The 57,178-nt window shown below is 57.9% G+C and carries 53 protein-coding genes and 3 pseudogenes (2 of these 56 cut by a window edge); 25 read left to right on the top strand and 31 right to left on the bottom strand.

All coding sequences use genetic code 11. From position 1 onward, the window contains the following. Positions 1–775, bottom strand: partial view of a family 16 glycosylhydrolase gene (locus tag C7534_RS15090; protein ID WP_109786247.1) — the 5' portion only. The gene continues 704 nt to the left of window position 1, outside the view; only the first 775 of its 1,479 coding nucleotides appear in the window; the start codon lies at positions 773–775; its stop codon lies beyond the left edge, outside the window. 23 nt (positions 776–798) lie between these two features. On the opposite strand from C7534_RS15090, the gene C7534_RS33295 reads away from it, so the two are divergent. Continuing rightward, on the top strand, positions 799–846 hold the full coding sequence (locus C7534_RS33295) for a hypothetical protein (protein WP_371916738.1): 48 nt from the start codon (positions 799–801) through the stop codon (positions 844–846). A gap of 8 nt (positions 847–854) precedes the next feature. Here the strand turns inward: C7534_RS33295 and galE are convergent. The 13 genes and pseudogenes from galE to rfaH all read right to left on the bottom strand — a co-directional run. Next, positions 855–1,859: pseudogene (galE, locus tag C7534_RS15080) on the bottom strand (UDP-glucose 4-epimerase GalE); the annotation flags it as partial. A 29-nt stretch (positions 1,860–1,888) separates the two neighbouring features. Next, positions 1,889–3,307, bottom strand: a complete 1,419-nt coding sequence (locus C7534_RS15075; RefSeq protein WP_077431957.1) for an oligosaccharide flippase family protein — start codon at positions 3,305–3,307, stop codon at positions 1,889–1,891. A gap of 13 nt (positions 3,308–3,320) precedes the next feature. Further along, positions 3,321–4,274, bottom strand: coding sequence for a glycosyltransferase family 2 protein (locus tag C7534_RS15070; protein ID WP_046030298.1), 954 nt, complete (start codon positions 4,272–4,274; stop codon positions 3,321–3,323). A gap of 15 nt (positions 4,275–4,289) precedes the next feature. Beyond that, the gene (locus C7534_RS15065; protein WP_109786245.1) at positions 4,290–5,603 is read right to left on the bottom strand and encodes an O-antigen ligase family protein; all 1,314 of its coding nucleotides are present in this window, start codon (positions 5,601–5,603) and stop codon (positions 4,290–4,292) included. After that, positions 5,600–6,712 (bottom strand): glycosyltransferase, encoded by a 1,113-nt coding sequence (locus C7534_RS15060; RefSeq protein WP_046030296.1) that lies wholly within the window; start codon positions 6,710–6,712, stop codon positions 5,600–5,602. Before C7534_RS15060 ends, C7534_RS15065 begins: the two co-directional genes overlap by 4 nt. Then, positions 6,709–7,791: a glycosyltransferase gene (locus C7534_RS15055; protein WP_109786244.1), complete on the bottom strand. Its 1,083-nt coding sequence runs from the start codon at positions 7,789–7,791 to the stop codon at positions 6,709–6,711. The genes C7534_RS15060 and C7534_RS15055 overlap by 4 nt, the downstream gene beginning before the upstream one ends. 2 nt (positions 7,792–7,793) lie before the next feature. Beyond that, entirely contained in the window at positions 7,794–8,498 is a 705-nt protein-coding gene (locus C7534_RS15050) for a WecB/TagA/CpsF family glycosyltransferase (protein WP_109786243.1), read from the bottom strand. Between the two features lie 13 nt (positions 8,499–8,511). Beyond that, complete coding sequence (locus C7534_RS15045) at positions 8,512–9,852, bottom strand: UDP-glucose dehydrogenase family protein (RefSeq protein WP_109786242.1); 1,341 nt, start codon at positions 9,850–9,852, stop codon at positions 8,512–8,514. Positions 9,853–9,882: 30 nt separating this feature from the next. Beyond that, positions 9,883–11,274, bottom strand: a complete 1,392-nt coding sequence (locus C7534_RS15040) for an undecaprenyl-phosphate glucose phosphotransferase (RefSeq protein ID WP_046030291.1) — start codon at positions 11,272–11,274, stop codon at positions 9,883–9,885. Positions 11,275–11,455: 181 nt separating this feature from the next. Beyond that, positions 11,456–13,768, bottom strand: a complete 2,313-nt coding sequence (locus C7534_RS15035; RefSeq protein ID WP_046030289.1) for a GumC family protein — start codon at positions 13,766–13,768, stop codon at positions 11,456–11,458. Positions 13,769–13,770: 2 nt separating this feature from the next. Beyond that, on the bottom strand, positions 13,771–14,304 hold the full coding sequence (locus C7534_RS15030) for a polysaccharide biosynthesis/export family protein (RefSeq protein ID WP_109786241.1): 534 nt from the start codon (positions 14,302–14,304) through the stop codon (positions 13,771–13,773). A gap of 12 nt (positions 14,305–14,316) precedes the next feature. Further along, positions 14,317–15,477 carry an outer membrane beta-barrel protein gene (locus tag C7534_RS15025; protein WP_109786240.1) on the bottom strand — a complete coding sequence of 387 codons (1,161 nt, stop codon included), beginning with the start codon at positions 15,475–15,477 and terminating at the stop codon, positions 14,317–14,319. Between the two features lie 37 nt (positions 15,478–15,514). Further along, positions 15,515–16,051 (bottom strand): transcription/translation regulatory transformer protein RfaH, encoded by a 537-nt coding sequence (gene rfaH / locus C7534_RS15020; RefSeq protein ID WP_109786239.1) that lies wholly within the window; start codon positions 16,049–16,051, stop codon positions 15,515–15,517. A 609-nt stretch (positions 16,052–16,660) separates the two neighbouring features. Between rfaH and C7534_RS15015 the strand changes: the two genes are divergently transcribed. Continuing rightward, positions 16,661–17,638, top strand: a complete 978-nt coding sequence (locus C7534_RS15015; protein ID WP_046030279.1) for an NAD-dependent epimerase — start codon at positions 16,661–16,663, stop codon at positions 17,636–17,638. A gap of 2 nt (positions 17,639–17,640) precedes the next feature. Here the strand turns inward: C7534_RS15015 and C7534_RS15010 are convergent, their stop codons facing one another. Further along, the gene (locus C7534_RS15010) at positions 17,641–18,540 is read right to left on the bottom strand and encodes a bestrophin family protein (RefSeq protein WP_109786238.1); all 900 of its coding nucleotides are present in this window, start codon (positions 18,538–18,540) and stop codon (positions 17,641–17,643) included. A gap of 113 nt (positions 18,541–18,653) precedes the next feature. Next, positions 18,654–19,442 carry an alpha/beta hydrolase gene (locus C7534_RS15005; RefSeq protein WP_109786261.1) on the bottom strand — a complete coding sequence of 263 codons (789 nt, stop codon included), beginning with the start codon at positions 19,440–19,442 and terminating at the stop codon, positions 18,654–18,656. 142 nt (positions 19,443–19,584) lie between these two features. On the opposite strand from C7534_RS15005, the gene C7534_RS15000 reads away from it, so the two are divergent. After that, complete coding sequence (locus C7534_RS15000; RefSeq protein ID WP_109786237.1) at positions 19,585–20,529, top strand: aldo/keto reductase; 945 nt, start codon at positions 19,585–19,587, stop codon at positions 20,527–20,529. Here C7534_RS15000 and C7534_RS14995 read toward each other — a convergent pair. Continuing rightward, positions 20,526–21,194, bottom strand: coding sequence for a glutathione S-transferase family protein (locus C7534_RS14995; RefSeq protein ID WP_109786236.1), 669 nt, complete (start codon positions 21,192–21,194; stop codon positions 20,526–20,528). The genes C7534_RS15000 and C7534_RS14995 overlap by 4 nt on opposite strands. Positions 21,195–21,331: 137 nt before the next feature. Here C7534_RS14995 and C7534_RS14990 point away from each other — a divergent pair, with 137 nt between their 5' ends. Beyond that, entirely contained in the window at positions 21,332–21,703 is a 372-nt protein-coding gene (locus C7534_RS14990) for a nuclear transport factor 2 family protein (RefSeq protein ID WP_109786235.1), read from the top strand. A gap of 36 nt (positions 21,704–21,739) precedes the next feature. Here the strand turns inward: C7534_RS14990 and C7534_RS14985 are convergent, their stop codons facing one another. After that, positions 21,740–23,131, bottom strand: a complete 1,392-nt coding sequence (locus C7534_RS14985; RefSeq protein ID WP_109786234.1) for an aldehyde dehydrogenase family protein — start codon at positions 23,129–23,131, stop codon at positions 21,740–21,742. 100 nt (positions 23,132–23,231) lie between these two features. Between C7534_RS14985 and ptrR the strand changes: the two genes are divergently transcribed. Further along, entirely contained in the window at positions 23,232–24,110 is an 879-nt protein-coding gene (gene ptrR / locus C7534_RS14980) for a putrescine utilization regulator PtrR (protein WP_046030266.1), read from the top strand. 22 nt (positions 24,111–24,132) lie between these two features. Here ptrR and C7534_RS14975 read toward each other — a convergent pair whose 3' ends face one another. Then, positions 24,133–25,044: a LysR family transcriptional regulator gene (locus tag C7534_RS14975; RefSeq protein WP_077431966.1), complete on the bottom strand. Its 912-nt coding sequence runs from the start codon at positions 25,042–25,044 to the stop codon at positions 24,133–24,135. A gap of 146 nt (positions 25,045–25,190) precedes the next feature. Between C7534_RS14975 and C7534_RS14970 the strand changes: the two genes are divergently transcribed. Then, entirely contained in the window at positions 25,191–26,492 is a 1,302-nt protein-coding gene (locus tag C7534_RS14970; RefSeq protein WP_109786233.1) for an NAD(P)/FAD-dependent oxidoreductase, read from the top strand. Positions 26,493–26,531: 39 nt separating this feature from the next. Continuing rightward, the gene (locus C7534_RS14965) at positions 26,532–27,620 is read left to right on the top strand and encodes a polyamine ABC transporter substrate-binding protein (protein WP_109786232.1); all 1,089 of its coding nucleotides are present in this window, start codon (positions 26,532–26,534) and stop codon (positions 27,618–27,620) included. Positions 27,621–27,659: 39 nt separating this feature from the next. Here the strand turns inward: C7534_RS14965 and msrA are convergent, their stop codons facing one another. The 6 genes from msrA to C7534_RS14935 all read right to left on the bottom strand — a co-directional run bounded on the left by msrA (position 27,660) and on the right by C7534_RS14935 (position 31,560). Continuing rightward, a complete protein-coding gene (gene msrA, locus C7534_RS14960; RefSeq protein ID WP_046030259.1) occupies positions 27,660–28,169 on the bottom strand; it encodes a peptide-methionine (S)-S-oxide reductase MsrA in 510 nt (169 codons plus the stop codon). 39 nt (positions 28,170–28,208) lie between these two features. Next, entirely contained in the window at positions 28,209–28,661 is a 453-nt protein-coding gene (locus C7534_RS14955) for an Ohr family peroxiredoxin (RefSeq protein ID WP_109786231.1), read from the bottom strand. Between the two features lie 84 nt (positions 28,662–28,745). Continuing rightward, on the bottom strand, positions 28,746–29,198 hold the full coding sequence (locus C7534_RS14950) for an Ohr family peroxiredoxin (protein WP_077431969.1): 453 nt from the start codon (positions 29,196–29,198) through the stop codon (positions 28,746–28,748). A gap of 526 nt (positions 29,199–29,724) precedes the next feature. Beyond that, positions 29,725–30,144, bottom strand: a complete 420-nt coding sequence (locus C7534_RS14945) for an organic hydroperoxide resistance protein (protein WP_109786230.1) — start codon at positions 30,142–30,144, stop codon at positions 29,725–29,727. A gap of 214 nt (positions 30,145–30,358) precedes the next feature. Further along, on the bottom strand, positions 30,359–30,751 hold the full coding sequence (locus tag C7534_RS14940) for a DUF6124 family protein (RefSeq protein WP_109786229.1): 393 nt from the start codon (positions 30,749–30,751) through the stop codon (positions 30,359–30,361). Between the two features lie 536 nt (positions 30,752–31,287). After that, entirely contained in the window at positions 31,288–31,560 is a 273-nt protein-coding gene (locus C7534_RS14935; RefSeq protein ID WP_109786228.1) for a hypothetical protein, read from the bottom strand. Positions 31,561–31,957: 397 nt separating this feature from the next. Between C7534_RS14935 and C7534_RS14930 the strand changes: the two genes are divergently transcribed. From C7534_RS14930 to C7534_RS14905, 6 genes are all read left to right on the top strand, one after another. Further along, positions 31,958–32,734, top strand: a complete 777-nt coding sequence (locus tag C7534_RS14930) for a transporter substrate-binding domain-containing protein (RefSeq protein WP_109786227.1) — start codon at positions 31,958–31,960, stop codon at positions 32,732–32,734. A gap of 64 nt (positions 32,735–32,798) precedes the next feature. Beyond that, complete coding sequence (locus C7534_RS14925) at positions 32,799–33,476, top strand: amino acid ABC transporter permease (protein ID WP_027923846.1); 678 nt, start codon at positions 32,799–32,801, stop codon at positions 33,474–33,476. Further along, positions 33,473–34,207 (top strand): amino acid ABC transporter ATP-binding protein, encoded by a 735-nt coding sequence (locus tag C7534_RS14920; RefSeq protein ID WP_109786226.1) that lies wholly within the window; start codon positions 33,473–33,475, stop codon positions 34,205–34,207. Before C7534_RS14925 ends, C7534_RS14920 begins: the two co-directional genes overlap by 4 nt. A gap of 20 nt (positions 34,208–34,227) precedes the next feature. Continuing rightward, the gene (locus tag C7534_RS14915) at positions 34,228–35,463 is read left to right on the top strand and encodes a cysteine desulfurase-like protein (RefSeq protein WP_109786225.1); all 1,236 of its coding nucleotides are present in this window, start codon (positions 34,228–34,230) and stop codon (positions 35,461–35,463) included. A gap of 36 nt (positions 35,464–35,499) precedes the next feature. After that, positions 35,500–36,369: a MurR/RpiR family transcriptional regulator gene (locus C7534_RS14910; protein WP_077431978.1), complete on the top strand. Its 870-nt coding sequence runs from the start codon at positions 35,500–35,502 to the stop codon at positions 36,367–36,369. Between the two features lie 54 nt (positions 36,370–36,423). Continuing rightward, positions 36,424–37,320 (top strand): allantoinase PuuE, encoded by an 897-nt coding sequence (locus C7534_RS14905; RefSeq protein ID WP_109786224.1) that lies wholly within the window; start codon positions 36,424–36,426, stop codon positions 37,318–37,320. 39 nt (positions 37,321–37,359) lie between these two features. Here C7534_RS14905 and C7534_RS14900 read toward each other — a convergent pair whose 3' ends face one another. Beyond that, positions 37,360–38,376 carry a LysR family transcriptional regulator gene (locus C7534_RS14900; RefSeq protein ID WP_223525106.1) on the bottom strand — a complete coding sequence of 339 codons (1,017 nt, stop codon included), beginning with the start codon at positions 38,374–38,376 and terminating at the stop codon, positions 37,360–37,362. A gap of 122 nt (positions 38,377–38,498) precedes the next feature. Here C7534_RS14900 and C7534_RS14895 point away from each other — a divergent pair, with 122 nt between their 5' ends. From C7534_RS14895 to C7534_RS32820, 12 genes and pseudogenes are all read left to right on the top strand, one after another. After that, positions 38,499–39,521 (top strand): asparaginase, encoded by a 1,023-nt coding sequence (locus C7534_RS14895; protein ID WP_109786223.1) that lies wholly within the window; start codon positions 38,499–38,501, stop codon positions 39,519–39,521. Positions 39,522–39,571: 50 nt separating this feature from the next. Then, a complete protein-coding gene (locus C7534_RS14890; protein WP_109786222.1) occupies positions 39,572–40,336 on the top strand; it encodes an amino acid ABC transporter ATP-binding protein in 765 nt (254 codons plus the stop codon). A gap of 39 nt (positions 40,337–40,375) precedes the next feature. Beyond that, entirely contained in the window at positions 40,376–41,218 is an 843-nt protein-coding gene (locus C7534_RS14885) for a glutamate ABC transporter substrate-binding protein (RefSeq protein WP_109786221.1), read from the top strand. A 22-nt stretch (positions 41,219–41,240) separates the two neighbouring features. Beyond that, positions 41,241–41,873, top strand: coding sequence for an amino acid ABC transporter permease (locus tag C7534_RS14880; protein WP_109786220.1), 633 nt, complete (start codon positions 41,241–41,243; stop codon positions 41,871–41,873). Continuing rightward, complete coding sequence (locus C7534_RS14875) at positions 41,870–42,751, top strand: amino acid ABC transporter permease (RefSeq protein ID WP_109786219.1); 882 nt, start codon at positions 41,870–41,872, stop codon at positions 42,749–42,751. The genes C7534_RS14880 and C7534_RS14875 overlap by 4 nt, the downstream gene beginning before the upstream one ends. 179 nt (positions 42,752–42,930) lie before the next feature. Then, a complete protein-coding gene (locus C7534_RS14870) occupies positions 42,931–44,064 on the top strand; it encodes an aminotransferase class V-fold PLP-dependent enzyme (protein WP_109786218.1) in 1,134 nt (377 codons plus the stop codon). Positions 44,065–44,178: 114 nt separating this feature from the next. Then, a complete protein-coding gene (hydA, locus tag C7534_RS14860) occupies positions 44,179–45,615 on the top strand; it encodes a dihydropyrimidinase (RefSeq protein WP_109786217.1) in 1,437 nt (478 codons plus the stop codon). After that, positions 45,612–46,358, top strand: coding sequence for a 2-keto-4-pentenoate hydratase (locus C7534_RS14855; RefSeq protein WP_109786216.1), 747 nt, complete (start codon positions 45,612–45,614; stop codon positions 46,356–46,358). Before hydA ends, C7534_RS14855 begins: the two co-directional genes overlap by 4 nt. A gap of 731 nt (positions 46,359–47,089) precedes the next feature. Continuing rightward, positions 47,090–47,308, top strand: a complete 219-nt coding sequence (locus tag C7534_RS32825; protein ID WP_109786259.1) for a hypothetical protein — start codon at positions 47,090–47,092, stop codon at positions 47,306–47,308. A gap of 142 nt (positions 47,309–47,450) precedes the next feature. Then, positions 47,451–48,880 (top strand): annotated as a pseudogene (locus C7534_RS14845) (IS1182 family transposase). A gap of 726 nt (positions 48,881–49,606) precedes the next feature. Beyond that, positions 49,607–49,924, top strand: a complete 318-nt coding sequence (locus tag C7534_RS14835) for a DUF6966 domain-containing protein (RefSeq protein ID WP_109786214.1) — start codon at positions 49,607–49,609, stop codon at positions 49,922–49,924. A 496-nt stretch (positions 49,925–50,420) separates the two neighbouring features. Beyond that, positions 50,421–51,041 (top strand): annotated as a pseudogene (locus tag C7534_RS32820) (tyrosine-type recombinase/integrase). Positions 51,042–51,116: 75 nt separating this feature from the next. Here C7534_RS32820 and C7534_RS14820 read toward each other — a convergent pair. From C7534_RS14820 to C7534_RS14795, 5 genes are all read right to left on the bottom strand, one after another. Further along, positions 51,117–51,944, bottom strand: coding sequence for a DMT family transporter (locus C7534_RS14820; RefSeq protein WP_109786211.1), 828 nt, complete (start codon positions 51,942–51,944; stop codon positions 51,117–51,119). A 486-nt stretch (positions 51,945–52,430) separates the two neighbouring features. Beyond that, positions 52,431–53,951 (bottom strand): acetaldehyde dehydrogenase ExaC, encoded by a 1,521-nt coding sequence (gene exaC / locus C7534_RS14810; RefSeq protein WP_109786209.1) that lies wholly within the window; start codon positions 53,949–53,951, stop codon positions 52,431–52,433. Positions 53,952–54,079: 128 nt separating this feature from the next. Next, positions 54,080–54,907 carry a phosphonoacetaldehyde hydrolase gene (gene phnX / locus C7534_RS14805; RefSeq protein WP_109786208.1) on the bottom strand — a complete coding sequence of 276 codons (828 nt, stop codon included), beginning with the start codon at positions 54,905–54,907 and terminating at the stop codon, positions 54,080–54,082. A gap of 87 nt (positions 54,908–54,994) precedes the next feature. Then, positions 54,995–55,867 carry a LysR substrate-binding domain-containing protein gene (locus C7534_RS14800; RefSeq protein WP_109786207.1) on the bottom strand — a complete coding sequence of 291 codons (873 nt, stop codon included), beginning with the start codon at positions 55,865–55,867 and terminating at the stop codon, positions 54,995–54,997. Between the two features lie 54 nt (positions 55,868–55,921). Further along, a protein-coding gene (locus tag C7534_RS14795; protein ID WP_109786206.1) for an MFS transporter crosses the window boundary here: on the bottom strand, positions 55,922–57,178 show its 3' portion. 39 nt of this gene lie beyond the right edge of the window; only the last 1,257 of its 1,296 coding nucleotides appear in the window; its start codon lies off the right edge, out of view; its stop codon occupies positions 55,922–55,924.

The following is a 57,178-nucleotide window of genomic DNA, read 5'->3' as shown; positions in this document are numbered from 1 at the left end:
CGAATATCCAGTTACCCGCATCGGCCTGATCGGACAAGGGCAAGCCGGCGTCGTCGAGTGTCGGCAAGGGGCCCAGCGGCCCGACCCGGGTCCAGGTATCAGCCTGCCGGGGAATGGCAACCGACCACTTGTCCGCCAGGTATTGATACGCCTCTTGTTGCTGCGCAAGGGAGGCAAACGGGCGGTCGTACACCAGCACTTCCGCGATATCGCCTTTGAAGTTGTCGGCGTTTCCGACCACGTTGCGCCCGACCGCGTAGGGCCCAATCGGCACGTCTTGAAGTTCGAGCACGGAGATGGTCGGCGCGTAGGCGTCTGCCTGTCGCAGGCTAATGGCAAAGTTGGGCAGCACATTGTCGTTATCGACGCTATTGGGGCGTGAGCTGAACAGCCGCTGCCAAGGGTCTGCCGGGCTCTGTTCGGGCAGCCGGCGGGAGACGATCAGGAGGGTTGCCGGGCCATTGCCAACGCGGATTGTTTTGCCCAGAAACGCCGAAACGCCATTGAAACGCACCACCGCGTGGCCGTGCAAGGCGTTGGCCACGAACTGCGGACCCGAGGGCCCAATGGCGTCGTCCACCGTGGCGTGGTTGGATTTGCCGGACTTGTCGTTCCAGTGCTGGAGGCGGTCCTGTGCGTCGATACTCATGCTCGATGCATCGGCCGCGTCCAGCCACAGCACCAGCCCGGCGGCTGGCGGACGGGAAGGCGCTGGCGCAGCGCTGCACGCCAGCGAAACCGACAACAGCAGTACCCACAGGCATTCTCTGAGCATGTGCTTTCCTTACTGTTGGAACGATTGCTTATTTCACCGCAGTCAATGCCACTACGCCGAATGAGGATTGATAGCCCTGCGGATTGCACGACTGCCAACGCCAGGAATCCGCCATCATCTGATCGAGATCGCGTTGCGCGCTCCAGCCCAGATCCCGTCCAGCCCTGCTCGGGTCGGCCCACATTTGAGCGATGTCTCCGGGGCGACGCGGGGCGAAGCTGAAGGGGATGGTGATGCCGGTAACGTCTTCGAAACTGTGGATGATCTGGAGCACGCTATAGCCAATGCCGGTGCCCAGGTTCCAGGAATGAATGCCACCCATGTCTTGCAATGCCTGCAGCGCCTTCAGATGACCATTGGCAAGGTCGACCACATGGATGTAGTCGCGCACGCACGTTCCGTCCACGGTGGGATAGTCGCGGCCGTACACCGTGAGTTCGGGCATCCGTCCAATCGCGACCTGCGTCAGGCACGGCAACAGGTTGTTGGGGCGGCCCTTGGGGTCTTCGCCGATCATCCCGCTCTCGTGAGCGCCAATCGGGTTGAAGTAGCGTAGCAAGGCGATGTTCCAGCGCGAATCGGAGTGACACAGGTCGGTCAGCAGCTCTTCGATCATCAGCTTGGTCCGGCCATAGGGATTGACGGGTTTGCCAGTGCCGAGATCTTCGGCAATCGGTACTTGCGTGGGGTCGCCATACACCGTGGCCGACGAGCTGAACACCAGGTTGAACACTTCATGACGCACCATCGCCCGGCAAAGATTGAGTGTCCCGGCGACGTTGTTGGCGTAATAGTCCAGTGGCTTGCGGATGCTTTCTTCCACGGATTTGAGACTCGCAAAATGCACCACGGCATCGATGTCGTAACGACTGAAAATGTTGTCGAGCAAGATCGAGTCGCCCATGTCGCCATTGATGAAATCGACCCGGGTGTCGGTCAGTAGCTCAAGGCGCGCGATGCACTCTCGACAGCTGTTGCACAGGTTGTCGAGTATCAGCACGTGGTGTCCGGCGTTGATGAGCGCCAGGGCGGTATGGGAGCCGATGTAGCCGGCCCCGCCAGTGATCAGCGTAGTTTTGCGCATGGTGAGGTGTTCCTGTTTCGGGATTGAATTCAGCGAGCGGTGAAAACCGATTTGAATTCTTGCGGCCAGCGCGGGTGCATGACGCTATACGCCACGGCATAGCTCAGCGCGCCTGCCACGATGTTGCAGATCAGGTGCAAGTAACCTTCAAAACCCGATCGGGAAGAAACCAGGAGGACGAATGCGGCCATGACGAGCGAGGCAATCACGCTGCGATAGTTGGTGTCGAAAAACAGCCGCCAGTCATAGCCGATTGCGCTGTTCAAGCCGCGGATTTGCAACGGTGTGATGATCGCCATCCGGGCCAGTAACGCCAGGGCGGCAGCCATGCCGCCATAGAGACTGCCGAAGCTATAGACCAGCGCCAGTGCCAGTACCGTGGTTGCCACTTCGGCCTTGATGGTCAGGTAACTGCGATTGACCGCGACCAGTGCGGTCGTGGCGTACATGGCGGTATTGCCGATGGCTGCCGTGCACGCAAGCACTTGCAGCGGCGCAATGGCCTCGGTCCATTTGGCGCCGAAGATCAACAGGATCACGTCGTGCGCCGTGAGTGCGATGCCGATGAACAAGGGCGTCAGCAGGAAGCCGCTGACAGCGGTCGAATCGCTGAAGATCGCGCGCAACCGTGATGGATCGGCGCTGCGCCGCGCGAACACTGGTAGCGCATAGCTCAGCAGGCCGTTGTAAATCGCGGTGCGTGGCAGCTCTATGATGCGCATCGCCATGTTGAACATGCCGACCGCATTTGCGCCGGCCGTCATGCCCAGGACCACGTTGACCCCACGCTGCAGCGTTTGCGAACTCAGCGCGTTGACGGCTACCGGTGCACCGGCCTTCAACAGTTCTCGCAAGACGGGGCCGTCAATATGAAAGGCGATGCGCTGCCGGTCTGCGCGCATCAATACGATGATGGACACGAACTCCATGATCAGTGCCTGGGCAATGACCGCCCAGGCCCCCAATCCCCAAAGCGCGACAGCGACGCCGCCGACGCCACCACACACCTTGCCCAGCAGCGTGCGCGACGCCAGCGTCTTGAAGTCGCCGCTACGGCGCATCTGCGCCACATAGACCCGCGCCATCATGGTGAACAGGATTTTCACCGAGGCCACCGCCGTCATCCATCGCAGCATCGGGTCAGGCGTGTACACAAGTACCGCGCCCGAGATGACGACGATGGACGCCAGACTGACGAGTACCGCCGCCCAGAAGGCCGTGGAGATGTGTTTGTCCTCCAACCTCTCGAGTCGTACCAGCGGGTCTTCCAGAACCGATGAATACACCAGGCCGATCAACTCGACGATGGCAATGATCACCGTGCCCACACCCAGCTCTGCGGGCGACAGCAGCCTGGCATACGCGACAAAGGTAATCATCGACAGGAAGATCAGGCCGAATTTCTCGGTGAAGATCCAGATCAATGTAACCAGACGGTGATTGGCCATGGCGGATACCGGTTCAATGAGCGGTGGTTGACGCCGTTGCCTTGCGCAATGTTCGAACACAGGCATAGAGGTAGCGCAAGGTCGGTTTGCCGTTGGCGAAGATCAGCGTTTGCCAGGAATAGTCCAGCATTCGCCGGTAGACGCCGATCACGTCGGCATGCTCGCCTTTGCGGGAAAAGGCATTGAGAAAGTCAGTGTGGTTGCCCAGCACGAAATCGATCCGTTGCTGCTTGCTGAGCTGCGCGCCGTAGCGGGCGAGGTACACCTCGATGAACCTGATCTTGTTCGGGTAGTACTTCTTCGGTTGCGCGGTCATGTTGCCGGCATTGACCGTGCGCTCCAGCAGCACTTGCGGCACCGTGTGGATCTCCCAGTGTTCGGCGATCCGGGTCCACATGAAGCGGTCTTCGGAGTAACGCAGGCTGGCATCGAAGCCGCCGAGTTGCAGGATCACGTCACGCTTGACCAGCGCGGTGGATACGCCATTGAGGACGTTGGCGTGGATGAAATCGTAGAAATGCCGGCCGTTCTTGCGCAGATTGTCCATTTGCCGCCTGCCGTCGCTGTAATTGACCTGCGTGTAGCAGTCGATCAGCCCCACCGGCCGGCCTTGACGACTCAGTTCGTCATACAGGGCCAGCTGTAGCTCCAGTTTTTGCGGACGAAATTGGTCATCGGCATCGAGAAACGCCACAAACGTCTCCTCAGAGTGCCGCAGACCGTGGTTGCGGGCGCTGGCCTGGCCTTCGTTGGCCTGGTGCAACAGCGTCAGGCGAAACGGCGCCGCGAAGGCGTTGACCCGTTGTGGCCCGTCATCGGAGGAACCATCGTCGACGACGATGACGTGGTCGGGCAGTCGGGTTTGCCCGGCCAGGGACGCCAGTGTTTGCTCAATGCTGTCGGCGCCGTTGTACATCGGGATCACGACACACACTGTATGCGGTAAAGACGGGGCTTGGTCTGACACGGGTGTCTCTCCTTTTTACGCTTTGGCTGAATCGCGCGGTAATGCCCTGCCAGACGGACGCTGACGCAGGGTTGCCGGGGACAACTCGGGATAGGTCGCAGGGTGATGCCGAAAGGACAGGGCCAGGGTGCAGAACACCAGGAACTCGGCAGAGCGGTAGTTGGGAATCACGTACGCCACGTAATTGGTGACGGCGAACAGACCGATGATCACCAAGGCGCTGGCGCGAAACTGCGCAGACTGGTTCGCCGTCACGGCCCGGTACTGTTTGATCAGCGCTTCAGCGAGCAGCAGAGCCAGCGCGGTCAGTTGGATGATGCCGCCGTTGAGCAGGGTCTCCACGTAACCGCTGTGCGCGTTGCCGATGTAACCCCAACGCTTTATGAACGCGGCGGCATCGGGGCTGGACCAGAAGGCGCCGAAGCCGTAGCCCTTGAGGTATTGATCGTCGACAAACGGCCCGAGCAGCTCCCAGATCATCGTGCGGTCGGTGAGTGACGGGTCACGACCGGCCATTTCCAGCAACACCGCAAAGTTGCTGTAGAGGAACAGGCACACCAGCAGGTAGAGGAGTGTGCAGCCGAGGAACAACAGCTGCGATCGGTTCATGCGTAAACGGATCAACGTCAGGAAATACCAGTAGCTGATCGTGCCGGCAATCACCAGCACCACCCCGGTCGCCGACTGGGCAAGCAAGATGGCAATCAGCGAGAAGAACGAGCAGAACAATGCCCAGCGGTTACGCTGGCGAATCATCGGCAGCAGCAACAGGATCGCGATGGCGTTGATCCGTGCGCCGGCATTCTTCTCCATGAAAATCCCTTTGAACGCGCCTTCGCGAATACCGCCGGAAACGAACGCGGCGCTGGGCATGACCAGCGCCAGGATCAAACCGATCAACGCCGCCACGCCAATGGCGCAACCGAGCATGAAGGTGATTTTTTCGAGGCTGTAGTTGTAGGCGATGAAACCGGCGAAAAACACCACGCTGATCATCGCGACAAATCGTTTGAGGCTGAGCATCGGGTCAGAGGACCAGCCGATGGAGGCGATCACGCAGAGTAGGAACACCAGCAGAAAGAAGTTGCCGCGGTAAAAGCTTTTGCTGAGGAAGACCTTGTTGCGGATGAAGAAAAACAAAGGCACCAGCAACGTGATCAGGCCGCAGATCTGGTTGGTCACGTTGCCTTCGAGGTCTTTGTCGATGTCGTCGAAACTCGAGGCGCTGCCCAAACCGAGGACAAACGAAATCACCTGGATGTAAAACAGCACACCGAACAAGGTGAAGCCGTCACGCAGGGTGGAATAGCGGATCTCCAGTCGGTTCATGGCGAGGGACTCCCGAGCAGGGCGCTGAGGTAGGTTTTTACCGCGCTGGCATTCATGAAACGGGCGGCCGCGTCGAGGCGCGCCTGACGGTGTTCTTCTCGTGGGGTGGAGAGTTGCAGGGCAATCGCCTGCGCCAGGGCCATCGGGTCATCGACCGCCACGAGGGGGGCGACGACACCATTGATCAGGATGTCTTGCGGGCCATGCGGGCAACGGGTCGAAACCACCCGCGTCCCCGTGGACAACGCTTCGACCAGCGCATTGGGGCTGCCTTCGAAGCGCGACGACAACACGAAGCAATCGGCCGCCGCCACCTCTGCCATGGGCTCATGGGTGTAGCCCGGCAGGTCAAGCCGATGCCCCACGCCCAGCTTGCGAGCCTGTTCCAGCAATTGATCGCGCAAGACGCCTTCACCAAAAATGATCAGGCGCGCGTCGCGATTCGGCAGCGCGGCGAACGCGGTAATCAACGTATCGAAGCCTTTTTGCGGGGCTAGGCGACCTACGGCGACAATCACCGGGTTGGACGCTTCCAACAGCCAGGGATGGCTGGGCGGTTGATGCGGTTTTTCCCGAAAGTCGTTGTCGAGCACCGGATTGTCGGCAATGGTCACGTCCTGGCGACGGGCAATGGTGGTGTCGATCAGGTCTTGGGCGACGCCGCGCGAGACGCAAATCACCGGGTTGGGAATCAGCCGATACAGCAGCGGCGCCACCGTGTAGGCGACGCGCACCATGAAGTCGGGGTTGACGTGTTTGTCGTGGGAGAACGCGTTGCGTTCGCTGACATGCAGCCGCGACAGCGTCCCCGACAACGCGGCGGCGACAATGGCGATCACGTTGACGTGAGTGAGCGCCGCCAGTTGCGCGTCGAAGCGGTTTTGTCGAAGAAAACGCACCAGTGCCGGTACGGCCCTTGAACTGCGCGGGCTGCGCAATTCGACCTTTTTTACCCGTGGGTCGAGGTACGCCGCGTTGACGCCACCGCCGGTGAGCATCAGCAGGGTCACGTCATTGCCCGCGTCCACCAGCGCCCCGGCCAGGCGCGTCATCATTTTTTCGGCCCCGCCTGCGCTGAGGTCGTGCAGGATAATCAGCAACTTTTTCATTGATTCCACACCTGGTAGTACGCTTGCGCGGCGTCCTGGCTGGTGTACTGACGTATCGCGTCGGAAATCATGCCTTCATTGACGGCGACCCGACCCTGCAAAAACAGGCTTTGCAGCATGCCTTCGGCCAGTGCCGGCGCATCGTTGACGTTGACCAGTTGGCCGAGGCGGCCGTTGTCCAGCAATTCTCTGGGCCCTGTTTCGCAGTCGCTGGCCAGCACCGGCGTACCCAGCGCCAAGGCCTCGATCAGCACCGTCGGCATGCCTTCATGCACCGAGCTGAGAATGAACAAACGTGCGTTCTTGAGCAGCGGATAGGGGTTGCTCAAGAACCCGGTGAAATGCACCCGGTGCGCGATACCCAGGCGATTGGCCTGTACCGTCAGCTCACCTCGCAAGGGACCGTCGCCGGCAATCACCAGATCCGGTACCGCCTCGCTGTGCAGGGCCATGGCATAGGCATCGAGCAGCAAGTCAAAACCTTTTGGCGCCACCAGACGGCCCAGGCCCAGCCAATAATTGCGCGGAATTTCAGTGGGCAACGGCGCCTTGGCGGCGTGCAGCAGTTGATCGTTGATGACGGCGTTCGGGCAATAGCGGATGCGCTGACTTCCCCACGGCATCATTTCAGCCAGGGATTGACGCAACACCGTAGACACCGTCACCACCTTGCCGCTGCCACACAGGTACAACGCGTAGAGCAGGCGCAGGCCGGTGGGGCTGGTTTTCTGCTCCGTGCAATCGAGTGTGGCGTGGCGGCTATAGATGACCTTGCAAGGGCTGCCGAGGGTGGCGAACCATGTGCAAAGGTTCGCCTGCTCCTTGGCGGAAATGAGGTGGGTGATGCCTTCACGCTGAATCAACCGGCGCAACAGAATGATCGATTTGAGCCATCCGAGCAGACCGCGCCCGCCGCCGTCATTGAGGCTTTGAGCCCCTTGCGTGTCCGGCGTGTCGCCGTTGATGACGAAGAAACTCACGCGCTGGCCGTCCTTGAGAAACTGCTCGGACAAGCGCTGCTGGACGCGCTCGACGCCGCCACCCGACTTGAAATCCTTGAGGATGAACAGAATGTGCATGGTCATTCCCCGACACGGATGGTGACTTTGTGCCGAACGAGCATTGCCAGTAGTTGCAGGAAATTGCCGGGGTAGTCGACGAGGTAGCGTTTGATGGTGTGCGGCTCGCGGTACATCCGGTAGAACGCGCGCAAATGCAGGCGATTGATCACCTCGGGGTAGTACTGACACGTGGCCATGGCCTCCTGGCGAATGAACCCTCCACAGGTAAATGCCACACCGTGAAAGCCTGCGCGCTGCGCATCTTGTACGAACTGCTCTTGCAATCCGGCACCGAGGCCGACGATCAGGACATTCGCGTCGCTCTGGCAGATGTCGCGCCGGATGCCCTTGGCTTGCGCCACATTGAAGTAGCCATTGTGATAGCCGGCGATGATCAACTGCGGGTAGCGGGCCTTGATCTTGCTGATGAACAGCTCCAGCTCGGCCTGGTGGGCGCCGACGAAATACACCCGTTTACCCGATTGCTCGGCGCTGCCCAACACCGGGTCGGCGATGGATGTGAAATCGAAGCTGACCCGGCCGATGCTGCGCCCGGTCACCTGCGACATGAACGCCGACATCAGCATGCCGTCGCAAAAGTAGGCGACGGTGCCCGGAGTGTCTTTGAAAAAACTGCCGATGGACGCGAAGTTGATGAAGGAATACGCCTGATTGGCGTCGAGCAATTTCGGTGAGTAATGCCTGACAATTTTCAGCTTGATCATGGCCTGACTCCTTTCAGATGACAGCGCGGGTCTGTCGGCCGACGGACACGTAGGTAAAGCCGCGTTGGCTCAAACGCTGCGGATCGAACAGGTTGCGCCCGTCAAAAATCAGCGGTTGTTTGAGCTGTTGGTTGATCAGGTCGAAGTCCGGCGCACGGAACGATTGCCACTCCGTGACGATGATCAGGGCGTCGGCATTTTTCAGCGCCGCTTCTTTGGTGCCCGCCAAAGTCAGGTCATCGCGTGATCCATAGATACGCTGGGTTTCTTCCATGGCTTTGGGGTCGAATGCCTGGACGTTGGCGCCGGCGCGCCACAGCGCTTCCATCAACACCCGGCTTGGGGCTTCGCGCATGTCGTCGGTGTTGGGTTTGAAACTCAAGCCCCACACGGCAAAAGTCTTGCCGCGAAGATCGCCGTTGAAGTAATCGAAAACCTTGGTGTACAGGCTGGCTTTCTGTTCGTTGTTGCGTGACTCGACAGCCTTGAGTACTCGCGCATCGATATCGATGCTGGTGGCCGTGTGAATCAGCGCTTGCACGTCCTTGGGGAAACACGAACCGCCGTAGCCCAGGCCCGGGTAGATAAACTGATAACCAATGCGCGGATCGGAGCCGATGCCGTGGCGGACCATTTCGATGTCGGCACCGAGTTTTTCCGCGATGTTGGCTATCTCGTTCATGAAACTGATCTTGGTCGCCAGCATGCAGTTGGCGGCGTACTTGGTCAGCTCGGCGCTGCGGATGTCCATGACGATGATCTTTTCGCGGTTGCGATTGAACGGTTCGTACAGCTCGCGCATGACCGCTTCGGCGTGCGGGCTATCGGTGCCGATGACGATCCGGTCCGGGCGCATGCAGTCTTCTACCGCACAGCCCTCCTTGAGAAATTCCGGATTGGAGACCACATCGAACGTCAGGTCGCTGCGACCCTTGTCGGCCAGCACCTGTTCGATGTGCGCACGCACCCGGTCGCCGGTGCCCACCGGGACCGTGGACTTGTCGACGATGATCCGGTGGCCGTCCATGTTCAGGGCAATGGTTTGCGCCACGCTCAGCACATATTGGAGGTCTGCCGAGCCGTCTTCGTCAGGCGGCGTGCCCACGGCGATCAGCAGCACCTCACCATGGCGTACGGCGCTGGCCAGGTCAGTGCTGAATTGCAGGCGGCCGCTGTGGTAATTGTCGAGCACCAGGCTCTTCAGGCCGGGTTCGTAGATCGGCAAGGTGCCGTCCTTCAAGGCCTCGACCTTGGCGGCGTCGACATCCACGCACATCACCGTGTGGCCGACTTCCGCCAGCGCAGCGCCCTGGACAAGGCCCACATAACCAATACCGAATACGCTCACATTCATGGTCAAACCTCAGAGAGTCGAAGCAGGGCGTCAGTAGATGTTTTTCGAAAACAGCGTGAAGGGCGTCTTGATCAGAATCTTGATGTCCAGCCACAGCGACCATTGGTTGATGTAGTTGAGGTCTTGGGCGACGCGCAGCTGCATCTTTTCCACGGTCTCGGTTTCGCCACGATGCCCGGTGACCTGGGCCAGCCCGGTAATGCCCGGTTTCAGACGATGGCGGGCCATGTAGGCCTGCACTTTGCCGGTGTAGTAAATGTTGTGGGTGACGGCATGCGGGCGCGGTCCGACCAGGGCCATTTGCCCGAGCAACACGTTGAACAGTTGTGGCAGCTCGTCGATGGAACTGCGGCGCAGGAAGCGTCCAACCGGGGTGACGCGGTCATCGTCACGAGTGGCCTGGCGTACCTCCTGATCGTCGTGGACGCGCATCGAACGAAACTTCCAGACCTTGATCACTTCACCGTTGCAACCGTGGCGGTTTTGCTTGAACAGCACTGGGCCAGGGGAGGTCAGCTTGATGGCGGCAGCGACCATCACCAGCAGCGGGCTGAGCAAAATGACGGCCGTCGCCGCCAGGCTGCGTTCAAACAGGTCCTTGCAAAACAGGCTGGCCGGGTGCGAGCTGATCAGGCTTTCGTTGAGGTAAATCGCCGGCATTCTCTCGATCTCGGAGATCGAGTGATTGAGCAGCACCATGCTGCCGAAATCCGGGATCCACACCACGTCGACATTCATGTCCAGCAGGTCGATGTACAACGCCTCGATAGTGGCGGCATGGGCCATGGTCAGGACGATGTAGACGCGCCGCACATGCAGGCGGGTGATGATTTCGCGAATCTCTTCGACGCGGCCCAGCAGCGGCAGGATGCTCGGCGCCGGGCCGATGTCGTCGGCGGTGGCGATAAACCCCAAGGCCAGTGCGCGGTTTGGCTGTGACAGTTTTTTCGCCAGTTCATGGGCGGTCGGGCAGGTGCCGATGATCACCGAACGGCGCTCCTTGCAGACCATGCGCGCGTGCAACCGTGCAAAGTAGTGCAGGGGCAGAAAGCTCAACGCCTGGACCAGAAAACCCAGGACCGCCCAGACCATGATGACCTGGCGCGAGTACTTCGCACTGGTCTGAGTGATGAAGGCAATGGCCCCCAGAACGGCCAGCAAGATCAGCCAGCCCGCGAGCAATCGACCGAGCCCGACCAACAGGCCGTGACGCTTGTGGTAGACCTGCATCAGGCTGTAAATCGGCACCGAACCGAGCACGGTCAGGATGATCAGAATGCGGTAATCGCTGGTCAGGCTGCCGACGCGCATCAACACGAGCAGCATCAGCAGCGAGGTGGTCAGCGTCATGGCGCACACCCACTGGGCCCAGAACGTCAGGCCGCGGCGGTGCGTCAGATGAGCGGTATAGAGCGGTGTCATGGGCTTGACCTCAAGGCAGACGTAGTGCGCAAACGCTGGACGGGCAGACACGGCGTGGCTCCCGCAGGCTTTTCCGTAGCTCGGCAGAGGTGAAGCAGCTTTTTTTGTTGTGTTTGAGGTGATGCAGCTTTTTGTTATGGCGGGGCGTTATGGTGAGGGGGGAAAGCCCCCCTATCACTCATTACCGGGACGCGAAGTCGTAGTTGTAAAAGGTTCGGGAGTGGTTGTAGCCGTACTTGCGCGCCTTGCGCAGGTCGACCTGGTTGAGCACGGTGCCAAACACCGGTACGTGGCTTTGTTGCAACATGGCAATGCCCCTTTGTACCTGGCCGATTGACGTGCTGTCGGCCTTGACCACATAAATCACCGCGTCCGAATGCTGGGCCAGCAGCAGCGCATCACTGATCATCTCGGCGGGAGGGGAGTCGATGATGATGTGGCGGTAACGCAACTTGAGCGCTTCGAGCATGCGGGCCATGCGCGGCGAACTGAGCAAGTCCTGCGGTGGAGGCTGGCGCGCCGGATTGAGCGCATCGGCGGGAGACGGCAGGCGCGGCGCGGTGAACACATCCACCGAGGACGGCCCCATCTTTCCGGCCGGCAGCAAGTCCAGATTGCCGACCGACAAGATGCAGTCCTCGAGCCGGGCGGTGCCAGCAATCACGTTGGCCAGTCCGGGGCTGTCCGGCGGGAAATCAAAGTTCAGCGCCAGGGTGGGTTGGCGCATGTCGGCATCGATCAGCAGCACACGTTCAAGGGCGGTGAGCGAGCTGGCGAGGTTGTTGGCAATGGTGCTTTTGCCCTCGCCGGCGACGGTCGAGGTGACCAGCACGATCTGCGACGGCATGTCGCTGCTTTGCAGCATCAGCCAGGTGCGCAGGTTGCGAATGGTTTCGGAAAAACGCGGGTGGTCATTGTCCTCAAACAACCGAGCCAGTTGCCGGCGGCTTTTCTTCACGACCAACGGCACGACACTGAGCAATGGAATGTGGAGCATGCTCTCGATGGTTTCATCGGTCTTGAAGGTGTTGCTCAGGCTGTCGAAGAGCAGGGCCAGGGCCACGCCGATCACAGCCGCCAGCAACCCGACGATCCCCACAATCAAGGTTTTGCGCGGTTTGCTGGCTTCCACCGGCACAATCGCCGGGTCGACGATGCGCACCTTGGTCGAGTCCATGTCGGCGGTGGCGGCGGTTTCCTTCAAGCGGGTGACGAAGGTTTCATACAGCGCACGGGTGCTATCGACCTCACGCTGGAACTCGCGCAGCTGAAACTCCTTGCGAGCGATGTCCTGGATCTGCGCCTTGTTGCTGTTGAACGATTGGCGCAACGAGGCTTCGCTGGCCGAGGCGAGCTGGTACTGCCGCTCGATCCCGGCAACCACCTGCTGCACTTGCAATTGCAGGCTGGTGGTGGCGGCGCGCAATTCAGATTGCGCGGAAATCAGGCTCGGGTGTTTGGGACCATAGCGCCCCGACAGTTCATCGACTTTCGCCTGGGCCTTGGCCCGGTCCGCCTGGAACTGCTGGACCAGCGGGTTGCTCAACACCGCGGGCACACTGGAGAGCCGGCTCAAGTCACCATTGCTCAAGGCTTTGGCCTGACGGTATTCGCTCTCGGCTTCGGCGCGGGTACGGCGGGCATCGACCATTCGGCTGCCAGTCATTTCCAGTTCGTTGGCGCTGATGGTGGCGACGCCGCCGACATCGACCAGGCCTTGTTCTTCGCGATAGCCCTGGAGTTTTTTCTCGGCCACGCGCAAGTTGTTGCGCAACTCGACCAGCCGCGTGTTCATCCAGGCCGTGGTGGACTGCGAAGACTTCTCGCTGGTGTCGATCTGGCTGTCGGTAAAGCCTTGGGCCAGTGCATTGGCTGCTGCGGCGGCAAGATCCGGGTCGGGCAGTTCAACCTGGATTTCGAGCAGTTGGCTCTTGCCGACGAACTTGACCGTGGTGTGCAGCATCAGGTTTTGCGTGACCTGGTTGAAGACGTCTTCCTCGGTCGGGGTGTCCTTGACGGGCATCAAAATGGCCAGACCGGGGATCCATTGGTCGAGCTCCAGGGCCGCCAGCCACTTGCGCGGCGTGAACCAGGGCGCCGGTTGCTGGCGCGGGTCGGTGATCGGGTTGGTGGTGAGGTTGAGTTTTCGCACCGCGCGTTCGGCCAGGTCCCGGGATTCGAGAAGGGCCTGCTGGGTCTGCAAGTAGTCAGTGGCGTTGGTGCTTGAGTCCTTGACTTGCTGGAAGGACATCAGCGGTGGTGTTTTTTCGTTGAACAGCAACGTGGTGCTGCCGATGTATTGCGGGGTAATGAGCGAAACCGCCACCGCCGCCAGGGCACAGCTAAACAGGATCAGCCAGCCGATTGTCCATTTTGCGCGCCAGATAACCCTCCACAGTTTGAGTAGGTCAATGGTGTCTCTGTCTTCGCTGTGCTGCTGATGCACGTGCGTTTGCAGAGGACGTTCGACGTAGGTGCTAGGGCTGTTGTCCATGATTAGAAAAAGCCTTGTGCAATGGAAATGGTGTCGCCGGGAGCAATCGTGGTGTTGCGGGTGACTTCATCGGTGAGCGTCGTACCGCCATCGCCGCGCACGATGGTCACGCGTTTGATCGAAGCGCGCTCCGTCAGGCCGCCGCCCAATGCGATGGCCTTCTCCAGGGTCAGGCCGGGTATGAACGGATAGCTGCCGGGTTTTTGCACTTCGCCATTGATGTAGAACGAGCGGTACTCAATCTGGCTCAGGCTGACCTTCGGGTCGGTCAGGTAGCCCTGTTTAAGCCCGTCGACGATGATTTTTTCGACCTGGTTCGGTGTGAGCCCCTTGGCGGAAATCTCACCCAGGAACGGATAGGAAAACGTGCCGGCGTCACTGAGACGGATACGTTTGAGGCTCAATTCCGGTTCGCCAAATACCGTGATGCGCAAGACATCCCCGGCCGCCAGTTTGTACTGAGTACCGGAATCCGCTGCATGGGTCGTGGGGACAACCAGCAAAGTGAACAACAAGCCAAGAGTCTGTGAGTTCATGTCGAAACCCTCCTAAAGGCTTACGTTGAAGCTGATCGAAACAATGTTGCGGGTGAAACTTTCATTGTCGGCATCGGAATCGTTATCGCGGTAGCGATAGCCCAGTTCGATATCCAGCCAACGGCGCATGGCGTAAATCAAACCCAGGTTGTAATCCTGGAGATTGTCTGTACGGCTTTGGCCTTCGTAGACATACCGACCGTACCCGGCCTGGGCCACGGAGGTGATCCGTTCGGTCCAGCCATGACGCCAGCCGACCTGGGTGAAGGTCGACTTCACGGCATCAGCGCCATCGTCACCTTCGGCGAGGGCCTGGCGGGCGAGGAAGGTAAATGTCGAATAGGTTAGAGGTTTCCATTGCAGGTCCACTTGCCAGGTGGGGTTGTCGAGGTCTTTGGACTGGCTGCTGTCGAAGTTCTTTTTCTCATAGCCGATGCGCACTTTGCCTGTCGTGCGTGCGGTGACGTCCCACGTTGCACCGGCGAGTAGGGCATCGGATTTGCTGCTGCGCGGACTGTTGGATAACAGGTAATCAAAATTGGTGTGATCGTATTCCAGCAAACCGCGGGTATTACTGCCGATGCGGTGATACCAGGTAGTCGTCACGCCGGTGGTATTACGTTCTTTGTCGTCGTTGATCCCGTCGGCATTGTCGTAACGAAGTTCCGCATAATTGGCACCGAAATCGATCTGGTTATCTGCACTCTTGGCGCCGTAGGTATATAAGCCGCCGACCCGTTTATTATTGAGCTTGTCATTGACGCCTTCGACGGCCGTCGATTCTGTGCGCTCCCATTTACGGTATTCGGCTTCAAGTTTCAGACGGTGTCGATCGGTGAATTCCATGATGCTGTCCGCCCGCACGCGATGGGCCGTGTATGAGGCGTCCGACTCGTCGTGATAGATGTAGCGGGCGGGTTGCCAGATCAGGCGAGTGGCGCTGTTGCGGTCTTCGGCCTTGAGCTCGAAGGAGGGCGCCAAACGGGTGATCATGGAAGACTGCACATTGCTTTCTAACTCACGAAAGTTGTCATCGTAACTTTCAGAGACTAAAAAAGTCGGGGTGAAGTTGAAGCCGTAAACGTTTATGTATTGTGGGCGAATACTCCATGCCATCCCTGAATAAAGAGAGGCCGTGATCAGTGCAATAAGGCAGCGTGACTTCAAGGCCATGTTATAGCTCCTGAAAAAAAGCATATAAGGCAAGCGATTAGTTATTTATTTGTAATGGCGTGCTATGACGTTCGAGATCACTTCGCGGGACGCAAATAGTTTGTTCCCGATTAAGAAACTGCAACAGGATCATGACGCGCTCGGCGCCGAGCGAGGAAATGAAGACGCCTTCAAGTGGCGACAGCGGCCCTCGAATGATCTGCAAGTGTTCGCCGGGTTTCAGGTCGTGGCTGGTGTGCGGTTCCGCTGATTCAATACAGCGCGCACGCAGATGCTCGATGACGTGCTCGGACACCGTCGCAGGACCATGATTGAATTCGACAATACGACTGACGCCGCGGGTAGAACGGATGGGCGCCCAATTGTCGCTACGGCTGAGATGGATAAACAAATACCCAGGGAAGAGCGACTCCAGCACCCGATGGCGTTTCCCGCGGATCACGCGTTCACTCACCAACTGAGGGTGGAAGATCACATAATTTTGTTGAAGCAGGTTGAGATGGGCACGTTCGTCCTGACGTGGTTTGCATTGCAGGAGGTACCAATTAGACCGTTCGGAGCTATGTGCTGGCATGCTGGTAAACTCTGTAATTAGCGAAGTTTAGGCAGGCAGTGGCTCTAGTGAGGCCTATGAAGTGAAGTTGGACGCAGATATGTTTTTTTTATGTATGTATGTGCAGTAGTGTTTCAATACTGAAGCACATAGTGCTTCACGAAAGTGCAACGAATAACGTAATGCTCTAACAAGTAGCGCTTTGGGCATAAGACCGTGGCTCAACGTTGAAACAGACAAAGCTACCGCACGGTCTGCACATGGGACCCACAAAAAAATAGTTCTGAAGAGGTGGGTCTAAGGAACAACCGCCAATGCAGGCAATCTGCACTCACGCTCTGTTCAAATAGACCGGTGTAGTTATCGACCACTCTAAGCGGTCTGTCAAACGTTCCTTGTCAAAATACATGCCTTTTATCCATTGGCGATTTTGACAGTACGCAAGCAATTGTTTTTGTGGTTGATTTCCGTTTCGTCGGGTTTATTAAACTTTTGACGCTATTAATAGTCATCCCGACCGAGTGCAGTCCCCGATGTTGGGGATAGTAAGTAGTGAGCTCCCAATCTGGACCCAATGCAATAGCAACGCTATAACTAACAACTCTTGTCTGAACAACGGAGCAAGGCACTATGACCGTTCTTGTGACTGGCGCCGCAGGGTTCATTGGGTATCACACGGTCAAACGGTTGTGCCTCCAAGGTCTGGAAGTGATAGGCCTCGACAACCTCAACGACTATTACAGCGTGGCGCTCAAGCGCGCTCGGCTCGAACAATTGAGCGCGTTGCAGGGCTTCCATTTTCAGAAGATGGACATCGTCGACAAACCCGCCTTGATGGGGTTGTTCAACGAGTATCGCTTCACCGAAGTGGTGCACCTGGCGGCGCAAGCGGGCGTTCGTTACTCGCAACACAATCCGGATGCCTATGCTCAATCCAACCTGGTGGGCTTCTTGAATGTGCTGGAAGCCTGCCGGCACCATCCGCCCGCGCACTTGATCTACGCGTCAAGCAGCTCAGTGTACGGTGCCAACAGCAAACTGCCGTTCAGCGTCGATGACCGGGTCGATCATCCGGTTTCGCTGTACGCGGCGAGCAAGCGCGCCAATGAATTGCTCGCCGACAGCTACTGTCATCTCTACGGTCTGAAGGCCAGCGGCCTGCGCTTTTTTACCGTCTACGGACCGTGGGGCCGTCCCGACATGGCGTTGTTCAAGTTCACCGAAGCGATCCTCAAGGGCCAGCCCATCGATGTGTTCAACCATGGCCAGATGGCGCGCGACTTCACCTACATCGACGACATCGTCGAAGGCATCGTCCGGCTGCGTCTCAAGCCGCCACTGCCGAACCAGGCAGATGAGGGCGTCAACCGGATTTTCAACATCGGCCGTGGCATGCCGATTGCGCTGCTGGATTTTATCGAATGCCTGGAGTCGGCATTAGGGATCAAGGCGCAGCGCAATTACTTGCCGATGCAACCTGGGGATGTCATCAAGACCTGGGCCGATGTGTCGGCGTTGGCAGACTGGGTCGACTTCCGCCCGCAAGTGGCGGTTGAAGCCGGCGTGGCGCAGTTTGTGGCGTGGTATCGGCACTTTTATCAGGTGTGACGTCAGCTCAACACAAAGTCCACCGGCGCCAGCACCGGAGGCAGTTGTGTTTGCCCCATGGCGGTGAGAATTTCGCGCTCGATGGTGCGCACGATCGCGTCGAGGGGCAGATCGTTTTCGTCGCGACCAAACGGGTCCTCCAGTTCATCGCCAATCGCGTCCAGACCGAAAAAGGTGTAGCTGACAATCGCCGTGAAAATCGGGGTCATCCAGCCCAGCGGCTCGGCCATTGCGAAGGGCAGCAGGAAGCAGAAGAGGTAGCTGGTTCGGTGCAGCAACAAGGTGTAGGCAAACGGCAGCGGCGTGTGTTTGATCCGCTCGCAGGCGGCTTGCGCCTGGGTCAGGTGCGCCAGGTGGCTGGCCATGATCGTGTAGCGCCATTCGTTGATCACCCCTGACTCACTGAGTGCCGAACACTGCTGCGTGACGTTCAGCAAAATGCTCCCGCTGAAGTCGGGCGAGTGGTCATTGGGGATCGGATCGAGCCAGCGGGCACTCGCCTCCTGCTCGTTTTCCTGGCGAAGTTTTGCGTTGAGCGCGTGGGCGAACCCGCACAGCTGACTCAACAGGGCGTTGCGCGTATTGGCGTCCTTGATGATCGTGGTTTCACGAATCATCGAACGAATCGCGACCATCACATCGCCCCAGGCTTTGCGGCCTTCATACCAGCGGTCATAACAGGCGTTGTTGCGAAAACTCATGAAGATCGACAGCGACAGGCCCAGCAGGGTGAACGGCGTTGCGCTGACTTTGGAAAAGTAGCTGGGGTGCCACGTCTCGACGAGCACGATGACTGACGCCAGCAGCATCACCATCAGGCTGCGCAAGGCAATCCGTTTGGCGATGGAGCCCTTGGTGGCGCTCAGTATATTGATGAAGTTCGGTTTGGGTCTGACGATCATCGTGTTCTGCCTTCAGGTGTATCGCGTCGCGCGCAGGCTAAGAGCTTGAGGGCGGCGAGTCCAATCACTCTCTGTGACCGGGTGATCGATGCTGTCTATGAGCACGCTATTTTTCATAATCCAGCGCCCATGAGCTTCAGGTAGTCGGGACTGTCGGAAATCGAGTTATGGCCGACGCCCGGGATCACTTTCAGCGTGGCCACGCCGGGCGCGAAATGGCGGTAGAGCCGCTCGGTACTTGCGCGTGGAATGACCTCGTCGTGCTCGGCCTCGATCATCAGCGTCGGCACCGTGGTGTGGGCCGCGTATCGCCATGATTCAAATCGGTCCTTGAGCAACCAGCGCACCGGAAACCAGCGAAACCGTTGTACCGCCAGGCCTTCGAGGCTGTTGTAAGGCGTGATCAGGATCAGCCGTGAGGCCGGGCGCTGGCTGGCCAGGCGCACGGCAACGCCTGAGCCGAGGCTGCGCCCCACAATTGCGATCTGTGGATGGCTGTCGTAGACCCTGTCAAACAACGTCAGGGCATCGCGCGCGAGGGCTTCTTCGGACGGCGACCCCGTGCTGCCGCCAAACCCTCGATAGTGCATCAAGTACAGCGCGTGCTCGGGGAACGCCTGAGAAAACGCCGGCAAATTGCGTGATACATCTTCGGCATTGCCACCCAAGTAGATCAACGCCTTCGGGCCGGCATGCGGGCGAACAGACACTTGAATGTGCGCGTCGTCGACGGTCAGCGTCAGTAGCGAGGCGGGCGTTTCGAGGGCGGCCGGCTGCGGAAAGTAGATCAAGGCGCGCTGAAATACGAACAATGCCGCACACAGCGCCAGGTACAACGCGGCAATGATGACGATGAGAAGCGCCAGGGTTCGAAACATTCGACTAACTTTAGTGGACGGCATGGACGGCATGGACGGCTCTGGGGCAGAAAACCGCGGACAGGTGATCGGTGTCAGAGTCTAGTCCACTGGCAGCAGGGCGCGCCGGGTCTGGCCACGCCCCGGGCGACCAGGGCAAACGGGATGGCGCCGGACGGGCAATACGATGAGCGGCACTGATGGATACACGCGTCGACAATTACTCACGCTGGCTGCCGGCGCTTCGGCGGTGTTTACCGTCGATCGAGCCTTCGCAACATCTGCACCGTCGACGGACACAGGAGGCAAGACCATGCTGACCCGCGCCATCCCCTCCAGCGCCGAGCCATTGCCCATTGTCGGGCTAGGCACCTATCGCGGCTTCGATGTCGAGCCGGCCAGCCCCGCCTATAAACAACTGCCAGAGGTGCTCAGTGCGTTGTTCAAAAAAGGCGGGACGGTCATCGACAGTTCGCCCATGTATGGCCGCGCCGAACAGACCACCGGTGAGTTGCTGTCTATTCACGAACCTCGCTCGCCGGCCTTTCTGGCCACCAAGGTGTGGACTCAGGGACGCGAAGAAGGCATCGCGCAAATGGAGCGGTCTTTCAAACTGCTGCAAACCGACCGCATCGACCTGATGCAGATCCACAACCTGCTGGACTGGCAAACCCATTTGCCGACCTTGCGTCAATGGAAGGAACAAGGGCGCATTCGCTACATCGGCATCACCCATTACACGGCGTCGGCCTATGAAGAAGTAGAAGCGCTGCTCAAGGCCGAGCCGCTGGATTTTTTGCAGATCAATTACGCACTGGATGATCGCACTGTCGAAAAACGCATCCTGCCGCTGTGCCGCGAACGAGGCGTGGCGGTGATCTGCAACCGGCCCTTCGGGGGCGGCGGTTTACTCGAGCGATTGAAGGGCAAGCCGTTACCCGGGTGGGCCGCACAAGTGGGGGTGACCAGTTGGGCGCAACTGGCATTGAAGTTCCTGTTGTCACATTCGGCGGTGACCTGTGTGATCCCCGGCACCGGTAATCCGCGTTACATGGCGGACAACGCCGGTGCCGGTTTCGGGCCGATGCTCACCGGCGCACAGCGCGAGCAATTGATCGATATCGTGGGTTAGGTGCGCTGGCGAAACCGCTGCGGGATGTCCTGCGCAAACGGAAAGAGTGAAAAGTACGGCCGCGCTTCGTCGATCACCCGTTGCACGGACGGTCTGTTCATCAGCCGATCAAAATAAGCGTTCAGGTGAGTGTGATCATCAGGGAACGGCTCAAGCGTACTGGCATAAAAAAGCGCCGGGGCCGCCGCGCAATCGGCCAGGCTGAACTCCGGGCTGGCCAGCCAGGTGCGATTCTCCAGTTGCCGGTCGAGCATGCCGTACACGGTCTGAAGTGTGGAGCGTTGTCGGGTCAGGTCAGCCTCAGTTGCGAGAATGCGATCGAGAACAATCTGTTGCAGCGGTGTCTGCAGGTAGTTATCGCAGACACGGTCCCACTGGCGAACCTCCAACGCAGTGTCCCAGTCGGCGGGAATCAGCAGGTGGTGCCCAGCAAAATACCGATCCAGGTACTCGATGATAATCGTGGACTCAGCCACGTTACGCTGGCCTGCGTGGTCGCAGATGACCGGGAATTTGCCCAGTGGCCAGAGCGCCAGCAACTGTGCTTTCTCGCCGGCGTTGCCCAGATCAATGAGCCGTCCCTCGAAATCGATAGCGTGTTCATAGAGCGCGATTAGCACCTTATGGCAGTACGACGACAGCGGATGGTAATAAAGCGTCAGCATATTCGGGCTCCTGCGGGGGAGTGATCTTTACCAGCATAGTCGTCGTGCGCGGCGGTTCGAAATGCGGTGCTAGACTTTTCAGGTTGGATCGATCAATTCCACCGGCAACGCGAGGACGAGAAGGCTGGAGGTATGACATGACTGTTCAATCGCTGGATAGAGAACACATCAGCGTTGTGGTTCGCAATTATGTAGAGGGCATGGTTTTCGCCGACGAAGTACTGCTACGGCATGCGTTTCATCCCGCTTGTCGCATCATCGGTCATTACCATGGAGAGCTGGAGTGGGCATCGCTGGATGACTTTATCAGCGCGATCAAGGCTGAGGGGCCTGCGGCCAAAGGGATTGAGCCGTATTGGGACACAAAAAGCGTCGATATCACAGGGGATGCCGCCGCCGTCAAAGTGATCGATGACTACGCCGGCATGCGCTTCACGGATTATCTGTCGTTACTGAAAATCAATGAGCGCTGGATGATTGTGAACAAGCTCTATTATTTCAACGAATAAAAAAGCAGTGCCTGGGAAACCAGGCACTGCGTGCACTCAGCGGCGATCCAGCCACACCGTCTGCGCATTACAGAACTCGCGTACGCCGAAATGCGAGAGCTCGCGGCCAAACCCGCTTTTCTTCACGCCACCGAAGGTCACGCGCGGGTCGGAAGCGCTGTAGCCATTGATGAACACACCACCGGTTTCCAGTTCGCCGGACATCTGTTGGGCGAGCTCGACGTTGCCCGTGAAAATGGTTGCCGCCAGGCCGAACTCGCTGTCATTGGCCAGTTCCAGTGCGTGTGCTGCATCGCGCGCCGTGATGATCGACGCCACCGGGCCAAACAACTCCTGTTTGAATGACGTCATCTGATCGGTGACGTTGGCGAACACCGTCGGCTCGTAGAAGTTACCCGGGCCTTCGGCCTTCTTGCCGCCCAGCAGCAATGTCGCGCCTTCTTCCAGGGTGGCGCGCACTTGTTGATCCAGTTCATCACGCAGATCAAAACGGGCCATCGGGCCGATGTAGGTGCTGGTGAGCAATGGATCGCCAACCACTAGCTTGCGCGTGGCTTCGACGAACTTGCTGGTGAACGCCTCGACAACGCCTTGCTCGACGATCAAGCGCTTGGCCGCCGCGCAGACTTGCCCGGTGTTCTGGTAGCGACCGATCACGGCGGCTTTGACCGCTTCATCGAGGTCGGCATCGTTGAGCACGATGAAGGGGTCGGAACCGCCCAGTTCCAGCACGCATTTCTTCAACGCTGCGCCTGCCTGAGCGCCGATGGCCATGCCGGCGCGCACGCTACCGGTGAGGGTCACGGCGGCGATGCGAGGATCGGCAATCGCCGTGGAAACGCCTTCTGGCGTGACGTTCAGCACTTCGAAAACACCTTCCGGGAAACCGGCAGTCTTGAAGGCTTCCAGCAGCAAGTAAGCGCTGCCCATCACGTTGGGCGCATGCTTGAGCACGTAGGTGTTGCCGGCGATCAGGGTCGGAACGGCGCCACGCAGCACCTGCCAGATCGGGAAGTTCCACGGCATCACGGCCAGGATCGGCCCGAGCGGACGGTATTCGATGCGTGCTTTGCCGCCTTCAACCAACGTCGTTTCAGCGTTGAGCATGGCCGGGCCGTGTTCGGCGTACCACTCGCACAGTTGTGCGCACTTTTCAATTTCACCGCGTGCCTGGGTGATCGGCTTGCCCATTTCCAGGGTGATCATGCTGGCCATTTTATCGGCGCTGTCGCGCAGGGCCTTGGCCAGGGCGATCAACAACTGCGAGCGTTGCTCAACAGCCGTTTTGCGCCAGACGCGGAACCCGCCAGCCGCCCGGGCCAGAGCCGCTTGCAGTGCCGAGTCGGATTCAAAAGGGTAGTGGCCGATCTGTTCGCCGTTGAGCGGGTTGATCGAAATGGCGTGGGTAAGGCTGGAAACTTGCGTCATGGCACCGTCCTGCTAGGTGGGAATGTGCGCAGGTTACGGTGGTGTTAAATTTCTGGAAACTGAATAATACTGAGCATAACGTTCACGTTTGGAGAATGACTTGGATCTGGTTCAGTTGGAAATTTTCAAGGCCGTTGCCGAGCACGGCAGCATCAGCGTCGCCGCGCAGCACATCCACCGAGTGCCCTCCAACCTGACGACGCGGATCAAGCAGTTGGAGCAGGACCTGGGCGTGGACCTGTTTATCCGCGAGAAAAGCCGCTTGCGTTTGTCGCCGGCCGGCTGGAGTTTTCTCGACTATGCCCGGCGCATCCTCGACCTGGTCCAGGAAGCCCGCGCCACCGTGGCAGGCGAAGAACCACAAGGTTCATTCCCCTTGGGTTCACTGGAAAGTACGGCGGCGGTGCGCATTCCCGAGCTGCTGGCGGCCTATAACCAGAAACACGCCAAGGTTGAACTGGACCTGTCCACCGGCCCCTCGGGGACCATGATCGATGGGGTGCTGTCGGGCCGGCTGGCCGCCGCGTTTGTCGATGGGCCGGTGTTGCACCCGGCACTGGAAGGCGTGCCGGCGTTTGAAGAAGAGATGGTGCTGATCGCGCCGCTCCACCATTCACCGATTTATCGCGCGCAGGATGTGAACGGCGAAAACATCTACGCCTTCCGCTCCAATTGCTCGTACCGGCACCACTTCGAAAGCTGGTTCACCAAGGACGCGGCGGTGCCGGGCAAGATCTTCGAAATGGAGTCCTATCACGGCATGCTCGCCTGCGTCAGCGCCGGTGCGGGCCTGGCGCTGATGCCGCGCAGCATGCTCGAAAGCATGCCGGGTTGCACCACGGTGAGTATCTGGCCGCTGTCGGAGTCTTTCCGCTATTTGCGCACCTGGCTGGTATGGCGCCGAGGCACGGTGTCGCAGAGCCTGACCATGTTTGTGCGTTTGCTGGAAGAACGTGGGGTGGTACAGCAACAAACTTGAAACCACCCCATAACCCTGTGGGTCAGAAGGGCTTGTTGGCACTCACCAGCCCCTCGGCCTGCCCGGCAAACCACTGCATGATCAGCGCGCACGCCGGATGGGACGCCGCCGAGGGTTGCAGGCACAACGAATACAGCCCTCGGGTCTTCAACGGGGCGCCGAACGGGACGACGAGCACACCACGCTCGATCGATTCCTGGGCCAGGGTCATGTCGGTCATCGCCACCCCCAGACCCCGTGCCGCAGCATCCAGCGCCAACTCGTCGAGGTTGAAGGGAATGTGCCGGTAGTCCTCCAGCGACTTGCCGCCATTGGCCGCCAGCCAATCGATCCACGCTTGTTTGTCGGCCGAACGATGCAGCAGGGCAAAACCGCTCAGGTCGTCCATCGACGCCAGCGGTCGGGTTGCGCTGGCAAGGCCGGGGGCGCACACCGGAATCAGCGCTTCTTCGAACAGGGTCAGGCACGCAGGATCGCTGGACGGCTCGGGCAGGTAGAGGATGTAGGCATCGCTGTCGCTGGCCGGCTCGACAATTTCGGTCGCCACGGTCTCGATCGACAGGGAAACATCCGGGTGATTTCGATAGAAGTCGCTCAGTTTCGGCAACAACCAGCGTACCGCCAGTGACACATGCATGCGGATACGGAACGGGCGTTTTTGCGGGGAGAGGCGGTCTTCGAGGGTTTTCAGTTGCTCAAGGATACTGCGCGCGCTGGTCAGCACCAGTTCGCCCTCCGGCGTCAGTCGAAGGCTGCGGCTGCTGCGCACAAACAGCGGCACCCCGAAGTGACTCTCCAGTTGCTGGATTTGTCGGCTGACGGCGCTTTGGGTCAGGCAGAGCGTGTTCGCGGCTTGCGTGAAGCTACCGGCATCAGCGACTTCCACCAGCGCCTGCAAGGCCTGCAGGTTGGGCACGTGGCGAATTTTATCCATGCGTTTTCAGAATGGCTCAATGATTTTATAACGTTGGTTGTATCACCGAAGACCTAATAGATTCTAGCCCTGACGGCTGCCATCACTTATCGCCTATGCGATTCACGCATGAGCAGGCCGGGAATAAGAGTCTAGGCAGGTGACGCATGAAAAATGAATGTGGCTGGATCGCGCAAGCTCAAAGCGCTCCAGTACGTGATCGTCTGAAAGGGCCGCAAACAGCCGATTGGCTGGTGATCGGCGGCGGCATTACCGGCTTGAGCGCCGCCCACGCCCTCGCGCAATTGCACCCTCAGGCGCGCATCGTGGTGGTCGACCGCCAGCGCGCGGCGCAAGGTGCTTCGGCGCGCAATTCCGGTTTTGTGGTGGCCCATGAACACCCGGGCACCGATGAGTTGATCGACAGCCCCGGGTTCGCCGGGTTTGAGGTGGACACCACCATTTCACGTGCGGCCAATGCCGAAGTGCACGCGATGATTCTGCGTCACGGCATCCAGTGTGAGTTTCGCGATTCGGGCTACTACTTTGCCGTCAGCGATGCCCGCAAATTGACCGACGTCGAGGCCAAGTTGCAAACGCTGCGGGCTCTCGGGGCAACTGCGCAGTATCTGGAAGGTGAACAACTGGCGCAGAAACTCGGCACCGGGCATTACCGCGCCGCGATCTGGTGCGGCAAGGGCAATGCGCTGCTGCAACCGGCCAAATACGTGCAAGGCTTGCTCGATGCGCTGCCGGAACGTGTGACCGTCTACGAAAACACCGACATCACCGGTCTTGAGCGCCTGGCAAAAGGGCGTCTGCGGGCCAACGGCATCGCGGGCAGCATCGAGGCGAAGCAAGTGCTGGTGTGCCTGAACGCCTTCGTGCCTCGCGCTGGTATTCAGGGCAGCGGAACCTTTGCCATGGAACTCAGCGCCAGTCTCACACGACCATTAAGCGACGAAGAGTTTCGCAACATGGGCAGCGTGGAACCGTGGGGCGTTTTGTCGACCCGGCCGCTCGGCGCCACGGTACGGCTGACCCCTGATCGTCGGGTCATGATCCGCAACACCGCGGAATACCGTTCCCGGGATTTGTCCGCCAGCGAACTGTCGATCCGTCGCCAGCACCATGTGCTCGGCTTGCAACGGCGTTTCCCTTGGCTGGGCGAGCAAGACATCCAATACACCTGGACCGGACACCTGAGCGCCTCGCGCTCCGGGCAGCCGTATTTTTCGCAGGTGCAAGAGGGCGTGTACGCCGTGGCCGGCTGCAACGGTTCCGGCGTGGCGCGCGGCACGTTGTGGGGGCGGTTGCTCGCGGAACTGGCCTCAGGCATTGACTCGCCAATGCTCGATTCGGTGATGCAGCGCGCACAGCCGGGCTGGCTGCCGCCGCGACCGTTGCTCGACATCGGTGCCATGCTTCGGGTGCGCGTAGAGACCATTCGGGCAAAGACAGAATTTTAGAAACCCGGTTATCACAAAAGAACAAAAAGGTGATTGAACATGCGCGTTAACACGATTTCCCTGATGGTCTTGCTCTCGACGGTGTCGGCAGTCAGCTATGCCGAAGAACAGGTCAACATTTCCAACTGGAATGGCTACATTGCCGATGACACCCTGGTCAACTTCACCAAGGAAACCGGGATCAAGGCCACTTACGATATTCACGACAGCAACGAAGTCCTGGAATCGAAGTTGATGACCGGCAACACCGGTTATGACGTAGTCAGCCCGTCGAACCACTTTCTCTCCCGCTTGATCAAGGCCGGGGCGATCCAGAAGCTCGACAAGAGCCACCTGCCCAACTGGAAGAACCTCGATCCGGCGTTGATGAAAAAACTCGAGGTCAACGATCCGGGCAACCAGTACGGCTATCCGTACATGTGGGGCACGGCGGGTATTGGCTACAACGTCGAGAAGATCAAGGCGATCTTCGGCAACACCGACATCACCCACTCCTGGAAAATGTTTTTTGATGAAGACAACATCAAAAAGTTGAGTGCATGTGGGGTGGCGATTATCGATAACCCGACGCAAGTCCTGCCAATCACCCTTAATTACCTCGGCCTGCCACCGCACAGTCACGAACCGGCGGACTACAAAAAAGCCGAGCAGGCGTTATTCAAAATCAGGCCCTACGTGCAGTACTTCCATGCCTCCAAGTACATCAGCGACCTGGCTAACGGCAATGTCTGCGCGGTGATCGGGTTCAATGGCGACGTTGTGCAAGCCGCCGCGAGTGCCAAGGAAGCCAACAACGGCATCGACATCGCTTACTCGATTCCCGACGAAGGTTCGACGCTGTGGTTCGACATGGTGGTCATGCCCAAGAGCGCGCCTCACGAGAAGAACGGCTACACCTACATGAACTACCTGCTGACGCCGCAAGTGATTGCCAACATCAGCAACAGCATCCATTACGCCAACCCTAACAGTGCGGCTGATGCGTACGTCGTGCCGGCCGTGAAGCAGGACCTGGCGATTTACCCGCCAAAAAGTGTGCTGGATAAACTGTTCACCGTAGAAGAACTACCGGCTGCCATTGCACGGTTGAGTACCCGGTTGTGGACCAAGTTGAAGACTAATACCTGATGAACGTTGGGTCCCGTTGCCGGGACCCAAGTCATTGATTCAGAGTGCACGTTTAGGCAGTTTCCAGTTCGGCCGAATGAAATGGCAGGTGTAACCATTGGGCACTTTTTCAAGGTAATCCTGATGCTCCGGCTCGGCTTGCCAGAACGGACCAGCGGGAACGATCTCCGTCACCACTTTGCCAGGCCACAGACCTGAGGCATCGACGTCGGCCGCGGTGTCTTCGGCGACGTCGCGCTGCTCCTCACTGAGATAGAAAATCGCCGAACGGTAGCTGACGCCGATGTCGTTACCCTGACGATTGGCGGTCGACGGGTCGTGAATCTGGAAGAAAAACTCCAGGATCTGGCGATAGCTGATCACCTGCGGATTGAAGACAATCTCGATCGCTTCCGCATGGGTGCCGTGGTTGCGGTAAGTGGCATTGGCCACATCACCGCCCGAGTAGCCCACGCGGGTAGACAGGATGCCGGGCATTTTTCTGATCAGGTCCTGCATGCCCCAGAAGCAGCCGCCGGCCAGGATGGCGGTTTCGGTTTGCGTGGTCATCGTGCTCACTCCTCAGTAGTAGCCAGTTGGATCAGGTTCTTACGCCGTCAGGACCTTGAGGTCCACATCAATGTTGCCGCGCGTTGCTTTGGAATACGGGCAGATTTGATCGGCAGTGTGCGCCAGTGTCCGTGCAATGTCGTCCGCAAGGCCAGGCACGCGCAGCGTCAATCGCGCCTGGAGGAAATAGTCCTGACCGGTCTGACCGACATCGACTTCGATGTCGACGGACAAATCCCCTGGCAGCACCACGTTCATGTCATTGGCCACCAGCCCGACAGCGGCGGTGTAGCAGGCCGACCATGCGCCGGCGAACAGTTGCTCGGCGGTCGGGTGCGGCTGGGTCGCGGCGAACACGTGTACAGGTGCGGTGTCGCCGGGCGACGAGAGCGCAATGTCGAGGCTGCCGTTATGGCCGCGCGACGTGTGGCCGGTGCTGCTGGCGGTGGTGTGGGTTTTGCCGGTGGCCAGGACTTTTTCAATTTTGCTCATGAGGATTCTCTTGAATGTGTTCGGTTTGTTTCGCATGCGTGTTGGTCGCATGCGATATATATGGGGCGTTTATAAGGCCGATCTTCAAGCCGTGAGGACGTTGATGGCCACGTCGATGTTGCCGCGAGTCGCTTTCGAATACGGGCAGATCTGGTCCGCTTCATGGGCCAGTTTGGTCGCAACAGCGTGATCCAGGCCGGGTGCGCGCAGTGTCAGGCGGGCTTGCAGGAAGTAGGCGTTACCGGTTTGACCGAGGTCGACTTCGATATCCACCGACACGTCGGACGGCAGTTCGACTTTGTTTTGCTTGGCGGCGAGGCCGACGGCAGCGATGTAGCAGGCCGACCATGCACCGGCGAACAGTTGCTCGGCTTTTGGGTGCGGCTGGGTGGCTTCGAACACGTGTGCAGGCGCGGTGCTGCCTGGCGATGACAGCTGGATATCGAGGTTGCCGTTATGACCGCGCGAGGTAAAACCAACAGCGCTCAGGGTGGTGTGGGTTTTGCCGGAGGCCAGTACTTTTTCGATTTTGCTCATGGGGTGAATCCTCTACAGTTTAATTGTTGATCGCATGCGGTTATGTCGTATGCGATGTAATAATAATCCTACAGACCCCAATGAGTGTCAAGGGGGAGAAGGGGGCCTCGGCGACGAGTGGTGCGCAGGTGTGGAGAGGACGGTGTTTTGTAAATGGCGGAAACGAAAAAGCCCGCACGAGGCGGGCTTGGAATTCGAGTAGGTGGCCAGTGCTGGTTTCTGGCTTACAAGGTTTATCAGGACTCTGACAGAACAGTGTTATGTACTTCTGCTTCACACGGCGTAAGGGCTGGATCTCAGCGCGGAGATCTTTCTAACCGTGTACCCTTCGGGACGTGCCCCACGTCTCCTTGCTATCCGCTTGCGCATCAGTCTGCGTCTTCACCTACATAAGTGAGCATAGCAAAGCATCTGCTGTGTAAAGGGCGCTTTTTAGACCGATTTCATCCTGGGAAAAGCGTCACAGGATGGAAAGCTAATATCGGCACAACCTGCCACCAAAGGCAGGCTGGCCGAGGGGTTGCGATCAAATCAGATTGATCTCGACATCGATGTTGCCGCGGGTTGCCTTGGAGTACGGACAAGTCTGGTGGGCCGCGTCCACCACCGCACGAGCGACGGCTGGGTCCAGGCCTGGCAGGCTGACATTCAGACGTGCCTGGAGGAAAAACGCGTTCTCGGTTTTGCCCAGGTCGATCTCGGTATCCACGGCCACGTTGCTCGGCAGGGTCACCTTCAGCGCGCCTGCCGCCTTACCCATCGCACCGATGAAACAGGCCGACCAACCCGCTGCCAGCAGTTGTTCCGGATTGGTGCCGCTGCCAGACGAACCGGGCGGGGACAGCTTAATGTCCAGGCGTCCATCCGAACTCTTGGACTGACCGTCGCGGCCGCCAATGGTATGGGTCTTGCCGGTGTAAAGCACAGTCTCGATTTGATTGATCATGGCAGGTTCCTGCTGAGGGTTTGATGGCTTCATCGTTCAGGTCGCAGGGTCATGGACCTCCTGGCGACGTGGCGACTGTTACACCCTCATGTAGTGCCTGTGTGTCGTGAACCGGCCGTTGTGTATCGCTGTGTAAGATCACGGCAGAATCTACAGATTGATACAAATCCGCGCGTTAGCGAGGAGGGCAAGCCCCTCGCTAACGCGCGAGTGCTTACTTGGGCGGAACGAAGTTATCGAGCATTCCATTCACCGCCAATTCCCCCAGCATGATGACCTGCTGCAGCGCCAGCACGGTACTGCGGTGGGTGCCGTCTAACAACGCCGCCACGTTGCTGGCCATGACACTGGCCGATGCCAGGTTCTCGCAGGTTTGAACCAGCAGGGTTTCATGGTCGACATCCGGGGCAATCATATAAATGGTGCTGGGTTTGCGTGGGGTGTCGTTCATGAGTGCCACCGGGTTGAGGTAGAAATCGAGGGCACGCTCGGCGGCGGCGTGGAGTTTTTTGGAATCGAGGGATGAGTAGGGGGAGGCTGGGTCGGTGTCGGGTGAATCGGTGTCTAGCGATTCGGTGTCTGGTGGATTGGGCGTTACCTTGAACATAGATGAAACTCCATATGGGATTATCGGAGCCATCACCTTCGCTACCAAACGAAAGGTGGTGGCCATACGAAGGTTGGTAGACCGGCCCACATGGAAAATCCGGCGCGCCCGAGGGCGCCCTGCGCATGGCCACCATAAAAACGAATGCCGAAAAAGCATCTGTAAAAGGTGACGTTATGCGACATGTGAAAGACGGGCTACCAAACCCGATCGCTGTTTTTCAGCGACCGGGAAACGATAAAACCCGAGCCATCGACGCACAAGCCGGCGGATTCTGGCTTAGCCGTAGGTAACGGCGCAAGGTTTTGTAGCCTTCGGGAAGTAACTTCGGATGTCTTTAAACAGGCGCCGTTAAACGCGTGAACGCCTTCCAGAAATCGAGGAAATGTCTGACATGTTTTTAGGGGAGGCTGGTCGAGTGGTGGTTGGACACGCGGGCTGAATCTCGGCAGTTTCTGACATGTGCAGACAGTCGCCATGTTTCATGGTTACGACCGGCAGAACGACCCAAAGCGGACATCGGCGGGACATTCCGATTAGCTGAATTGACGCTCATACAGGGTGACCTGCTTAGGAAACAGCTCGCCATAGAGCGGATGTGGAATGCCGAAAATGTTCACTTCGATGCACGGCGGCGGGAGCTCTTCGGAGTAATCCAGGATGGCCAAACCCGCACATGGAATTACCAGACCCGCTTCGGTCTGAACAGAAAGATCCAGAACGGTCTGGTCGTGATGGTTCGTGGAGCACTGGTTCTGGATAGCTGCGTACTCATCGGCAGGTTCGAATTGGCCGAAAGCAACGCCCATCGGGGGATCTCCGTAATCGAGCGCCGAGTAGCCCACCAAAACCAATCCGCTATAAATTGAGAATCGCATCATGAGACTGCCTGTTTTTTGTCATGCATTAGACCCAACCGCGGTATATCACTCGGCTAGTCCTTAAGCGAGGGTGAAGCAGTTGAGCGACCGCAATTTGCCGTTTTCTGCCTGCCGCGAAGTCTGCTGCGCGCGGCCACCTTGGTCGGTTCTGACCGTAACCAGCCCATTGGACGTGACGCTTAAGGAAAACTAAAGATGGCGGCGGAGTAAAAAATTCACGGACAAGTGGTGTTGAAATAAATAATTCATTGATTTACTCTCGGTCCCACGTTGTACGAGATCAACCGCTGTTAGCACCTAAAAAAACAAACAATCGGGAGCAAACATGAAAACGAAAGTGATGTTGGGATTGTTCATGACGGCCGCAGTTTCTCTACCAGCCTGGTCCGCTGACTGGACCGTAGGTGCTAACGTTGGCAACGTGCCCTGGGAGTTTCAGGACGCCAAAGGTGAATTTGTCGGCTTCGAAGTCGATGTTGTAAAAGAAGTGGCCAAACGCGCCGGAAAAAGCGTCGAGTTCGTCAATATTCCCTTCAACGGCCTGTTCAGTGCCGTGCAATCCAAACGTGTTGAAATCGCTATCTCATCAATCACTATCACTCCGAAACGTCTGGAGTCGGTAGCCTTTGCGCAGCCTTACTTCGACAGCGACCAGTCGCTCACCGCACTGACCACTTCCAAGGTCAAAAGCCTGGCCGACATGAACGACAAAGTGGTTGGTGTCGACACTGGCTCTACCGGCGACATGTGGATCGGCCAACACAAGGACGAGTACAAGTTCGCCGATGTCTCGCGCTATGAAGGGCTATCGCCGGCCATGCTCGATCTGGCTTCCGGACGAATCGATGGCTACGTCAGCGACATTCCTGCGGTGCTCTACTACATCAAGGACAAACCGCAATATTCCATCGTGGCGCGTATTCCCACCGGTGAACGCTACTCGCTGATGCACGCCAAAGGCTGGGCGATGAGCGATCAGGTCAACGACATCATCAGCAAGATGAAAGAAGACGGCACCTTAGGGAAAATCCACAAAGAGTGGTTCGGCGCTGAAGCCGATAAAGACTCGAGCACCCTGAAAGTGACCGCCGTCCTCAAGTAAGCCCTGCTGCTGATGCATGTAAGTGGCGACGCCTGTTCGCCACTTGTATTGACCGAGGTATCCCATGGATCTTTTGCAGACATTCTTCAACTGGAACGTGCTCGTCGATTCGCTTCCGCTGATGATGCGCGGTTTGGGCGTGACCATTTTGCTTGGGGTGGTGAGCATTGCCCTGGGCCTGGTGGGCGGGCTTTTGCTGGCATTGCTGCGGTTGTACTCCTACGCACCTGTTCGAGCGCTTGCACGTATCTACATCGATATCATGCGCTCTATTCCACTGCTGGTTTTACTGGTACTCATCTATTACGCGCTGCCTTTTGTCGGCATTCGACTGTCGTCTTTTGCGGCCGCTGCCAGTGCGCTCTCGCTGGTCTCATGCGCTTACAGCGCAGAGATTTTTCGTTCGGGCATCGAAGCCATTCCCCGTGGTCAGTTCGAAGCTTCGGCTTCTCAGGGCATGAGTTTTTTCAACACCATGCGCGACGTCGTGTTGCCACAGGCCATCCGCATCGTGATGCCACCCATGACGAGCAACTGCATCAACGTCATGAAAGACACGGCGCTCGCTTCAGTCGTCGCCATGCCTGACTTGCTGAAGCAGGCAACCCAGGCGCAGGCACTGGCTGCTAACCCGACACCGCTGGTAGGGGCTGCCTTGCTGTATCTGTTGCTGCTGTTGCCGCTGGTACAAATGGTCAGCTGGGTTGAGCGTCGTAACGCCTCTGGAGGAAAAACCGCATGAGCACGTTGATCGACATCGAAAATCTCGACAAGTACTACGGCAGCTTCAAGGCGTTAAGCAATATCAATTTGCAGGTTGAAGAGGGTGAAGTGGTGGTCATTCTTGGCCCGTCCGGTTCGGGAAAATCGACCTTGATTCGCTGCATCAATCTGCTTGAAGACTACCAGCAGGGCGATATTCGCGTGGGGGGCGAGCGGGTTGAAAACGGTCCGCGACTGAGCGCCATCCGTAGTGAAGTAGGTATGGTGTTTCAGAGCTTCAACCTCTATCCGCACCTCACTGTTCTCGACAATGTGTCGTTGGCGCCGATCCGGGTGCGCGGCCTGAGTCGGCGTGATGCGCATGCCAGAGCCAAGGAACTATTAGTGAAGGTCGGCATGGGCGATCACGCCCACAAATACCCGAGCCAATTGTCCGGCGGCCAGCAACAACGGGTTGCCATCGCCCGCACCATGGCCATGGAACCTCGCGCGATTCTGTTCGACGAACCGACTTCCGCGCTGGATCCGGAAATGGTTGGCGAGGTACTCGATGTCATGCAAAACCTTGCTCGGTCCGGCGTCACGATGGTCGTGGTCACTCATGAAATGGGCTTTGCCCGTCGGGTCGCCGATCGGGTGATCTTCATGGAAAGCGGACGCATTGTTGAGCAGAACATCCCGGAACCCTTTTTTACCGCACCTCAGGAACCCCGCACGCAAGCGTTCCTGCAGGCTATCTTGCACCACTGAATCAGGCTGGAGAAAGAAGAGTGAATCCTCTCGATATCGATTACGTTCGCAAGCAATTTCCAGGTCTGGCCGGTGGATACGCCTACATGGATAACGCCGGTGGTTCGATGGTGCTGAGTGCCGTCGCTGACCGGGTCACTGATTACCTGCTCAACAGCAGTGTGCAACTGGGCGCTTCCTATCAACCTTCCGTCGACGCTGGCGAGCGAGTGATGCAGGCACGTCACTCCGTCATGCAGTTGATCAACGCCGAGCATCCCGAAGAAGTGATCATGGGCGGCTCGACCACCCACTTGCTGCAAATACTGTGTCGCGCCATCGCACCGTCAATTGTCCAGGGCGATGAAATCATCGTCACCAATTGCGATCACGAGGCCAACATCGGCCCATGGGTCAAGCTTTGCGAAGACCGTGGCGCGACCTTGCGCGTATGGCAGGTCAACCGCGACAGCTGTGAGCTGGAGCTGGATGACCTGCAGGTCTTGCTCAATGGCAAAACCCGTTATGTGGCCATGACCCACACCTCGAATATTCTCGGCTCGGTCAATCCAGTCGCCGAGGTTGCGCGGCGTGTCCATGCGGTGGGCGCCAAGCTGTGCGTGGACGCCGTCGCTTATGCACCACACCGTCTGGTGGATGTTCAGGCCAGCGGCGCCGATTTCTACGTCTATAGCTTCTATAAAACGTTCGGCCCGCACTTTGCCGTACTCTGGGGACGCCGCTATCTGTTGCTGGAATTGCCGAGTCTTAACCACTTCTTTATCGGTCAGGATGTGGTGCCTTACAAATTGCAACCGGGCAACGTCAACTACGAGTTGTCATTCGGTTGCATCGGCATTACCGACTATTTGCTCGACATCAGCACCCGGCTTGGCGCGCAAGGTAGCGAGCGCAAGTGCATGCAGGCTGCGTTCGATGCCTTCGAGGTGCAGGAGGATTTGCTCGCCGAGCGTCTGCTGGCATTTTTGCGCCAGCGCGAGGGCGTTCGGATCATTGGCAAAGCGAATACCAGCAATCGAGTGCCAACGATCAGTTTCGTGGTTGAGGGCGTTCAGTCAGAGGCTGTTGTGCGTAGGGTCGATGAGCATCGGATCGGCATTCGTTTTGGTGACTTCTATGCACGGCGACTTATCGAAGCCCTTGGGCTTGACCAGTTTGGCGGGGTAGTGCGGGTGTCGTTGGCGCATTACAACACGCTGGAAGAAGTCGACCGCCTCATCACTGCGCTGGATCAAGCAATCAATGCGTTGCGTTGACGGGCGTACACACCTCTAATTTTACGAGCCTTCATTATGGCCTTACCTGAAACCCTTGCAGAGCTGCGTGACTGTATAGCGGCCCAGCACGAACAACTGACCGGTCGTCTGCGTGATGCTGCCCGATTCCTGATCGACAACCCGCATGAAATCGCACTCAATACGGTAGCCGAACTGGGTAAGCGCTCTAGCATCGCGCCTTCCGCTTATATTCGGCTGGCTCAGGCGCTTGGCTTTGCAGGTTTCAAGGATTTGCAGCGGCTTTTCCGCGCACCGTTGCAACAGGCTGCCGACACCCACAGCGAGCGTATTCGGCACTACGGCGGTGAGACGTTGCTGGAGGACCCGAGTGACGTCGGCGGAATTCTGCGTGAGTTCAGCCAGGCCAATATCGTTTCTTTGGAACACCTGGCCGAAGGCGGCGAGCAGGCCAATATCGAAGCCGCCATCGCCCATCTGCAAGTCGCGCGCACTACCTTCGTCATCGGTATGCGCCGTGCCTTTCCGGTGGCGGCGTATCTGAGCTACGCGTTGAGTCGTGTGGGCCGGCGAACCGTGCACATCAGCGGTGCTGGCGGCACGTTGCCGGAGCAGGTCAGCGCCATTGCCGATGATGATTTGCTGATAGCCGTCAGCTTTCCACCGTACGCCAATGACACCGTTGAGGCTTGTCGTCAGGCGCGGGAAGCAGGCGTGACGCTGGTAGCGATCACTGACAGTGTTCTGAGCCCTATCGGGCAGATGGCCGATACGGTGATTGAGGTCAATGACGCCGAATTACTGGGATTTCGCTCGCTCACCGCTTCGTTCTGTATTGCGCAAACCCTGGCCATGGGACTGGCCTTCAGCGAGTGGCAATCGGACACCACCTTTAGCCATGACCGGCTGAAAGATATCGACTGCTAAGTCGCGACTTTCACCACGTACTTATTTAACCAGTCACTTCAGGAGAATATCCCGATGGTTTCACCTGCACGCGATTTAGTGGGTTACGGAAGACAACGCCCGCAAGGCACCTGGCCGAATGGCGCACGTTTGGCCATCAGCCTGGTGATCAACTACGAAGAAGGTTCCGAACGCTCGCTCGCCATGGGCGACCCGGACCAGGAATCAATGACCGAATGGGGCAGCTATTCAATACCCGACGGCACACGCAATCTGGCGATGGAATCGATGTACGAGTACGGCTCGCGCGTCGGGATCTGGCGAATCCTGGATATTCTCGATCAGCAATCGGTTCGTGCGACTTTTCATGCTTGCGCAGTGGCCTTTGAGCAGAACCCTGATGTGGCTCGCGCCGCCGTCGCGGGTGGCCATGAGATTTGCAGTCACGGTTATCGCTGGGAGGAAGTGTTTCGCCTGACTGAAGAGCAGGAGCGTGAACACATGCGCCTGGCAATCGAGTCATTCGAACGCACCTGCGGCAAGCGTCCCGTTGGCTGGTATTGCCGGTATGGCGCCAGCGTCAACACCCGTCGGCTGGTCGCTGAGGAGGGCGGTTTTCTCTACGATTCCGATGCCTACAACGACGACGTTCCCTACTTTGTCGACGTCGAGGGCAAGCGTCACCTCGTGGTGCCTTACACCGCCGACGTGAACGATTTCCGCTACTGGAACTCGCCGGGGCTTTCGCAGGCATCGGACTTTTTCGAGTACATGAAAGAAAGCTTCGAAGTACTTTATGAAGAGTCGGCTGAAGGGCCTCGCATGATGTCGGTCGGGCTGCATCCACGGATGGTGGGCCGTCCAGGGCGGGTCAGGGCGATCAAGCAATTCATCGAGTACGCGAATCAGCACAGCGGTGTCTGGTTTGCTACGCGCGAAGAAATCGCCCGTGCCTGGCTTGAACGAACTTGATGGCGTGGCAATCACGCCGGATTAAAAAATTGAGACGCGCTATTCCTCATTGTGTTGAAAGAGTTCAGGGGGAAGTTCACCAATGCCTTTGAGCCGGGTTTCGAGAAAATCGCGTAATACTCGAACTTTTGTGGAATAGCGTCTGTTGGGAAGATAAGCCATATAAATCTGTCTCCCTGTCAGCGAGTTAACAAAACGATAGTGCGCAAGAACAATTTGTAATTCGCCACTCAGGAGGAGGTCTCGCACCAGCCAGATTTCAAACTCGGCAATGCCCAGTCCACCACAAACCGCTTCGAGCAGTAATTCCGAATTGTCCGACTGAAGATTGCCTTTTGGGAAAATCGAATGTTTCACGTCATCTTTGGTGAAGTACCAATGCGGGTCGCTGTCGGGGTGCAGGTAGATGAGGCAATTGTGCTGGCTGAGTTCGGCAGGTGTTTGGGGATGACCGCAGCGCGCAAGATAATCTGGCGTTGCGCACAGTAGCGAATCGTTGCGGGATATGGGATAGGCGATCAAGTTCTCAAGATGATTCTCGCCCTCATGAATATCCAGGTCAAAGCCCCCTAAGATCATATCGTTGTGGTTGTCGGTCAGACGCAAATCCATCTGGATACCGGGGTACATCTGTAAAAAAGGCGCGATCAGCGGTGCAAGGAAGCGCCTGCCGAAAGCCACGGGCGAAGTCAGTTTCAGCGGGCCGCTTGGTGCAAGATTGAGGTCACTGACGACACGTAACGTGTCGTCAAGATCCGCAATCATCGACAGCGCGCGGGCGTGATAAATCTGCCCGGCCTCGGTGAGGGCGACGATGTGTGTTGTGCGATGAAGAAGGATTGTGTTCAGCGACTTTTCCAGCGTTGTAATCATTCGGGTCAATGTCGAAGGGGAGACATGCAGTTCTCGGGCTGCCGCGGAGAAGGTGCCCAACTCCACTACTTTGACCAGTGCCCTCATTACAGCCAAGTGATCAATACGTGCAATTTCATTAATCATTTTCAGAGTTGCCTTTGCGCTGGTTGCAAAACCGAATTCTATCGGACGATGTTCCATCCATTTTCGCCAGTATATAGACTCATTTCGATTGAAGTGCGCACACCGTTCATAACTTCCGGCAACGTATTCACACGAGAGAATCGTTCATCTCCGGAGCTCATTGGAGTATCGAGATCATTATGGATTTTCCTGCACATGTTCCATTGGCTGTTGCTACTCGAAACCAGCATGTGGAGCGGATTCACTGGGGATCAGTAGCTGTTGTTGATACCGAAGGGGCTTTGTTGGCCTATGCGGGCGATCCGGGAGCGATGATGTTTTCCCGTTCAACGCTCAAACCGTTCCAGGCCGTTCCTTTCGTGCGTGATGGCGGTGTCGAACACTTTGGGTTCTCCGATGATCAAGTCGCCGTCATGTGTGCCAGTCACTCCGGGGAAGCATCGCACGTGAATGCCGTGAGCAGCATGTTGGCGAAAATCCGGCACGAAGTGACTGACCTGGGGTGCGGCTGCCATTTACCGGACTTCTATAGCGCGGGCAATCTGCCGCCGGCCGGCTTCCACTTCGATCAACGCCACCACAACTGCTCCGGGAAGCACACCGGGTTTCTTGCCTATTGCCGCCTTCACGGGTTAGCCAGTGATTCCTACCTGGCACCGGACCATCCCTTGCAACGTGACATCCAGCGTGTCGTCGCATCGCTGAGCGGTGTTCCAGAAAATCAGTTTTGGGCGGGCACTGATGGCTGTAACGCGCCAAACCTCGGGATGCCTCTGTCACGACTTGCGTTGCTGTGGGCGCGACTGGCCAGCGGTGATGCCGGTTCCGACGCCAGCCTCAGCGCGGTATTGCAACGTCTGTTTGACGCCATGCGGCGCAATCCGCAAATGGTCTCCGGTACCGGCCGATCCGATCTGGGGATCACGCTTGCATCAAATGGCGACTGGGTCGCGAAAACCGGTGCCGATGGTGTGCAGACGGTAGGTATCCGTAGTCGAGGGTTGGGTGTGGCGGTGAAAGTCAGCGATGGCGATTTCCCTGCCGTGTTCGCCATCACCATTGCCGTACTCAAGCAACTGGGAGTGCTGGAGCAGGGAAGCGAAAGCCCGTTGTTGGCGCCCTGGGCAGATCCGGCATTGAACAATTGCAACGGCGCGCCGGTAGGCCAGTTGAAGGCTACGGTGCAATTGAAGTTTGTCTAGTACGGGTGCCTGCAGGGCATACATCAGACCTCCAACGCAGATCAGAAACCATGCTATCGACTCACGCGCAAAACCAGCAAACCCCGGCCATCTCACTACGCGCGGTCAATAAGTTCTTTGCCAGTCAGCAAGTACTGTTTGATGTTGATCTTGAGGTTCAGCCAGGTGAAGTGGTCGTGATTATCGGTCCTTCGGGCTCTGGTAAATCGACCTTGTGTCGCTGCATCAATCGCCTGGAAACCATCACCAGTGGTGAGATTTTTTTGCACGGCGAACGCCTGCCTGAAGAGGGCGGGGCACTGGCGAAAATGCGTGCCAAGGTCGGCATGGTTTTCCAGAGTTTCAATCTGTTTGCACATCGGAGCGCGCTGCAGAATGTTGCCATGGGCCCCCGAAAGGTCCTTGGAATGAAACGTCAGGACGCCGACGCGTGGGCAATGCAACAGCTCGAACAAGTCGGTCTGGCACACAAGGGGAAGGCTTATCCCGCGGAGCTGTCGGGTGGCCAACAACAACGCGTTGCGCTGGCTCGATCGCTGGCGATGAAGCCCAGCGTGATGTTGTTCGATGAACCGACCTCGGCACTTGATCCGGAAATGGTCAACGAGGTTCTGAAGGTCATGGTCGATTTGGCCCGCACAGGCATGACCATGGTAGTAGTCACCCATGAAATGGGGTTCGCTCGCTCCGCTGCCGACAGGATTATTTTCATGGACGCCGGCCGGATTGTTGAGAGTGCTCCACCGGAAACCTTCTTCAGCGCCCCCCGCTCAGAGCGTGCCCGGGAGTTTCTTTCCAAGATTCTGGCTCATTAATCAACTCATCTGAAAACACAATAAAAAGAGAGATCAACCATGCGCTCAAACCGGTTCGTTTCATTCAGCGTCTCCCTTCTGGCTTCCTGCATGTTCGCCACGTTAGCGTCGGCGACCACAGTCGATCAGTTCCCCGCAGATTCGACGATGGCGAAAATTCACCAGCGCGGAAAGCTGGTTGTTGGCACCTCATTGAATACGCTGATGTTCTCGTCCCGAAATCCCATGACTGGAGACGTTGAAGGCTTCGAGGCTGATCTGGCCAGGATGCTGGCTAAACAGCTTACAGGCTCCGAAGACAACATCGAGTGGGTCAGCACCACACCGGAAAACCGCATTCCTCTGGTCGAGAACAAACGCGTCGACTTGGTCATCGCCACCATGACAGTGACCGACGAACGCAAGCAGGTCATAGGCTTTGCGGGCCCGTATTACCTCGCCGGACAGGACTCTCTGGTAAGAATCGACGATCATTCGATCAACAAAACCGCTGACCTCGACAACAAGACTGTCTGCGTACTAAGCGGGACGACCGTAGAGCGCAATCTCAAACCATTGGCGCCTAGTGCCAAGATCGTGACTTTCAGCGATGCCTCCGCTTGTGTAGAGGGTCTGATAGACAAACGTTTCGACGCCTATGTCGACGATGGCGCCACGTTGGTCGGTGAGTCACTTCGCCAGCCCGGCAAGCTGCGGGTGGTTGGCACTCCGTTCACTGAAGAGCCCTACGGCATCGCCGTGGCCAAGGAAGACAAGGTTTGGCGTAGCTGGATCAGCAATCAGTTGGGGGCGGCTATCCAGAGTGGCAAGTGGCAAGAAATGTACGGCAAGGATCTTGAAGCCGGGCTGGGCGCACCGCAGGTGCCAGTGATCGAACAGTAAGAGCTCCGCAGAGGCGAACCTGATGTCTTATATCGAACGCTTTCTGGGGGGCATCGCGGTCAGCGTCGAGCTGACCCTGCTGTCCTTCGCCATTGCGATCGTTCTCGGGCTGCTTCTGGCAATCATGAGGGTGAGCCCATGGCCACCCTTTCGCTGGTTTGCCAGCAGTTACGTAGAACTCATGCGGATGATGCCGCTTCTGGCGCTGTTGCTGCTGTTCACCTTTGGACTGCCGAAGCTGGGCTTCATCTATTCGCTGTTCACTTCCACGGTCCTGGTCCTGGGACTGTATAGCGCGGCCTGGATCTGTGAAGTCGTGCGGGCGGGTATCAACACTGTGTCGATTGGCCAGATCGAAGCCGCACGCAGCATCGGGATGCGCTTCGACCAGATCATGGGCGAAGTGGTGTTGCCACAAGCCGTGCAGTCGGTCGTTGGACCTTTGGGCAATCTGTTCATCATTCAAATCAAGGCGTCGGCCATTGGGGCTGCGATTGGTGTCGCGGACATCACCTATACCGCGCAGAAGATCAACTTCGACACAGCCCTGGCCGTGCCGACCTTCCTCGGCGCCATGGGTGCCTATTTTCTGCTGACCCTGCCAGCCGGTTGGTTCTTTCGCTTTCTGGAGCAAAAAATGGCGGTGTTGCGATGAGCGCTGACAACTTGCTTTACGAACCGCCTGGTCCGATTGCCAGAAGGCGTAACCGGCTGATTTCGGTAATCGGCGTGTTACTGCTGTTGGGTTGCCTGATGGCGGTGGGTCATCGGCTCGATGCCAGTGGTCAGTTCGATGCCAAGCGATGGGAAATCTTCCTGCATCCGGGAACACTGCGCTTTCTGTTTGACGGCCTGGTGGCAACTTTGCTGGCCGCAGTGATCAGCATGGTATTGGCCTTCAGTCTGGCGTTGCCTCTGGCGCTTGCGCGGTTATCGTCCAGGCTCTGGTTGCGCACCTTGGCTGCCAGCTATATCGGTTGTTTTCGCGCGGTACCGCTGCTTTTGTTGATTCTGTTTACCGTCATCCTGTTGCCCTCGATCGGGTTGAACTGGTCAGCCCTGGGTTATCTGATTTTCGGCATGGTGCTGCACCACAGTGCGATGGCGGCAGAGATTGTACGTGCCGGTATCCTTTCTTTGGGGCGCGGGCAGAACGAAGCGGCGTTATCGATCGGCATGCGCGAACACCAGGCGATGATGTGGATTGTATTGCCACAGGCGCTGAAACTCATGTTGCCAGCATTGATCAGTGGCGTTCTGGCGATTGTCCAGGATACGTCCCTGGGGTACATCATTCCCTATGAAGAGCTGTTGCGCCGGTCCCAGCAAATATCCAGCTTCGCCCCACAATCACTGCTGCAATCGGCGTTTATTGTCACGGTCATGTATGGTTTTGTCAGCGCTTTGCTTCTGGCTCTGCGGCGCTGGATCGAACGACGGCAGGCCTACACCTCTCGAGCACTAATCCCTGAGGAAGGGGAGTTGTCTAAACTGAACACGCTGGTGTCGGCGAAATCGCCGGCATCAACGTGATGAGCGCCCGTGCGGTTCTGATACAGGAAGCTGTTGGCCGTTTAGGGTGAGCGCGCAGCCGGCTGGCATCCACTTTGATGCTGCTGGCGTCCACAGTAAAGCCATCACCATTGACCCAGCCTGCGTCCATGTTTTCGGTCCTTGCTACCCACTGACATCTCTGCCAAAGGAGTCACCCCATGTCAAAGCTATATCCCAGTATCGATCCCGAGGGGCTGGTCGAGTACTCAGTGGTCTACACCGACCGCTCGCTCAACCACATGTCGCAGTCATTTCAAGGCGTGATGAAGAACATTTCCAAGACCCTGAAACAGGTCTACAACGCCCAGGCTGTCGCGGTGGTCCCGGGCAGCGGCACATTCGGCATGGAAGCGGTGGCGCGACAATTTGCCACCGACCAGCAATGCCTGGTGATACGCAACGGCTGGTTCAGTTATCGCTGGAGCCAGATCCTTGAGATGGGCAACATCCCGGCGGCCACCACGGTGCTCAAAGCCCGACCGGTCGACGCGGGTCGCCAGGCGGCCTACGCCCCACCCCCTCTGGACGAAGTACTGGCCGCCATTGCGGCGCACAAGCCGCAGATTGTCTTCGCCCCCCACGTTGAAACCTCATCAGGGATTATCCTGCCCAACGACTACCTGCGGGCCGTCGGCGACGCCGTGCATGCGGTGGGTGGCCTGTTCGTGCTGGACTGCATCGCCTCAGGCACGCTGTGGGTGGATATGCACAAATGCGCAGTCGACCTGCTGATCAGCGCACCGCAGAAAGGCTGGAGTGCTTCCCCTTGCTGCGCCCTGGTGATGCTCGGTGCATTGGCCCTCGAGCGCATCGAGCAGACGCAAAGCAGCAGCTTCGCCTGCGACCTGAAAAAGTGGCTTCAGATCATGCAGGCCTACGAACAGGGCGGACATGCCTACCATGCGACCATGCCCAGCGATTCCCTCGCGCGGTTTAACGAAGTGATGAAAGAGACGCAAGCCTACGGTTTCGACAAGGTCCGCGACGAACAACAGGCGCTGGGCGATCGGGTGCGCGCAATGTTGACCGGCAAAGGCATCAAAAGCGTGGCCGCAGCCGGTTTTCAGGCCCCCGGCGTAGTGGTGAGCTACACCGATGATGCCGACATCAAGAACGGCAAGAAATTTGCCGACCAAGGCCTGCAGATCGCCGCCGGAGTGCCGTTGCAATGCGACGAGCCGGCCGACTTCCAGACCTTCCGCATCGGTCTGTTCGGACTCGAAAAGCTGCGCAATATCGAGCGCACGGTCAGCACTCTCGAGCAGGCACTGGATGAGGTGATGGTTAACTAAACCGGTATTCGACACCGTTACCACAGTGGTCTGGGACATGTTGAAAACCAAGGGCGTAGACACGCGCCGCCTGATCGGCTGGGGCCGGTTACTTCTGGAAGAGGCCTGATTGATATGCAACCTTTTGATACGGTGATTCGCAACGCCCGCGTGGTAACCGCCGCGGACACGTTCACCAGCGATATCGGTATTCGTGACGGGCGCATCGTCTCCCTTGGCCTGGACCTGCCGCAAGGTCACCAGGAAATCGACGCGGCAGGCCGGCATGTCACCCCCGGTGGCATCGACAGCCACGTGCACCTCGACCAGCCGACTGGCGACGGCTCGGTGATGGCCGATGACTTCTTCAGCGGCACGGTCTCGGCGGCCTGCGGCGGCACCACCACCGTCATCCCGTTCGCCTGCCAGCAGAAGGGCGAAAGCCTGCGCTCTGCCGTCGATGACTACCATCGTCGGGCGGGTAACAAGCCGGTGATCGATTATGCCTTTCACCTGATCGTCACCGACCCCACCCCGCAGGTGCTGTGTGAAGAACTGCCGGCCTTGATTGCTGAAGGCTATACATCGTTCAAGATCTACATGACCTACGATGCGCTGAAGCTGGGCGACCGGGAGATTCTCGAGACGTTGTCGGTCGCGCGCCGTGAGGGCGCCATGGTGATGCTCCACGCCGAGAACAGCGATTGCATCGCCTGGCTTACCGAGCGACTACTGGCGGCCGGGCTGACTGCGCCGCGCTACCACGCCGCGTCGCGGCCGATGCTGGTGGAGCGCGAAGCGACCCATCGTGCCATCGCCCTTGCCGAGCTGGTGGACGTGCCGATCCTGATCGTGCACGTGTCGGGTCGCGAGGCCGTGGAGCAGATTCGCTGGGCCCAGAGCCAGGGGTTGAAGGTGTACGCCGAAACCTGCCCGCAGTACCTGTTCCTGACCGCCGACTCGCTGGGGTGTGACGACAGCTTCGAAGGTGCCAAGTGCATCTGCAGCCCGCCGCCGCGCGATGCCGCAAACCAGCAGGTGATCTGGGATGGCCTGGAGAACGGCTCGTTCGAGATTTTCTCGTCAGACCATGCTCCCTTTCGCTTCGATGGCCCGGATGGCAAGAAGGCCCACGGTGAAGAGGTGTCGTTCGACCAGATCGCCAACGGCATTCCCGGTGTCGAAACCCGCATGGCACTGCTCTGGTCCGAAGGCGTGCGCAGTGGGCGCATCACCCCGCAAACCTTTGTTGCGCTGACCTCCACTAATGCCGCCAAGATGTATGGGTTGTATCCGCGCAAGGGCAGCATCGCTATTGGTGCTGATGCCGACCTGGTGATCTGGAACGAAGGTGAGTCGGTGCACCTGTGCAACGAAATGCTGCACCACAACGTCGATTACACGCCTTACGCCGGCATGACGCTGAGCGCCTGGCCGGCCATGACCTTGTCTCGCGGTGAGGTGGTCTGGGACGGCGAGCCGCGCGGTGAGGCGGGTCGCGGCCGGTTTCTGCCGTGCGAGCGCCCGGCGCCCGCGCAACTGCGCCGACGCAAGACTGAGTTGGCATTGTGAGTGCGGTCGCGCAGGTGGCTGCCACCCTGATTCGTGCTTGGCGTGAGGGGCGCCAACAACCGTTGCCAACCCTGGAACTGGCTAACGAAGCCGAAGCCTATGCCGTGCAGCGCCAGGTAGCGGATGCCCTCGGCTGGTTCGCCTCCGGGCCGCCAGCGGTCTGGAAACTGGGCGGCGCTCCGGGAGGGCTGATCAGCGCCGCCGGGGTACCGGCAATGGCGGTACACCCGTCGGGTTGGCAGGTTCCGCCGGGCGATGCCTTCGGTTTCGGGATCGAGGGCGAACTGATCGTGCGCCTGTCGCGCGACCTCGACCAGCACACTGATCTGGCCATGGCCTGTGCAGCGGTCGATGTGTGGATGCCGGGCATCGAACTGTGTGGCACGCGCTGGCTGCAGGGCGATCAGGCCGCGCCACTGCTTCGGCTGGCCGACCAGCAACTCAACCGCGCGCTGGTACTCGGTGCACCGCAAACGCTGGGGGACATGCCGGATTGGTCAAGACAACAGGTGGCGTTGCGGGTGGCCGGGGAACCTGAATTCGTCGGCGTTGGCAGCCATCCATTCGGTGAGCCGCTGAGTTCGCTGCCATGGCTGGCGCGTCACGCTGCAGCACTGGGCAGCCCCTTGCGAGCCGGTGACCTGGTGGCTAGTGGTAGCTGGACCGGTATCTACTGGGCGTCGGCCGGGGTGCAAGTGGAAGTTGAGTTTGCCGGGATAGGACGGGTTGCCTTGTCGACGTGATGCGTTTCAAAGGCTTGCTGATTTCCAGTTTACGGAGCCAGTCGGCGCATTGCTCCTGCTTAAAACGCGTGGGCTTTTGAGGCTTGCCTCTGGGTATTCCCTCAGGCCCCTCTCCCTACGTTGGCTTGCGAGTTGGAAGCGCTCTGCAAGACACCGCACTGTTAGAGATACGCCAGCGGCCATTCCAATCAATCAGATCCTCGTTCGCCGTCATAGCCAACCTCTCAGTTCTTTAGTTTTAGAAGCGGTTGATTGCCCCGCGCAGCAGAGGTTCAGCTATGCGCTCCACTTTACCTTTCGTAGCTTCACTCGCTACCGGCCAATTTCTATCTGCCACGTCAGACTGAAATCGCCCCGAGTCGCTGGACACGGATTGAGAAAGAAATCGGCATAAGGGGCGGGCGCCAGTACGGATTAGCTGAACATTGAACCTTCGTTTTTACAGCCATTTGTGAAGGGCAGCTAATGGCCCAGAGTGTGTAAAAACTCCAAAGCCAGCTCGGATGATTAAAAATCGCGTTCCATGTGAGATTCAGGTCTGTCGACTAGCCACACGTTTTCAGAGTTGACGTAGGAGTACGCACTTCGATTTTTGGGCGGTATTTTTAAACCGCCTGGCCCCAAAGAGGTCGGTCACGAATGCAGCAACGACTGCCTCGGCAAAACGCGCATTGTCGCATCTGTCCAGCGTCAGTAGGATTCGGTCATCGCTGACATAAATGGATGTGTATGTGGAAAGCATGCCGAGATTGGAAATTGAGCGCGTTGCGTATCAAGAGTTTTTAACTCTTTGGGAACGCGGAACATTCGAGAATCAGCGCTTAGGCCAAGCGTTCTATAACCATTTTCGGCTTCATCGTCTGAGCGACCAAACGCGCCTGTTCGGTCTCTATGAAACTGACGGAGACAAGGCCATAACCGCGATCTCCCGCCTGTTCCAAATCAGATAACTACGACCCCGCGTTTCGCGAGAGCAGGGTCAGCCTTGGGTCGATAGTCGCCTGTCATAAGAGACTGCATTGGCTCAGAGTGTGTAAACGCTTTTGCGAACCCTTGCTATGATTTCTGAGGATTTCATCGCAGGGATCGCCCATGAAGCGCTTTATCCAAGGTGAACATCGAGGCCAAGGCACCTTACTTCCCGAGAGCCTCGACGACTACGTCAGCGATACCAATCCGGTGCGCGTAGTCGACGTCTTCGTCGACGAACTAGACCTGGTCAATCTGGGTTTTGAAGGTGCGATCCCAGCCGATACTGGCCGGCCTGCTTACCACCCCGCGATCTTGCTAAAGATATACATCTACGGCTATCTCAACCGCATTCAGTCGAGCCGGCGGCTGGAACGAGAAGCTCAACGCAACGTCGAACTGATGTGGTTGACCGGACGTTTGATGCCGGACTTCAAGACCATCGCCAACTTCCGAAAAGATAATAGCAAGGCCATCCGAGGCGTCTGTCGCCAGTTCGTTGTACTGTGTCAGCAGTTGGGATTGTTTGGAGAACATCTGGTCGCCATTGACGGCAGTAAATTTAAAGCAGTCAACAACCGCGATCGCAACTTCACCAGCGCCAAACTGAAGCGGCGAATCGAAGAAATTGAATTGAGCATCAACCGTTATCTGGCGGCACTCGATGCTGCCGATCGACAAGAGCCAACAGCTTCCGAGTCCAGCGCCGTGCGGCTGGAAGAGAAAATCGCCAAGCTAAAAACTCAAATGAAGGAGCTTCAAGCGATCGAAATCCAGCTCAATGAATCGCCGGATAAACAGGTCTCACTGACCGATACAGACAGCCGCTCCATGATGACGCGCGGCACGGGAATCGTCGGCTACAACGTGCAGACAGCGGTCGATACTCAGCACCATTTGATCGCTGCTCATGAGGTGACTAACGTCGGTTCCGACCGCGATCAACTCAGCTCGATGGCCAAGCAGGCCCGCGACGTGATGGGGTCAGATACGTTGTCGGTGGTGGCTGACCGAGGTTACTTCAAAAGCGAACAAATCCTGGCTTGTCACGATGCCGGCATCACCGCCTATGTGCCCAAGCCGATGACCTCTGGAGCCAAGGCTGACGGGCGTTTCAATAACGATGCCTTCATCTGTGATGCGGCCAAAATCGATTACATTTGCCCGGCAGGAGAGTCGCTGAGCTGGCACTATTCCTACGTTGAAAAAGGCCTGAAGTTGCACCGTTACTGGAGTTCGAAATGCCAGGCTTCGCGTTGAAATCGCAGTGCACACCGAGCACGGAACGACGAGTTCGACGCTGGGAGCATGAAGCCGTGCTGGAGGACATGCAGCTTCGGCTGAGCAAAGCCCCGGAGATGATGCGAGTTCGAAAACGGACGGTTGAGCATCCCTTCGGGACGCTTAAACAATGGATGGGGGCGACGCACTTCCTGACGCGAAAGCTGGCCGGCGTGAGTGCGGAGATGAGGTTAAATGTGCTCGCCTACAACTTGAAACGGGTCATAAAAATCATCGGTGCCAACGGTTTGATGAAAGCGCTGTCAGCCTAAGAAAGGCTGACGTTGGCCCCACCCCAGAGGCTGTAAAAACAGCGCTGACGTGCTCCAGGACGCGACACCGATGCAACACGGAGCATTGACCGTGCGATGGCACAGCCAACGAACGTCGATGCTCCAGGAAGATAAGGTCATGAGTGTTTTTACACACTCTGGGCCAGAAGCAGACGATCGAGTCTAGTGAAAAGCTCAATATTAGGAGTGAAACAATGCAATGTAGTTGTGGCAGTCGGCGCGACCTCGTAGAGATTAGTCATAACTATGCGGAGTTTGTCGCTGGTTTACGCTGCCTTGAGATAGGCCAATGGATCAAACTATTGCAGTGTCTTGATTGTGGTCAGTTTTGGCGAACGGATGAATGGGATAAGTACCAAACCCTGTATGCGTTGAAGTTGAGTTCGCCAAAGGGCTGGGAGTCGGTCGATATAAAATCTTTGATAATAGAGCGTATGGTTGAGAATCACGGCGGATTAGATGCGTCTTTTTGTCTAGCTAAGGACTGCAAGCTACACGCACTCAAAGGGCGAGCATATTGCGTCCTACATTTTTACGACACTGGTGCAAGAGCTTGAGCAATCTGATAGGGCTGACTGAAACCGGCCAGAAACAGCCCATGGACACCCTAATGGCGAAGCAGTAGCTTGTGCAGCAAGCAGGCGATAAATGCTCCACTGTGGATCATCCCGCTCATGCGTGCTTTGCTTTGGACGATGTCAAGAAATGGGACCGAAAACTGAAGAGCTAATCTGCATTCTTGATCAGCTTGCAACCGTGCTTCAAAGCGATGGAGATACCCACTGGAGCTTTTGGATGCGTAAGGCAAGAGCCCGATTGCTGGCTTCTGATTTCTCTGGGATTGAGTATCTACTGTCAGCCTATGGCGGAATGGGCTCACTAAGCGATCTCATTCTTGGTCAAAGCTATGACGATGGCGTCCTTTTCTGGAAGCCAGGTCATGTCGAGCTAAACGAAAAATTCATTGAATTGCGCAACAAAGCGGAGCATCTCGCCAACGCAATAAAACGTTCTCAGGCTTAATCAGGCACCTGACAATTGCGACCGCAGCCGAGCTTGTATTCCCTTCGCATCACACCTTAGATGGCAGTAAATGAACCCAACTCTCCACTCGGCAGCAAATGGTCATCTGACACTCGATTTCAACGAGTTGTCAGACTCTTTTTGGCTATCGCTAGCTGAAAACTTGACCAGGCTCCACGGGTTCAAACGGGTGGGTTCACCCGTTATAGGCGTTAGTGAACAAATTCATCAAAGTTTCCAGTGTGCTGAGTTTAACCTTGCAGCCGGCTGGGACAATTGGTCTGGACATTACTTACTTTCAGAATCTGTGGCCGGCGATGCATTTCTGCAAAAGCTATTCAACCAACTCCGCATCTGACATGGGTTTCAAGTCATTCGCTTCGCTGATTGGGAGTGCGCACATGAAAGTTCGCGAATGGCTGCAAAGGGTCGGATAGAGACCACCAGCCATTGTGACTGATCCACCCTTGTCTTCCCTCAACGTGGAGGACGAGCCATGAACACTGTTGCTAGATACCGCCATCAGCCTTGGAACAAGGGAAAGCTTGTCGGTCAGAAAGCCCCGCTCCGAGTCAGAGATATCTGGGCTATCCGAGTAAGACTTCAGCTTGCTGAGAAAACGCGTGATTTGGCGCTCTTCAACTTGGCCATCGATAGCAAGCTGCATGCCTGTGACTTAACCAAGTTGCGAGTCCGAGACATAGCCCATGGGGAGCATGTGTCGTCACGGGCCATCGTGATGCAGCAGAAAACTCAGCACCCAGTGCAATTTGAAATCACTGAGCAAACCCGAATGGTTTTGGAGGCTTAGATGCATCAGGCGCGTCTCCGCAGCGAGGAATTCTTGTTTCCAAGCCGATTGCACGCCTCAGACCATCTTTCCACCAGACAATACGCTCGAATAGTCAAAACGTGGGTGACAGCCATTGGCCTTGATCCAACCATGTACGGTACCCACACGCTACGGAGAACCAAGGCTTCGTTGATCTATCGCGGGACGAAAAACCTGAGAGCAGTCCAGCTCCTGCTTGGTCATACGAAGCTTGAAAGCACTGTCAGATACCTGGGAATCGAGGTCGATGATGCCTTGGAAATGGCTGAGCAGACGGAAGTCTGACCATTCATTGCAACGGTCGATGCTAGACCGTCGCTATCCGACCCAAAGCTGACCATCGGCTTTGCTCCCTTGCCGTCAGCCAATGATGATCGTGCCGATGGCAATCACCGCGCATGCCAGCATCTTTCGGACAGTCAGTGTCTCGCCCAAGAAAAAATATCCGATCAATACCGCGAACAACACGCTGGTTTCGCGCAATGCCGATACCGCTCCCATGGGCGCGGCGGACATGGCGTAGATAACGATTCCATAGGCCAGAAGTGAAACCAGACCTCCGATGAAGGCCGTCATGAATCCGGGTCGGAAGGTAAATAAACTCTTCGTGTCGCGCACGCTGACATACACCAACGGCATCAAGACGCCCCACAAGGCGCACATCCATACCGTGTATGCCATCGGTGCGCCGGACAGGCGGACGCCAATACCATCCGTCACGCTATAAGCCGCAATGAAACAACCGGTACCCAGGGCGTAAGGCAGACTGGGAACGGCCAGCTTGCGCCCTCTAAAGGCCAGCGAGATGATGCCGCCTGACACCAGTAAAATGCCAATCATCGCGACTGCCCCGACCGTTTCACCGGCAAAAACCGAAGCAGCGAGGGTAATCAGGATAGGCGAGGAGCCCCGCGAGATAGGGTAAGTTTGCCCAAGGTCTCCAACCTTGTAACTGCGCACCAGGAACAAGTTGTAGCCGACGTGCAGGACCGCCGAAAGTACTGCGTAGAACCAGCTGGCTTGGGCCGGAGCCTCCAAAAACAAGGCTATTGCGACGCTGGTAATCGCTACAGCCACGCACATGATCGTCATCGACCAAAGTCTGTCGGCGCCACCGCGCAACGCGGCATTCCAGCTGGCATGCAAGAGCGCTGCGAAAAGTACGAGCAAGATGATGTGATAGGGCATGCGACATCCTAAGCAATTGGGCACCTTGACTAAAGCGAAGTCCTCGCATTACTTAATGGGTAATTCCTCATGCTTCATCGATATCCTTTTTCGGATCGTTCTTCGGCGAGCGTCCAGAACTGCACGCTTTATGAATGAAAACTCATAATAGTGCACCATCAGTAGACCGCATTTCTCTTGGCCCCTTGGCGTGGCAGCACAGCAGTTCTGTGATTGGTTGCGTGACGCTGCGCACAGTATTGGCGGCGACGGCCTGGAGTGATTAGATCTGGGCTTTCGGCCGAAATCGGGCGCGCAGCCATGGCTGCGATCGACTCAAAGCAGGCGCCCGTTGCAGGTCGTTTATGGCCGAGGCTATCCCGTCGCTTTGCCCAAGAAGGACCATCGTCTGGTCATCGGTGAAGCGCTTGAATCCGTTGACGTGCTCTGTGCTCTCATCCAACAGGGCACGTCTTTGTTTCTGACTAGTCGCTCAATATCCGAGCATTAGAAGAAGCCCAACGGATTGATGTCGTAGCTCACCAGCAGGTTTTTGGTCTGCTGATAGTGGTCGAGCATCATCTTGTGGGTTTCACGGCCGACGCCGGACTTTTTGTAGCCCCCGAACGCGGCATGCGCCGGGTACAGGTGGTAGCAGTTGGTCCACACACGACCGGCCTTGATGGCGCGGCCCATGCGGTAGGCGCGGTTGATGTCGCGGGTCCAGAGGCCGGCACCCAGGCCGAACTCGGTGTCGTTGGCGATGGCCAGGGCTTCGGCTTCGTCCTTGAAGGTGGTGATGCTCACCACCGGGCCAAAGATTTCTTCCTGGAACACGCGCATTTTGTTGGTGCCCTTGAGCAGGGTCGGCTGGATGTAATACCCGGTCGCCAGGCTGCCCTCGAGTTTTTCTACCTTGCCGCCGGTCAGCAACTCGGCGCCTTCGCCCTTGGCGATTTCCAGGTACGAAAGGATTTTGTCGAATTGCTGCTCGGACGCCTGAGCGCCGACCATGGTGTCGGTGTCCAGCGGGTCGCCACGTTTGATCGACAGGACTTTTTTCATCACGACTTTCATGAAGTCGTCGTAGATCGACTCTTGCACCAGGGCGCGGGACGGGCAGGTGCAGACTTCGCCTTGGTTGAAGAAGGCGAGCACCAGGCCCTCAGCGGCTTTTTCGATGAAGGACGGTTCGGCTTGCATGATGTCTTCGAAGAAGATGTTCGGCGATTTGCCACCCAGCTCCACGGTGGACGGAATGATGTTTTCGGCGGCACATTTCATGATGTGCGAGCCGACCGGGGTCGAGCCGGTGAAGGCGATTTTGGCAATGCGTTTGCTGGTGGCCAGCGCTTCGCCAGCTTCTTTGCCATAGCCTTGCACGATGTTCAGTACGCCGGGTGGCAACAGGTCACCGATCAACTCGACCAGTACGGTAATGCCCAGCGGGGTTTGCTCGGCAGGCTTGAGCACCACGCAGTTACCGGCGGCCAGGGCCGGGGCGAGTTTCCAGGCGGCCATCAGGATCGGGAAGTTCCACGGGATGATCTGCCCGACTACGCCCAGCGGTTCATGGATGTGATAGGCCACGGTGTTGCCGTCGATCTCGGCGGCGCTGCCTTCTTGGGCGCGGATGCAGCCGGCGAAGTAGCGGAAGTGGTCGGCGGCCAGCGGGATGTCGGCGTTGAGGGTTTCCCGCACGGCTTTGCCGTTGTCCCAGGATTCGGTGATTGCCAGCAGTTCGAGATTTTGCTCGATGCGGTCGGCGATTTTCAGCAGCACCAGCGAGCGCGCCTGGGCGGACGTGGCGCCCCAGGCATCGGCAGCGGTATGGGCAGCGTCTAGGGCCTTGTCGATGTCTTCGGCGGTGGAGCGCGGGAATTCGGCAATCGGTTGGCCATTCACTGGCGAGGTATTGGTGAAGTACTGACCTTTGACAGGCGCGACGAACTCGCCGCCGATGTAATTACCGTAGCGGTGCTTGAAGGATACGAGGGCACCGGGGGTGCCAGGAGGGGCGTAGATCATGGCGAGTCTCTCTTGTTGTTGTTGTTGTTGTTGTTGTTGTTGTTGTTGTTGTTGTTGTTGTTGTTGTTGTTGTTGTTGGTTGTGGTCGTCCGCGGGACGACCACTGTCACTTCAGTAGCCGGGTGGGGTCAGGAGCCTTGAGGGGTTTCACCGCGTGCCAGGCGGGCATTGATGTCTTCGATGACGGCCGGCAACTCGACGATGGTGTCGATCAGGTAGTGCGGGCGAGAACCTTCGAACATCTTGATGATGCGGGCGCGTTCTTCTGCCAGTTTGTCGGAGGGCAACGCCTTGTACTGTTCGTAAGTCAAACCCAGGGCGTTGCCGGAGCAGGTCAGCGCGACTGTCCACATGCCGGCACTGCGGCCCTCGAGGATGCCGGGCCAGGTGTCGTCGACCTTGACGCAAGCGGCGACGTCGCTGATGCCCAAGGCGATCACGTTAGCCAGAGCCTGGGCTGGATGTGGGCGGCCATTGGGCACTTCGTCGGTCGCTACCACGTGGTCGGCGACGTAGCCATTGTGGCGCGCCAGTTCCACCACTTTTTCCATGACGACAGCCGGATAGCCTGAACAGGACCCTATTTTCAAACCTTGGTCACGCAGCGCATCGATGGCGTTCAAGGCGCCAGGAATCAGCGCCGAGTGCAGCGCGATCTTCTCGATTTGTAGTGGCATGAAGCGCTCATAAAGCGCTGTGATGTCTTCATCGGTCGGTAAGCGATCAAACACCGTACGGTAACGTTCTGCGATCTGTGGCTGGTTGCATAACGTGCGGATGTGGTCCCACTTGCCCATGCCCATGGGACCGCGTGCTTCCTCCAGAGAAACCGCCACGCCAAACTCGGCGAAGGCTTCGACGAAAATTTGCGTAGGGGCGAAGGAACCGAAATCAACGACGGTGCCTGCCCAGTCCAGGACCACGGCTTGCAGTTGGGAAGGTTGTTTGTAATGCATGGTGAATCTCCACTTTTTTGGTAGGGGAAGGCCGTCCCTCTCACCCGTGAGAAGTAGGCTTATCGATAGTTAAAGTGCGTTACAGAATCAGATAACCGGCGTTGAACTGGCCTCGAACAACTCCGCGATCATTGGACGGTTTCTGCGAATACCGAGGCAGCACAAGTGGTAGTCGATGGAAAACGGATGATTTACAAAGGTGATCGGTTTTGTGCCTGGGGTTTCGGCGTACTCGACGGCAGAGACAAAACCTATGCCGATGCCCTTGGCGATGGCATGCACAATGGCTTCGCGGCTGTTCAACTGCATCACACAGTTCAGCGAGACGTCGAGGCGCTTGCAGCTTTCCTCCACCAACTGTCGAGTGCGTGAGCTTTTTTCCCTAAGCACCCACCGCTCGTTGCTGATCTGCTCGACGTGGACCTCTTTTTGACTTGCCCAGGGGTGGTCTTCGCGCACGACGGCAATGATCGGATAGCGCCGGTACAGTTGTGTATCAAAGCGCTGGTCGAATTCGGACAGCGCCAGAATCGCCACATCAATGTCGAAGTTGAAGAGCCGGTCCAGCGTCTCCTTTTCCGGAGAAAACGAGGTCTCGAGTTCGATGTCCGGGTGGCGCTGCATCAATTCGTACGTCAGGTTCATCGCTATGGGCGGGGACACCGCGCCCAAGCGCAACATGCCGGTCTTGCGTTGCTTGAAACTTTGTAAAAGTTGCACGGCTTCATCCTCTTGGCCGAACAGGCCCTGGGTGATCGAATAGAGCTTGTGTCCCGCCGAACTCATTTCGATAAAGCGGCCGCGACGGTGGAACAGTTCCACGGAAAACTTCTTTTCCAGTGCGTTGACCTGCTCGCTGACCGTCGGTTGGCCGACGCTCAGGTACTCGGCAGCAAGGGTGAAACTGCCGGTCTTCGCGACTGCATGAAAAGAACGTAGCCACTTGTGGTACTGGTACATAAAAGATCCTGTTCCTGAGCCGCAGCCTGTGATTCAAGCCTCTGAACCTTGTACTCAACGCCGGATGAACAGCGCAACCACCGCGCTGCAAAGGCACGCCGTCGTGACCACGATGAAGATCAACGAGGTATTGCCGGTACTGTCGAGCATACCGCCGATCAATGGTTCCGCCAGGCCCGCAAACAGATAGGACGAAAAGTTCATCACGCCGGTTGCCGTGCCCGCACGCTTTGCGCCGACCAGGTCAGGGCAGAGCGCCCAGAAACTCGACGCAGGGCCGTAGACAAAGAACCCGCAGAGGAACAGCGCGATAAGCCCGGTGGCACTATGGGGCGCAAGGGTCCACATCCACAGGCTGGTGGCGGCACCGAGCACCATGTAGAGCATGATCGCCAGGTAACGTTTGGAGCCGAACAGCTTGTCCGATATCCATCCATTACTCAGCGCGCCGATGGCCATGCCTACCGGCAGGGCAACCGTGATCCACTTTGGATCGATCATGCTGTCGCCGCTCTTCCAGTCGGCACCAAGAAAGTGCACCGGTACCCAGACGATCAGGCCATAGCGAGCGGCGTTCTGGAAACCCAGGGACACTGCGGCAATGATCAGGCGAAAGTTTTTCAGGACGGCTTTGTAGCGTTGCGCAGAGGTCTCGACTTCGCCGTGGGCCACTTCGTGATTTTTGTCATCGGCGTTGGCGACCCCGGTGTCGGCGAGTGGCTCGAAGCCCAAATCCTGCGGCCGTTCGCGCGCCACCAGATAGAAGATGATTCCGCCCGCCAACATCAGCAGCACGGGCAAGCGAAAGATCCAGCGCCACTCCAGATGCATCACCTCCAGCACCACGATCGAGGTCACGTACGACAGGACCGAGGCGCAACCGGCGGCGAACACGTATAAGCCATACACCTTGCCGCGCTCGCCGGCACTCCACCAATTGGAGATCAATCGACTGCCCGGCGCCCACCCCAACGCCTGGAAATAACCGTTGATGCCCCAGGGCAGGATCAGTGCGGCAAAATTGCCTGCGAAACTGGTCACCCAGTTGGCGGCGCAGGACAACACGGCACCGGCGGTCATGATGCGGCGACCCCCGTATTTATCCGCAAGGTTGCCGTTGATGGCTTGGCCGATGGCATAAGCCCACAGCATGGCGGCCGATGCCCAGCCGAGGTGTTCCTTGGTAAAACCGAATTCGGCCTGGATGCCCGGAATGGCGAAACCGAAGGTTTGTCGACCGGTGTAGAAAAACAAATAGCAGAACATCGCCGCCAGCAACATGCGCCATTGAGCGACTCGAAATGAGGCGGT

This window comes from Pseudomonas sp. OV226 (assembly GCF_003148705.1).
Lineage (GTDB): Bacteria > Pseudomonadota > Gammaproteobacteria > Pseudomonadales > Pseudomonadaceae > Aquipseudomonas.
Note: the sequence above shows the minus strand (reverse complement) of the source record. Positions and strands in the feature narration are given on the sequence as shown.

Bases quoted from the DNA above. Each gene is read 5' to 3' on its own strand.
- C7534_RS15075 (WP_077431957.1), bottom strand. From the start codon at position 3,307: ATGGCCAATCACCGTCTGGTTACATTGATCTGGATCTTCACCGAGAAA.
- C7534_RS15065 (WP_109786245.1), bottom strand. From the start codon at position 5,603: ATGAACCGACTGGAGATCCGCTATTCCACCCTGCGTGACGGCTTCACC.
- C7534_RS15060 (WP_046030296.1), bottom strand. From the start codon at position 6,712: ATGAAAAAGTTGCTGATTATCCTGCACGACCTCAGCGCAGGCGGGGCC.
- C7534_RS15055 (WP_109786244.1), bottom strand. From the start codon at position 7,791: ATGCACATTCTGTTCATCCTCAAGGATTTCAAGTCGGGTGGCGGCGTC.
- C7534_RS15050 (WP_109786243.1), bottom strand. From the start codon at position 8,498: ATGATCAAGCTGAAAATTGTCAGGCATTACTCACCGAAATTGCTCGAC.
- C7534_RS15045 (WP_109786242.1), bottom strand. From the start codon at position 9,852: ATGAATGTGAGCGTATTCGGTATTGGTTATGTGGGCCTTGTCCAGGGC.
- C7534_RS15040 (WP_046030291.1), bottom strand. From the start codon at position 11,274: ATGACACCGCTCTATACCGCTCATCTGACGCACCGCCGCGGCCTGACG.
- C7534_RS15035 (WP_046030289.1), bottom strand. From the start codon at position 13,768: ATGGACAACAGCCCTAGCACCTACGTCGAACGTCCTCTGCAAACGCAC.
- C7534_RS15030 (WP_109786241.1), bottom strand. From the start codon at position 14,304: ATGAACTCACAGACTCTTGGCTTGTTGTTCACTTTGCTGGTTGTCCCC.
- C7534_RS15025 (WP_109786240.1), bottom strand. From the start codon at position 15,477: ATGGCCTTGAAGTCACGCTGCCTTATTGCACTGATCACGGCCTCTCTT.
- rfaH (WP_109786239.1), bottom strand. From the start codon at position 16,051: ATGCCAGCACATAGCTCCGAACGGTCTAATTGGTACCTCCTGCAATGC.
- C7534_RS15015 (WP_046030279.1), top strand. From the start codon at position 16,661: ATGACCGTTCTTGTGACTGGCGCCGCAGGGTTCATTGGGTATCACACG.
- C7534_RS15010 (WP_109786238.1), bottom strand. From the start codon at position 18,540: ATGATCGTCAGACCCAAACCGAACTTCATCAATATACTGAGCGCCACC.
- C7534_RS15005 (WP_109786261.1), bottom strand. From the start codon at position 19,442: ATGCCGTCCACTAAAGTTAGTCGAATGTTTCGAACCCTGGCGCTTCTC.
- C7534_RS15000 (WP_109786237.1), top strand. From the start codon at position 19,585: ATGAGCGGCACTGATGGATACACGCGTCGACAATTACTCACGCTGGCT.
- C7534_RS14995 (WP_109786236.1), bottom strand. From the start codon at position 21,194: ATGCTGACGCTTTATTACCATCCGCTGTCGTCGTACTGCCATAAGGTG.
- C7534_RS14990 (WP_109786235.1), top strand. From the start codon at position 21,332: ATGACTGTTCAATCGCTGGATAGAGAACACATCAGCGTTGTGGTTCGC.
- C7534_RS14985 (WP_109786234.1), bottom strand. From the start codon at position 23,131: ATGACGCAAGTTTCCAGCCTTACCCACGCCATTTCGATCAACCCGCTC.
- C7534_RS14975 (WP_077431966.1), bottom strand. From the start codon at position 25,044: ATGGATAAAATTCGCCACGTGCCCAACCTGCAGGCCTTGCAGGCGCTG.
- C7534_RS14970 (WP_109786233.1), top strand. From the start codon at position 25,191: ATGAAAAATGAATGTGGCTGGATCGCGCAAGCTCAAAGCGCTCCAGTA.
- C7534_RS14965 (WP_109786232.1), top strand. From the start codon at position 26,532: ATGCGCGTTAACACGATTTCCCTGATGGTCTTGCTCTCGACGGTGTCG.
- msrA (WP_046030259.1), bottom strand. From the start codon at position 28,169: ATGACCACGCAAACCGAAACCGCCATCCTGGCCGGCGGCTGCTTCTGG.
- C7534_RS14955 (WP_109786231.1), bottom strand. From the start codon at position 28,661: ATGAGCAAAATTGAAAAAGTCCTGGCCACCGGCAAAACCCACACCACC.
- C7534_RS14950 (WP_077431969.1), bottom strand. From the start codon at position 29,198: ATGAGCAAAATCGAAAAAGTACTGGCCTCCGGCAAAACCCACACCACC.
- C7534_RS14945 (WP_109786230.1), bottom strand. From the start codon at position 30,144: ATGATCAATCAAATCGAGACTGTGCTTTACACCGGCAAGACCCATACC.
- C7534_RS14940 (WP_109786229.1), bottom strand. From the start codon at position 30,751: ATGTTCAAGGTAACGCCCAATCCACCAGACACCGAATCGCTAGACACC.
- C7534_RS14935 (WP_109786228.1), bottom strand. From the start codon at position 31,560: ATGGGCGTTGCTTTCGGCCAATTCGAACCTGCCGATGAGTACGCAGCT.
- C7534_RS14930 (WP_109786227.1), top strand. From the start codon at position 31,958: ATGAAAACGAAAGTGATGTTGGGATTGTTCATGACGGCCGCAGTTTCT.
- C7534_RS14925 (WP_027923846.1), top strand. From the start codon at position 32,799: ATGGATCTTTTGCAGACATTCTTCAACTGGAACGTGCTCGTCGATTCG.
- C7534_RS14920 (WP_109786226.1), top strand. From the start codon at position 33,473: ATGAGCACGTTGATCGACATCGAAAATCTCGACAAGTACTACGGCAGC.
- C7534_RS14910 (WP_077431978.1), top strand. From the start codon at position 35,500: ATGGCCTTACCTGAAACCCTTGCAGAGCTGCGTGACTGTATAGCGGCC.
- C7534_RS14905 (WP_109786224.1), top strand. From the start codon at position 36,424: ATGGTTTCACCTGCACGCGATTTAGTGGGTTACGGAAGACAACGCCCG.
- C7534_RS14900 (WP_223525106.1), bottom strand. From the start codon at position 38,376: ATGGAACATCGTCCGATAGAATTCGGTTTTGCAACCAGCGCAAAGGCA.
- C7534_RS14895 (WP_109786223.1), top strand. From the start codon at position 38,499: ATGGATTTTCCTGCACATGTTCCATTGGCTGTTGCTACTCGAAACCAG.
- C7534_RS14890 (WP_109786222.1), top strand. From the start codon at position 39,572: ATGCTATCGACTCACGCGCAAAACCAGCAAACCCCGGCCATCTCACTA.
- C7534_RS14885 (WP_109786221.1), top strand. From the start codon at position 40,376: ATGCGCTCAAACCGGTTCGTTTCATTCAGCGTCTCCCTTCTGGCTTCC.
- C7534_RS14880 (WP_109786220.1), top strand. From the start codon at position 41,241: ATGTCTTATATCGAACGCTTTCTGGGGGGCATCGCGGTCAGCGTCGAG.
- C7534_RS14875 (WP_109786219.1), top strand. From the start codon at position 41,870: ATGAGCGCTGACAACTTGCTTTACGAACCGCCTGGTCCGATTGCCAGA.
- C7534_RS14870 (WP_109786218.1), top strand. From the start codon at position 42,931: ATGTCAAAGCTATATCCCAGTATCGATCCCGAGGGGCTGGTCGAGTAC.
- hydA (WP_109786217.1), top strand. From the start codon at position 44,179: ATGCAACCTTTTGATACGGTGATTCGCAACGCCCGCGTGGTAACCGCC.
- C7534_RS14835 (WP_109786214.1), top strand. From the start codon at position 49,607: ATGGGACCGAAAACTGAAGAGCTAATCTGCATTCTTGATCAGCTTGCA.
- C7534_RS14820 (WP_109786211.1), bottom strand. From the start codon at position 51,944: ATGCCCTATCACATCATCTTGCTCGTACTTTTCGCAGCGCTCTTGCAT.
- exaC (WP_109786209.1), bottom strand. From the start codon at position 53,951: ATGATCTACGCCCCTCCTGGCACCCCCGGTGCCCTCGTATCCTTCAAG.
- phnX (WP_109786208.1), bottom strand. From the start codon at position 54,907: ATGCATTACAAACAACCTTCCCAACTGCAAGCCGTGGTCCTGGACTGG.
- C7534_RS14800 (WP_109786207.1), bottom strand. From the start codon at position 55,867: ATGTACCAGTACCACAAGTGGCTACGTTCTTTTCATGCAGTCGCGAAG.